The 56,607-nt window shown below is 62.4% G+C and carries 49 protein-coding genes and 1 tRNA gene (2 of these 50 only partly in view); 19 read left to right on the top strand and 31 right to left on the bottom strand.

What is annotated here, in order from left to right; all coding sequences use genetic code 11:
- On the top strand, window positions 1–235 hold the 3' end of the coding sequence (locus tag D0Y60_RS09610; protein WP_117369174.1) for an ATP-binding protein. 1,190 nt of this gene lie to the left of the window's left edge; the window shows 235 of its 1,425 coding nt (coding positions 1,191–1,425); the start codon falls outside the window, past its left edge; the stop codon is at window positions 233–235.
- A gap of 31 nt (window positions 236–266) precedes the next feature.
- On the top strand, window positions 267–3,218 hold the full coding sequence (locus D0Y60_RS09615) for a bifunctional [glutamine synthetase] adenylyltransferase/[glutamine synthetase]-adenylyl-L-tyrosine phosphorylase (RefSeq protein ID WP_117369176.1): 2,952 nt from the start codon (window positions 267–269) through the stop codon (window positions 3,216–3,218).
- A gap of 122 nt (window positions 3,219–3,340) precedes the next feature.
- Here D0Y60_RS09615 and D0Y60_RS09620 read toward each other — a convergent pair whose 3' ends face one another.
- Window positions 3,341–5,695 (bottom strand): PAS domain-containing sensor histidine kinase, encoded by a 2,355-nt coding sequence (locus D0Y60_RS09620; protein WP_199564136.1) that lies wholly within the window; start codon window positions 5,693–5,695, stop codon window positions 3,341–3,343.
- Window positions 5,696–5,878: 183 nt separating this feature from the next.
- Window positions 5,879–8,527 carry an aminopeptidase N gene (gene pepN, locus D0Y60_RS09625; protein ID WP_117369179.1) on the bottom strand — a complete coding sequence of 883 codons (2,649 nt, stop codon included), beginning with the start codon at window positions 8,525–8,527 and terminating at the stop codon, window positions 5,879–5,881.
- 298 nt (window positions 8,528–8,825) lie between these two features.
- Here pepN and D0Y60_RS09630 point away from each other — a divergent pair, with 298 nt between their 5' ends.
- Window positions 8,826–9,764: a DMT family transporter gene (locus D0Y60_RS09630; protein ID WP_117369181.1), complete on the top strand. Its 939-nt coding sequence runs from the start codon at window positions 8,826–8,828 to the stop codon at window positions 9,762–9,764.
- Here D0Y60_RS09630 and D0Y60_RS09635 read toward each other — a convergent pair.
- The 7 genes from D0Y60_RS09635 to D0Y60_RS09655 all read right to left on the bottom strand — a co-directional run bounded on the left by D0Y60_RS09635 (window position 9,755) and on the right by D0Y60_RS09655 (window position 16,515).
- A complete protein-coding gene (locus D0Y60_RS09635) occupies window positions 9,755–11,041 on the bottom strand; it encodes an MFS transporter (protein WP_117369183.1) in 1,287 nt (428 codons plus the stop codon). The two genes, D0Y60_RS09630 and D0Y60_RS09635, sit on opposite strands and share 10 nt — an antisense overlap.
- Window positions 11,042–11,409: 368 nt before the next feature.
- Entirely contained in the window at window positions 11,410–11,553 is a 144-nt protein-coding gene (locus tag D0Y60_RS24725; protein WP_158565446.1) for a hypothetical protein, read from the bottom strand.
- 55 nt (window positions 11,554–11,608) lie between these two features.
- Complete coding sequence (locus D0Y60_RS24850; RefSeq protein WP_199564137.1) at window positions 11,609–11,782, bottom strand: hypothetical protein; 174 nt, start codon at window positions 11,780–11,782, stop codon at window positions 11,609–11,611.
- Between the two features lie 211 nt (window positions 11,783–11,993).
- Window positions 11,994–12,851, bottom strand: a complete 858-nt coding sequence (locus D0Y60_RS09640) for a uracil-DNA glycosylase (RefSeq protein ID WP_117369186.1) — start codon at window positions 12,849–12,851, stop codon at window positions 11,994–11,996.
- A 44-nt stretch (window positions 12,852–12,895) separates the two neighbouring features.
- The gene (locus D0Y60_RS09645) at window positions 12,896–14,188 is read right to left on the bottom strand and encodes an Hsp70 family protein (protein WP_117369188.1); all 1,293 of its coding nucleotides are present in this window, start codon (window positions 14,186–14,188) and stop codon (window positions 12,896–12,898) included.
- Between the two features lie 186 nt (window positions 14,189–14,374).
- A complete protein-coding gene (locus D0Y60_RS09650; protein ID WP_117369190.1) occupies window positions 14,375–15,163 on the bottom strand; it encodes an SDR family oxidoreductase in 789 nt (262 codons plus the stop codon).
- Between the two features lie 26 nt (window positions 15,164–15,189).
- Window positions 15,190–16,515 (bottom strand): FAD-binding oxidoreductase, encoded by a 1,326-nt coding sequence (locus tag D0Y60_RS09655; protein ID WP_158565448.1) that lies wholly within the window; start codon window positions 16,513–16,515, stop codon window positions 15,190–15,192.
- Between the two features lie 333 nt (window positions 16,516–16,848).
- Between D0Y60_RS09655 and D0Y60_RS09660 the strand changes: the two genes are divergently transcribed.
- The 4 genes from D0Y60_RS09660 (at window position 16,849) to D0Y60_RS09675 (ending at window position 21,679) form a co-directional block, all read left to right on the top strand.
- Window positions 16,849–18,513, top strand: coding sequence for an electron transfer flavoprotein-ubiquinone oxidoreductase (locus D0Y60_RS09660; RefSeq protein ID WP_117369194.1), 1,665 nt, complete (start codon window positions 16,849–16,851; stop codon window positions 18,511–18,513).
- A gap of 162 nt (window positions 18,514–18,675) precedes the next feature.
- On the top strand, window positions 18,676–19,305 hold the full coding sequence (locus D0Y60_RS09665; RefSeq protein WP_117369196.1) for a L,D-transpeptidase: 630 nt from the start codon (window positions 18,676–18,678) through the stop codon (window positions 19,303–19,305).
- 323 nt (window positions 19,306–19,628) lie between these two features.
- A complete protein-coding gene (locus D0Y60_RS09670; protein ID WP_117369198.1) occupies window positions 19,629–20,627 on the top strand; it encodes an ABC transporter substrate-binding protein in 999 nt (332 codons plus the stop codon).
- A 164-nt stretch (window positions 20,628–20,791) separates the two neighbouring features.
- Entirely contained in the window at window positions 20,792–21,679 is an 888-nt protein-coding gene (locus tag D0Y60_RS09675) for a proline/glycine betaine ABC transporter permease (protein ID WP_117369200.1), read from the top strand.
- Window positions 21,680–21,742: 63 nt separating this feature from the next.
- On the opposite strand, the gene D0Y60_RS09680 is transcribed toward D0Y60_RS09675, so the two are convergent.
- Window positions 21,743–22,645 carry a DMT family transporter gene (locus D0Y60_RS09680; RefSeq protein ID WP_199564151.1) on the bottom strand — a complete coding sequence of 301 codons (903 nt, stop codon included), beginning with the start codon at window positions 22,643–22,645 and terminating at the stop codon, window positions 21,743–21,745.
- A 145-nt stretch (window positions 22,646–22,790) separates the two neighbouring features.
- Here D0Y60_RS09680 and D0Y60_RS09685 point away from each other — a divergent pair, with 145 nt between their 5' ends.
- A complete protein-coding gene (locus D0Y60_RS09685) occupies window positions 22,791–23,261 on the top strand; it encodes an Lrp/AsnC family transcriptional regulator (RefSeq protein WP_117369202.1) in 471 nt (156 codons plus the stop codon).
- Window positions 23,262–23,370: 109 nt separating this feature from the next.
- Here the strand turns inward: D0Y60_RS09685 and D0Y60_RS09690 are convergent, their stop codons facing one another.
- Window positions 23,371–23,787, bottom strand: a complete 417-nt coding sequence (locus tag D0Y60_RS09690) for a DoxX family protein (protein ID WP_117369204.1) — start codon at window positions 23,785–23,787, stop codon at window positions 23,371–23,373.
- Between the two features lie 191 nt (window positions 23,788–23,978).
- Window positions 23,979–24,992, bottom strand: a complete 1,014-nt coding sequence (locus D0Y60_RS09695; protein ID WP_117369206.1) for a zinc-binding alcohol dehydrogenase family protein — start codon at window positions 24,990–24,992, stop codon at window positions 23,979–23,981.
- A gap of 102 nt (window positions 24,993–25,094) precedes the next feature.
- Between D0Y60_RS09695 and D0Y60_RS09700 the strand changes: the two genes are divergently transcribed.
- Window positions 25,095–25,502: a helix-turn-helix domain-containing protein gene (locus D0Y60_RS09700; RefSeq protein WP_117369208.1), complete on the top strand. Its 408-nt coding sequence runs from the start codon at window positions 25,095–25,097 to the stop codon at window positions 25,500–25,502.
- 19 nt (window positions 25,503–25,521) lie between these two features.
- Here D0Y60_RS09700 and D0Y60_RS09705 read toward each other — a convergent pair whose 3' ends face one another.
- Complete coding sequence (locus D0Y60_RS09705; protein ID WP_245409138.1) at window positions 25,522–26,760, bottom strand: MFS transporter; 1,239 nt, start codon at window positions 26,758–26,760, stop codon at window positions 25,522–25,524.
- 350 nt (window positions 26,761–27,110) lie between these two features.
- Between D0Y60_RS09705 and D0Y60_RS09710 the strand changes: the two genes are divergently transcribed.
- Both D0Y60_RS09710 and D0Y60_RS09715 read left to right on the top strand, forming a co-directional pair.
- Window positions 27,111–28,049, top strand: coding sequence for a diacylglycerol kinase family protein (locus tag D0Y60_RS09710; RefSeq protein WP_117369210.1), 939 nt, complete (start codon window positions 27,111–27,113; stop codon window positions 28,047–28,049).
- On the top strand, window positions 28,049–28,414 hold the full coding sequence (locus D0Y60_RS09715; RefSeq protein WP_117369212.1) for an NIPSNAP family protein: 366 nt from the start codon (window positions 28,049–28,051) through the stop codon (window positions 28,412–28,414). The genes D0Y60_RS09710 and D0Y60_RS09715 overlap by 1 nt, the downstream gene beginning before the upstream one ends.
- A gap of 39 nt (window positions 28,415–28,453) precedes the next feature.
- Here D0Y60_RS09715 and D0Y60_RS09720 read toward each other — a convergent pair whose 3' ends face one another.
- Window positions 28,454–29,824 carry a glutamine synthetase family protein gene (locus tag D0Y60_RS09720; protein ID WP_117369729.1) on the bottom strand — a complete coding sequence of 457 codons (1,371 nt, stop codon included), beginning with the start codon at window positions 29,822–29,824 and terminating at the stop codon, window positions 28,454–28,456.
- Window positions 29,825–29,973: 149 nt separating this feature from the next.
- Here D0Y60_RS09720 and D0Y60_RS09725 point away from each other — a divergent pair, with 149 nt between their 5' ends.
- On the top strand, window positions 29,974–31,347 hold the full coding sequence (locus tag D0Y60_RS09725) for an aspartate aminotransferase family protein (protein WP_117369214.1): 1,374 nt from the start codon (window positions 29,974–29,976) through the stop codon (window positions 31,345–31,347).
- Between the two features lie 55 nt (window positions 31,348–31,402).
- On the opposite strand, the gene D0Y60_RS09730 is transcribed toward D0Y60_RS09725, so the two are convergent.
- The 5 genes from D0Y60_RS09730 to D0Y60_RS09740 form a co-directional block, all read right to left on the bottom strand.
- Window positions 31,403–32,905: an AMP nucleosidase gene (locus D0Y60_RS09730; protein ID WP_117369216.1), complete on the bottom strand. Its 1,503-nt coding sequence runs from the start codon at window positions 32,903–32,905 to the stop codon at window positions 31,403–31,405.
- 60 nt (window positions 32,906–32,965) lie between these two features.
- The gene (locus tag D0Y60_RS09735) at window positions 32,966–33,286 is read right to left on the bottom strand and encodes a YnfA family protein (RefSeq protein ID WP_117369218.1); all 321 of its coding nucleotides are present in this window, start codon (window positions 33,284–33,286) and stop codon (window positions 32,966–32,968) included.
- A gap of 65 nt (window positions 33,287–33,351) precedes the next feature.
- Window positions 33,352–33,528: a hypothetical protein gene (locus D0Y60_RS24855; protein WP_199564138.1), complete on the bottom strand. Its 177-nt coding sequence runs from the start codon at window positions 33,526–33,528 to the stop codon at window positions 33,352–33,354.
- A 33-nt stretch (window positions 33,529–33,561) separates the two neighbouring features.
- Entirely contained in the window at window positions 33,562–33,726 is a 165-nt protein-coding gene (locus D0Y60_RS24730; RefSeq protein WP_158565450.1) for a hypothetical protein, read from the bottom strand.
- 176 nt (window positions 33,727–33,902) lie between these two features.
- Window positions 33,903–34,241 (bottom strand): DUF2147 domain-containing protein, encoded by a 339-nt coding sequence (locus D0Y60_RS09740; protein WP_117369220.1) that lies wholly within the window; start codon window positions 34,239–34,241, stop codon window positions 33,903–33,905.
- Between the two features lie 467 nt (window positions 34,242–34,708).
- On the opposite strand from D0Y60_RS09740, the gene D0Y60_RS09745 reads away from it, so the two are divergent.
- Window positions 34,709–34,978: a sel1 repeat family protein gene (locus D0Y60_RS09745; protein ID WP_117369222.1), complete on the top strand. Its 270-nt coding sequence runs from the start codon at window positions 34,709–34,711 to the stop codon at window positions 34,976–34,978.
- A gap of 98 nt (window positions 34,979–35,076) precedes the next feature.
- On the opposite strand, the gene D0Y60_RS09750 is transcribed toward D0Y60_RS09745, so the two are convergent.
- The 4 genes from D0Y60_RS09750 to D0Y60_RS09765 all read right to left on the bottom strand — a co-directional run bounded on the left by D0Y60_RS09750 (window position 35,077) and on the right by D0Y60_RS09765 (window position 38,559).
- On the bottom strand, window positions 35,077–36,189 hold the full coding sequence (locus tag D0Y60_RS09750; RefSeq protein ID WP_117369224.1) for a pyridoxal phosphate-dependent aminotransferase: 1,113 nt from the start codon (window positions 36,187–36,189) through the stop codon (window positions 35,077–35,079).
- Between the two features lie 110 nt (window positions 36,190–36,299).
- The gene (locus D0Y60_RS09755; RefSeq protein WP_199564139.1) at window positions 36,300–36,728 is read right to left on the bottom strand and encodes a PilZ domain-containing protein; all 429 of its coding nucleotides are present in this window, start codon (window positions 36,726–36,728) and stop codon (window positions 36,300–36,302) included.
- Between the two features lie 129 nt (window positions 36,729–36,857).
- Window positions 36,858–37,214, bottom strand: coding sequence for a hypothetical protein (locus D0Y60_RS09760; RefSeq protein WP_117369226.1), 357 nt, complete (start codon window positions 37,212–37,214; stop codon window positions 36,858–36,860).
- A gap of 121 nt (window positions 37,215–37,335) precedes the next feature.
- Window positions 37,336–38,559 (bottom strand): acyl-CoA dehydrogenase, encoded by a 1,224-nt coding sequence (locus D0Y60_RS09765; protein ID WP_117369228.1) that lies wholly within the window; start codon window positions 38,557–38,559, stop codon window positions 37,336–37,338.
- Between the two features lie 228 nt (window positions 38,560–38,787).
- Between D0Y60_RS09765 and D0Y60_RS09770 the strand changes: the two genes are divergently transcribed.
- Window positions 38,788–39,816: a PHB depolymerase family esterase gene (locus tag D0Y60_RS09770; RefSeq protein WP_117369230.1), complete on the top strand. Its 1,029-nt coding sequence runs from the start codon at window positions 38,788–38,790 to the stop codon at window positions 39,814–39,816.
- 242 nt (window positions 39,817–40,058) lie between these two features.
- Here D0Y60_RS09770 and iolB read toward each other — a convergent pair whose 3' ends face one another.
- The 5 genes from iolB to D0Y60_RS09795 all read right to left on the bottom strand — a co-directional run bounded on the left by iolB (window position 40,059) and on the right by D0Y60_RS09795 (window position 46,811).
- Entirely contained in the window at window positions 40,059–40,853 is a 795-nt protein-coding gene (gene iolB / locus D0Y60_RS09775; RefSeq protein ID WP_117369232.1) for a 5-deoxy-glucuronate isomerase, read from the bottom strand.
- 36 nt (window positions 40,854–40,889) lie between these two features.
- Window positions 40,890–41,807 (bottom strand): myo-inosose-2 dehydratase, encoded by a 918-nt coding sequence (iolE, locus tag D0Y60_RS09780; RefSeq protein ID WP_117369234.1) that lies wholly within the window; start codon window positions 41,805–41,807, stop codon window positions 40,890–40,892.
- Between the two features lie 176 nt (window positions 41,808–41,983).
- Window positions 41,984–43,834 carry a 3D-(3,5/4)-trihydroxycyclohexane-1,2-dione acylhydrolase (decyclizing) gene (gene iolD / locus D0Y60_RS09785; RefSeq protein WP_117369236.1) on the bottom strand — a complete coding sequence of 617 codons (1,851 nt, stop codon included), beginning with the start codon at window positions 43,832–43,834 and terminating at the stop codon, window positions 41,984–41,986.
- 76 nt (window positions 43,835–43,910) lie between these two features.
- Window positions 43,911–45,833, bottom strand: coding sequence for a 5-dehydro-2-deoxygluconokinase (gene iolC, locus D0Y60_RS09790; protein ID WP_117369238.1), 1,923 nt, complete (start codon window positions 45,831–45,833; stop codon window positions 43,911–43,913).
- Between the two features lie 120 nt (window positions 45,834–45,953).
- Window positions 45,954–46,811: a MurR/RpiR family transcriptional regulator gene (locus D0Y60_RS09795; protein WP_117369240.1), complete on the bottom strand. Its 858-nt coding sequence runs from the start codon at window positions 46,809–46,811 to the stop codon at window positions 45,954–45,956.
- Window positions 46,812–46,987: 176 nt separating this feature from the next.
- Between D0Y60_RS09795 and D0Y60_RS09805 the strand changes: the two genes are divergently transcribed.
- Together D0Y60_RS09805 and D0Y60_RS09810 are read left to right on the top strand one after the other, a co-directional pair.
- A complete protein-coding gene (locus D0Y60_RS09805) occupies window positions 46,988–48,109 on the top strand; it encodes a Gfo/Idh/MocA family oxidoreductase (RefSeq protein WP_117369731.1) in 1,122 nt (373 codons plus the stop codon).
- A gap of 97 nt (window positions 48,110–48,206) precedes the next feature.
- A complete protein-coding gene (locus D0Y60_RS09810; RefSeq protein WP_158565452.1) occupies window positions 48,207–51,557 on the top strand; it encodes a caspase family protein in 3,351 nt (1,116 codons plus the stop codon).
- 76 nt (window positions 51,558–51,633) lie between these two features.
- Here D0Y60_RS09810 and D0Y60_RS09815 read toward each other — a convergent pair whose 3' ends face one another.
- A complete protein-coding gene (locus D0Y60_RS09815) occupies window positions 51,634–52,317 on the bottom strand; it encodes a glutathione S-transferase family protein (RefSeq protein WP_117369247.1) in 684 nt (227 codons plus the stop codon).
- A 20-nt stretch (window positions 52,318–52,337) separates the two neighbouring features.
- The gene (locus D0Y60_RS09820; protein WP_117369249.1) at window positions 52,338–52,760 is read right to left on the bottom strand and encodes a DoxX family protein; all 423 of its coding nucleotides are present in this window, start codon (window positions 52,758–52,760) and stop codon (window positions 52,338–52,340) included.
- Between the two features lie 80 nt (window positions 52,761–52,840).
- On the opposite strand from D0Y60_RS09820, the gene D0Y60_RS09825 reads away from it, so the two are divergent.
- Window positions 52,841–53,305, top strand: coding sequence for a MarR family winged helix-turn-helix transcriptional regulator (locus D0Y60_RS09825; protein ID WP_245409139.1), 465 nt, complete (start codon window positions 52,841–52,843; stop codon window positions 53,303–53,305).
- A 60-nt stretch (window positions 53,306–53,365) separates the two neighbouring features.
- Here D0Y60_RS09825 and D0Y60_RS09830 read toward each other — a convergent pair whose 3' ends face one another.
- Complete coding sequence (locus D0Y60_RS09830) at window positions 53,366–54,481, bottom strand: calcium-binding protein (RefSeq protein WP_117369733.1); 1,116 nt, start codon at window positions 54,479–54,481, stop codon at window positions 53,366–53,368.
- A 417-nt stretch (window positions 54,482–54,898) separates the two neighbouring features.
- On the opposite strand from D0Y60_RS09830, the gene D0Y60_RS09835 reads away from it, so the two are divergent.
- Together D0Y60_RS09835 and D0Y60_RS09840 are read left to right on the top strand one after the other, a co-directional pair.
- Window positions 54,899–54,988: transfer RNA gene (locus D0Y60_RS09835), tRNA-Ser, on the top strand.
- Window positions 54,989–55,889: 901 nt separating this feature from the next.
- A protein-coding gene (locus D0Y60_RS09840; protein WP_117369253.1) for a porin crosses the window boundary here: on the top strand, window positions 55,890–56,607 show its 5' portion. 332 nt of this gene lie beyond the right edge of the window; 718 of the gene's 1,050 nt are visible here — the first part of the coding sequence; its start codon is at window positions 55,890–55,892; its stop codon lies beyond the right edge, outside the window.

Below are 56,607 nucleotides of genomic sequence, written 5' to 3' on the forward strand. Positions count from 1 at the left end.
CGCCGTTGCCGACAACGGTCCCGGCGTGCCCGACGACAAACGCGACGACGTGGTGAAGCGCTTCGTGCGTCTCGATGCCAGCCGCTCGAAACCCGGCACGGGCCTTGGCCTGTCGCTCGTCGGCGCCGTCATGGAGATGCATCATGGCCGGTTGGAGCTCGATGCCACTCATCCCGAGCGGGAAAACAATCGGGGGCTGACCGTCAGGATGGTTTTCCCTATTCGTCCGGACTGATACACCTCGTTCGATAGGACGAGGAGATATCATGAGCGTGACGGATACGACGCGGTTTTCCGATCTTTTGGCTTCCCCCATCCGGCCGCTCAGCCAGGCGGAAGTCAAATCGGTCCTGTCCGATCTCAAGGATTGGGCGAAGGACCACGCCGCCATCGCAAGGCTGCTCGGCGAGGACGGTCCGCTCAAGGATTTCATCGTCGCCGCTTTCACGCTGTCGCCCTATCTTCGTGATACCGCCCGCATCGATCCGCGTCTGCTGGTTCGCGCGCTGGAGGAGCCGATCGTTCCGGCAATCGACGCCGCCATTGTCCGCGCCCGCACGGCTTGGGAGGCCTCGGACGGCGAGGTGACGGAAGGCGTGCTGATGACCCGGCTGCGCATCGCCAAGCGCGAGGTTGCCTTCCTCACGGCGCTGGCCGATCTCGCTCGCATTTTCGATGCGCGCCGCACCACCGCGCTCCTGACGGCGCTTGCGGAGGCGGCGACCTCGGCGGCCATCGATCATCTTCTCCTCTCGGCTCACCAGAGCGGCAAGCTGAAACTTCCCGATCCGGCGCGGCCGAGCGACAAATCAGGTCTGATCGTGCTCGGCATGGGCAAGCTCGGCGCCGCGGAACTCAACTATTCCTCCGATATCGACCTCGTCGTCTTCTACGATCCGATGGCCGAGGTCGCCGTCGATGCGAGCGAGGCGGTGGAGACCTTCTCGCGCCTCGTGCGCCGGCTCATCCGCATCATGCAGGAGCGCACGGCGGATGGATATGTCTTCCGTACGGACCTACGTCTCAGGCCCGATCCCGGCGCGACGCCGCTCGCCATCTCCTTCGATTCCGCCATGCTTTATTACGAGAGCCGCGGCCAGAACTGGGAGCGGGCGGCCTTCATCAAGGCGAAGCCCGTGGCCGGCGACATCAAGGCCGGCGAGGCCTTCCTCAAGGGCCTGACGCCCTTCGTTTTCCGCAAATATCTCGATTACGCGGCGATCGCCGACATCCACTCCATCAAGCGGCAGATCCATGTGCACAAGGGGCATGGCGAGATCGCGGTGAAGGGACACAACGTCAAGCTCGGCCGCGGCGGCATTCGCGAGATCGAATTTTTCGTGCAGACGCAGCAGCTGATCGCCGGCGGCCGCGTGCCGGCGCTGCGATTGCGGGCCACCGAGCCGATGCTCGGGGAACTCGCGAAAGCCAACTGGATCGACCCGGCGACGGCCAGCGAGCTGACGGAGGCTTATTGGTTCCTGCGCGATGTCGAGCACCGCATTCAGATGGTGCGCGATGAGCAGACCCATCTCCTGCCGGATACCGAGGCGGAACTGAAGCGCATCGCGTTCATGCTGGGTTTCGAGGATACCGCCAGCTTCTCGGCGAAACTCGTCGATGTGCTGAAGACCGTCGAGCGGCGCTATGCGGCGCTGTTCGAGCAGGAGGCGAAGCTCTCCTCCGAAACCGGCAATCTCGTCTTCACCGGCCAGAAGGACGACCCCGACACGCTGGAGACGCTGAAGCGCCTCGGCTTCGAGCGCCCCGCCGATATTTCCCGCACCATCCGCACTTGGCACTATGGCCGCTACCGCGCTACGCAGTCTGTCGAGGCTCGCGAGCGGCTGACAGAGCTGACGCCACAGCTTCTGCGCGTCTTCGGCGAGAGCAAGCGGGCGGATGAGGCGTTGCTGCGCTTCGACAATTTCATCTCCGGCCTGCCGGCGGGCATCCAGCTCTTCTCGCTGCTCGGCAACAATCCGGCGCTTCTCTCCCTCATCGTCAACATCATGTCATCGGCCCCGCGCCTTGCCGAGGTGATCGCGGCCAAGCCGCATGTCTTCGACGGCATGCTCGACCCCGGCCTGCTTGCCGAGTTGCCGACCCGCACCTACCTCGCCGAGCGCATCGAGGGCTTCGTCTCCGGCGCGCGACATTATGAGGAAATCCTCGACCGCCTGCGCATCATCGCGGCCGAACAGCGCTTCCTCATCGGTATCCGCCTGCTGACGGGCGCGATCTCCGGCAAGCAGGCCGGCCGTGCCTTCACCCATGTCGCCGACCTCATCGTCGCCGCGGCGCTGAAGGCGGTGCTGGACGAGGTGGAGGCGGCGCATGGCAAATTCCCCGGCGGGCGGGTGGCACTGGTCGGCATGGGCAAGCTCGGCAGCTTCGAGCTGACGGCCGGGTCGGATATCGACCTGATCCTGCTTTACGATCATGACGGCGATGCCTTCGAGTCGGACGGTGCCAAGCCACTCGACAATATGAAGTACTTTACCCGCATCACCCAGCGGTTGATCGCGGCACTCTCCGCCCCGACGGCGGAGGGCGTGCTCTATGAGGTGGACATGCGGCTTCGCCCCTCCGGCAACAAGGGGCCGGTCGCGACCCGCATCACCTCCTTCGCCAAATATCAGGCCGAGGAGGCGTGGACCTGGGAGCACATGGCGCTGACCCGCGCCCGGGTGCTGTGCGGTGACGAGAGCCTGGCGAAGGAGGCGAACGACATTTTCCGCAGCGTGCTCTCACGCAAGCGCGACACAGGCAAAGTCGCCAAGGATGTCGCAGAGATGCGCGACCTGATCGACCAGGAAAAGCCGCCGAAGGATATCTGGGACCTCAAGCTCATCCCGGGCGGGCTGATCGATATCGAGTTCATCGCCCAGTTCCTCGCGCTGATCGCGCCGGCCCGCGGCGCGCCGCAACCTGAAAGGGCGCTGCCGACGGGCGACGCATTGGCGATGCTCGGCGGCGCGATGATGGATCCGAACGATCTTGAGACGAGCGAAAAGGCATTGTCGCTCTACACGGAGATTTCGCAGATCGTGCGTCTTTGCGTCGACGGCGGCTTTGATCCGAAAGAAGCGCCGGCCGGGCTCATCGACCTCGTCTGCCGGGCGGGCGATTGCCCCGACCTGCGCACGCTGGAGGCGGAAATCCGGCGGATTTCGAAGGCGGTACGCAAGATTTTGCAGGCGACGGTGAAGGGGTAGTCCGTTACCGAGCGGTCCTTCTCCTAACTCTCCTTCGTCATCCTCGGCTCAAGGCCGAAGATGACGTCGGTGGGTGGGGGGTGTCGACCTCAGCCAAGCCTGATGCATAAACCCAAGCGCCCTCAAGCCGCCAAATGCAGCGCCGCCAGCCGTTCGCGGTCGGGAATGCGCACGGAGATGATCGTGCCCTTGCCCTCGATGGAGTGGATGCGCATCGCGCCGCCGTGCAGATGCGCCAGCGAGCGTGAAATGGCAAGGCCGAGGCCGGAGCCGCCCTTGCTCTTGGCATATTGGCTCTGCACCTGCTCGAAGGGCTGCCCGATCTTCTGGAGGGCGGACTTCGGGATGCCGATGCCGCTGTCGGCGATGGTGAGCGTCACCGCGCCGTCCACCTTGCGCGCCCGCACGATGACCTTGCCGCCTTCGTTGGTGAACTTCATGGCGTTGGACAAGAGGTTCAGCAGGATCTGCTTCATCGCGCGGCGGTCCGCCACGGTCATGAGACGCGCCGGGCAGGTCTCCTGCACCTCGATATGCTTTTTCTCCGCCTGCAGCATGGTGAGACGCATCGTCTCCTCAATCAGCGGCGCGAGATCGATCGTCTCGCAGCTGATGCGCATATGGCCGGCCTCGATCTTCGACATGTCGAGAATATCGCTGATGACGTTGAGCAGATGCTTGCCGCTCTCGTGAATGTCGCGCGAATATTCGCGATACTTGTCCGAGCCGATCGGGCCGAACATCTGGTTCTGCAGGATTTCGGAAAAGCCCAGGATGGCGTTGAGCGGCGTGCGCAGCTCATGCGACATGTTGGCGAGGAATTCCGACTTGGCGCGATTGGCCGCCTCGGCGCGTTCCTTCTCCGCCTGGTAGTTGGCGATGGCGACGGACAGCTCCGATTTCTGCCGTTCCAGCTTGGCGCGCGACGCCGAGAGATCGCCGATGGTCGCCATCAGGCGGCGCTCGGATTCGCGCAGGCGCACCTGATGGCGCTTCATCATGGTGATGTCCGTGCCGACGGAGACGAGGCCGCCGTCGCGAGTGCGCCGCTCGTTGATCTGCAGCCAGCGCTCGTCGGCAAGCTGCACTTCGCTCGTCTGCGAGGCACCGGTGCCGTCGGCATCCGCAATGCGCCGCTCGATGACTGGACGTGCCGCCGCGGCATAGACCGCTGCACGCTCGGTGCCGGGCACCAGCACGTCATCCGGCAACCCATAGGCCTGCTGATAGTGCGCATTGCACATGACGAGCCGGTCGCTCTTGTCCCAGAGCACGAAGGCCTCCGACGTACATTCGATGGCGTCGGCAAGGCGCTGGTCGGCTTCCTGGTAGCGCTGGGCGAGCCTGTGCTGCTCGGTCACGTCCATGGCGATGCCGATCATGTGCGTGCGACCGGAAGACATGCGGATTAGCTGGGCACGGGCACGCAGCCAAACGTAATGTCCTTCCGCGTGACGCATGCGAAAAACCTGATCGACCTGCTTGGCTTCACCACGGGCAACGGCACGGGCCACCTGGTAGATGCCGTCGTCGTCGGGATGCATCAGGCGCGCGGCATCGCCGAAGGAGAGCACGCTGTCGCGTGGCGGCATGCCGAGCATTTCATACATGGAGCGCGACCAGAACAGACGCCGGTTCGACAGATCGAAATCCCAAAGGCCGCTTCGGCCGCGGGCAAGTGCCGTTTCGACCCGCAGGTTGGATTCCGCGAAGATCGCATCGGCGTCGCGCGCACGCTTTGCCTGGATGTAATAGGCGTACAGGATGACAAGCAGGATTGCTGAGATGCCGGCAAAGAGCGTGACGTTCAGCGCCACCTCATCGCGCCAGAACAGCGCGACCTGGCCGAGCGGATTGGCGACGATGATGAAGCCGCCCTTGCGGGGCATCTGCACGAGCGAAGCGTAATAATCCTGCCCGTCGATACGGGTGCGGAACACGCCGTCCGGATCGCCGAAATACTGCTTGGCCGCAATCTCAGGCGAGAAACGCGCAAGCGACTGACCGACATAACGTGCTGCCGCGAGCGAGGCGCCGAAAATCTGCCCCTTCTCCGCAACGAAGAGCACGAGCCCGCCGGGCTGCATGCGGTCCTGCGGCAGGTTGAGCGACAGAGCAGCCTCGACCGCCATGCGGTCGGATTCCGCGAGGCTTTCGGCCAGGGGACCGGAGAACACCGCGCCGACGGCAAGCGCCGTCAGCGAGGTTGCGTCCTTGACGTTCGCGTCCATCCGGTCGTGCTCGACCATGATGCCGACCATGCGCGAGATGGCCACCACGAACAGGAAAGCGATGATCAGGATCGGTATCGACCGTTTCAGCACGGGCTCAGCCCGTGTCAAATGCCGTCCGGCAGGTCCGGCGAAAATCTTCGCCTGTCCCGTCAGCTCATTTTCCCAGGCCGCAAATCCCGGGAATCTGAGACGAGTCCACCCGCCGGATGCGCGTCCTCGTTGCGCGTCCGCCATAGTCTTCAAACCTTGTAACCCTCTCGTGATTCGGCGCGCCGCTCGCCCGAATCTGCCCTAATGAATCAATTGTGATTCGGCTTGTCCAGAGCAAAAGGTAAAAGTTTGTTAACCATATCTCGCTGATGGAAACTTGTATGCGGAAACGAAAACGGGCGCAGAAGCGCCCGAAATCATTCAATTTTTGACATTTCAACCCTTGAGCATACGCTCCACGATATCAGAAACATCGGAAGAGAGTTTTTCACCGGCCGCGATCGCGCGCAGCGCATTGCGCGCGTGATCCGAGCGGCTTTCTTCCAGCGCACGCCATGAGCGCATGGACGTGAGGATGCGGGCGGCCAGCTGCGGGTTCTTTGGGTCGATCTCGAGGATCTGATCTGCGAGGAAGCGGTAGCCTGCGCCATCCGCGCGATTGAAGCCGGTCGGGTTGGAGAAGGCGAAGGTGCCAACGAGCGCTCGCACGCGGTTCGGGTTCGCCTTGTTGAAATGCGGGCTCGCCATCAGCGCCTTGACGCGTTCCAGCGCGCCGTCGCCCGGAATGGTCGACTGGATGGAGAACCACTTGTCAATAACGAGCGCATTGTCGGCAAACCGGGCGCGGAAGGCTTCGAGCGCCTCGGCTGTCTCAGGCGCATCCGGAAAACGGTGCGCCAGTACGGTAAGCGCGGCACTGAGATCCGTCATGTTGTCGGCGGCCTTGAAGGCGGCTGCCGCACGGGCGGGTCCCCCATCGGACACGGCGAGGTAGGCAAGGGCCGCATTGCGCAGCGCGCGCTTTCCGGCGCTCGCCGCATCCGGCGTGAAGGCGCCCTTGGTGCCGTGGTTTTCGAAGAGTGCCGCGAAGACGGCGGGGTTGCGGTTGGCGACGAAGGCCAGCACGGCCTCACGCCCGGCGCGGATGGCGTCCGGATCGTTGTTGCTGCCGAGTTCGCGAGCGATGTCCGATTCGGAGGGCAGGGCCAGCGCCTGCGCGCGGAAGGCCGGCTCCAGCGATTCATCACCGGCAATGGCGATCAGGGTGTCGACAAGCACCACGTTGGTTTCGACCGCTTCGCCGGCGCGTGCCTTGCGGGCGGCGTCCACGAGGTTGGGCAGGGCCAGATCGTTCAGTGCCTGCCAGCGAGAGAAGAGGTCGCTGTCGTTGCCGGCGATCTGGGCGAGATCATCGGGCGCCTGCTCGAAATGCAGATTGATCGGCGCCGAGAAGCTGCGGTTCAGCGACACGACCGGGCGCGCGGTGATACCCGAGAAGGTCACCGTTTGGCGGCGTTCCTTCAGGTGCAGCACATCGCCAGAAATGTCGGCGCCGCTGACGGCGCTTGGCTTTGCTTCCGATCCATCGGCGAGGATCAGGCCGAAGCGCAGCGGAATGTGCATCGGCTCCTTCGTGCCCTGGCCGGGTGTCGGCGGGATCATCTGTTCCAGCGACAGCGTGAATTCACCCTTGGCCTGATCGTAGCTGGAGGAAACGCTGACGAGCGGCGTGCCGGCCTGATGATACCATAGCGAGAACTGGCTGAGGTCGATGCTATTCGCATCCTCGAAGCATTTCACGAAATCTTCGATCGTCGCGGCATCGCCGTCGTGACGTTCGAAATAGAGGTCCATGCCCTTTTTGAAGCCGTCCTTGCCGACGATGGTCGCGATCATGCGCGTCACCTCGGAGCCTTTTTCATAGACGGTCGTCGTGTAGAAGTTGTTGATTTCGCGGTATTTCGTCGGGCGAACCGGATGGGCCAGCGGACCGGCATCCTCCGGGAACTGCTCCGACTTCAGGTGCCGTACCTCGGCGATGCGCTTGACCGAGCGCGAGCGCTGGTCGGCGGAGAATTCGTGGTCACGATAGACCGTCAGGCCTTCCTTCAGGCACAGCTGGAACCAGTCGCGGCAGGTGACGCGGTTGCCGGTCCAGTTGTGGAAATATTCGTGGGCGATGATCGCCTCGATATTGGCATAGTCCTGGTCGGTCGCGGTTTCCGGGTCCGCCAGCACGTATTTGTCGTTGAAGACGTTGAGCCCCTTGTTCTCCATGGCGCCCATGTTGAAATCGGAGACGGCGACGATCATGAAGATGTCGAGGTCGTATTCGCGGCCGAACACCTCCTCGTCCCACTTCATCGAGCGTTTCAGCGCGTCCATCGCGTAAGCCGCGCGCGCTTCCTTGCCGTGCTCAACATAAATCTTCAGCGTGACCTCACGCTCAGACATGGTCGTGAATTTGTCTTCCACGACGCCGAGATCGCCGGCGACCAGCGCAAAGAGATAAGACGGCTTGGGATGCGGGTCGAACCAGGCCGCGAAGTGCTTGCCTTCGGTATAGCCGGCGCCGCCGAGGAAATTGCCGTTGGAGAGGAGAAGCGGGCAGCTCGCCTTGTCGGCGATGATGTTGACCGTATAGACGGCCAGAACGTCCGGCCGGTCGGGGAAATAGGTGATGCGGCGGAAGCCCTCAGCCTCGCACTGCGTGCAGTAGATGCCGTTCGAACGATAGAGGCCCATCAGCTGGGTGTTCGCTTCGGGATTGATCATCGTGGTGATCGTGATCTCGAAGGGTTCGGTTGCCGGCAGGTCGCGGATGGTCAGACTGTCGGGCGTCGCGTCGTAGCGCGCCGCGTCCATTTCGATCTGGTCGAAAAGCAGGCCGGTCATGACGAGTTCGTCGCCGTCCAGTACCAGCGGTGCGCTCGCATCGACGCCTTCGCGGCGATGGAAGATGAGGCGCGCTTCGATCTTGGTTTCCGTTGGGTCCAGTTCGAAGGTCAGATCGACACGCTCGAGAACGAAGTCAGTCTGGCGATAGTCCGCCAGGTGGATGATCTGGCCGTTCTCTGTCCGCATGGATATGTCCTGCTCTATGCCGCCGCAGGCTGTCCCGTTTCCGTACACGTGACACCTGTAAAAAGCGGTCTGTCCCCAAATTCCGCGAAAAGATATGCTTATTCGCTTAACATCTCATTTCCATGGATCCCCCATTCACAACTTTGTGCCGGGCCTTAGTCGATCAAAAGAATGTTCGTCGCATCACGAGAATTGATCCCATCTGCCGGCCAATCCCGCTAGACTTGCCATGGTCTCAATCGGTTCTCCGATCTCTTCAACGCCTGATGCCACGGCCTTCTGGCCGTGACGAGTTCCCATGGATATGCAGTCTTCCGATCCCATGAAGGGGATTTTTCTCAAAGTCGCCTCGGTGGTGGTCTTTCTGTGCATGTCGACGCTCATCAAGGCGGCCGGCAAGGATCTACCGGCAGGCCAGATCACCTTCCTCCGCTCCGCCTTCGCCATGGTGCCGATCCTGGCTTTTCTTGCCGCCCACGGCCAGTTACGGGATGCCTTCCGCACCAATGATATCTTCGGTCATTTCAAGCGCGGGTTCGTCGGCATCCTTTCGATGGGCTTCGGCTTCTACGGCCTTATCCATCTGCCGCTGCCGGAATCGATCGCGCTCGGTTACGCCCTGCCGCTGGTGACCGTCGTCATCGCCGCCATCTTCCTCAAGGAGCGCGTCGGCATCTATCGCTGGACGGCGGTGCTGGTCGGTCTTGCCGGTGTCGGAATCATCAGCTGGCCGCGGCTCACGCTGTTTCGCGACGGTGGGTTCGGCTCCTCCGAGGCGATGGGCGCGCTGGCTATGCTGGCCTTCGCCGTGCTCGGCTCCTGCGCTATGGTTCTGGTGCGGAAGCTCGTGCAGACCGAGCGAACGCCGACCATCGTGCTCTATTTCTCGCTCTTCGCCTCGATCTTTTCGCTTGCGACGCTGCCCTTGGGCTGGATCGCGCTCAGCTGGCCGTCGCTCGGCCTGATGGCGCTGGCCGGTTTTTGCGGCGGCATCGCGCAGCTACTGCTCACCTCGAGCTATCGCTACGCCGACGTCTCCACAATTGCACCCTTCGAATATACCTCAATCGTGCTCGGCCTCATCATCGGTTATTTCCTGTTTGGCGACGTGCCGACCGGGGCCATGCTTATCGGCACCGCCATTGTCGTCAGCGCCGGCATCTTCGTGATTTTCCGCGAACATCGCCTGGATTTGAAACGCCGCGCCGAACTGCGCCACAAGCTGCCTCAGGGCTGACGCCATTCCGGTGTTGTCGTGTCTTCGACGCGCTCTTCGCTTACCGCATCGGGCTGCAACGCCGCAGCCGCGGCGTCGGCGCCGAGCGGCTGGGCGGCCATGGCCTGAAAATCCGTCTTGCTGACCAGCCCGTCATTGGCCTCGCGCTGGCTGATGCGCCAGGCGGCATAGGCGCCGTAGAGTGCGAAATAAATGGCAAGAACCACGAAGAGCGAACCGGGGCCGAAACGGTCCATGATCGGGCCGACGACGATCGGGCCGGAAATGGTGCCGACGCCATAGACGATCATCATCCCGGAGGAAACCTCGACATATTCGTCCGGCTGCGCGCGGTCGTTGGCATGGGCCACGTTCAGCGCATAGATCGGGAAGATGACGGAACCGACGAAGGCGGCGGCGACATAAAGCACGACCGGCGGACCGCCGGCGACGAGGGCCATGGCGAGGCACGAGACCGTGCCGACGATGCCGCAGACAACCATGACGAGGCGTCGGTCCATGCGGTCGGAGGCGCGGCCGATCGGTATTTGCGAGATGGCACTGCCGATGAGCACGGAGGCGAGAAGCGTCGCGCCCTCAGCGGTGGAAAGGCCTGTGCGCTGGGTGAAGACGCCGCCGAGATTGAGCCAAGCCCCGGAAAGCGCCCCCGCCAGGAACGCACCGACCACCGCCACGGGCGAACGCCGGTAGAGGGCGGGCACGTTGAAGCGTGCCTGCGTTGGCGGTGCGGGCAGCGGCGAAGAGGTCAGCGCCGTCGGCATGAGGGCGATCGAGAAGATGATGCCGCAGACGATGAAGAGCGAGGTGTTGGAAGGGTCGCCGAGCGGCACGAGATATTGCCCGCCGATCGTGCCGACCATCGTCGTAATGAGATAGATGGAGAAGACCGAGCCGCGGTTCTCGTTGGTCACGCGTTCGTTGAGCCAGCTTTCGATGATGAGATAGCTGCCGGAAATGGCAAAGCCCGAGATTGCCCGGAACAGCATCCAGGCCCGCCAGTCGACGACGACGGCGCAGAGCAGGATGCCGACGGACAGCAGCGTGATCAGCGCCACGAAGACGCGCACATGGCCGACGAGCAGCACGAATTTCGGCGTCACTATACAGGAGAGGGTGAAGCCGATCGTATAGCCCGTCGCGATCATCGAGATCGTCTGCGTCGACCAGCCCTCGGCCACGGCGCGCACCGGCACGACATAGCTCTGCAGCCCGAAGGCCACCATCATCAGCAGCGTGGACAGCATGAGGCTGAAAATGGAGACAAGGGTCGCCAGCATGGGAGCTCCGGGAAGAGGGCATTCGGTTGTCGAATGTCGCTCTATTGCGGGAACCGTGCGCTGTCCACAGCGACAGCGGCTGGCGTAATCCAAGAAGAATTTCGGAAGATCCGGAAGTTCCCGGAAAGGTTGCGCTATGACGGCGTGTCCGGTGCATACCCGGCATAAAGAAAGGAGGTGAGACGTTTGAAAATCCGGCTTACGCTGACGATCAGGTTCAGAGGTTGGCGCTTCACCCTGACGATCAGCCAAGAAACGGAGATCGGGCTTCGGCCCGGTCTCCACCGGAGGAAAGGCGTCTCACCTCCTCACGATGAAGATCATACCACGGCGCGCACCGTGGTCAAAGCCTGCTCAGTTGGGCCCGCTCAGTTGGGCAGGAAGGCCTTGAGCGGATCGCGGCGCTGGGCGGCATCGCGCGGCAGCGAGGCCAGCACGGAATATTCCCGGGCGGCGTTCACGGCGGCGCGGATGTCGGCAATGTCCGAAATCAGCTTGCGAAAGGCGGCCATGGTGTGCTCCTGGGTTGGTCGGTGTTGCAAGGGCGCGTTCGCGCCCTCGGTCCGCTCAGCGCTGGATGAAGTCGCTGTAGAGCTGAACGGGACGGATGATGCGGGCGAAGCCGGTGGCCGTGAGTTGCTCATTGGCCGGAGCGGCGACACCGAACCCGTGGCCGGCGCGGCGGCCGGTGTGGCGGAGCGTCTCGAAGCTCGAATGAATGGGCCGAAAGCGGGCGGTCATGGGTCGTTTCCTTAAATCCTGTCCTCCCGTGTTGATATATTGCGCCGCAACATGATTTTTGCAATGCGACATTCTGCCCGGCAGATATGTGCAATGCGCATGGCTGTTGAAACTTTTTGTTCACACTGAAGGCAGATTTGTGCCGAATCCGCAGGTCCTTCGATTGGTCGCTGATTCAAGTCTTTGAAAATATTGAATGCATGTCGTCGGCTTAACCGCGCAGCCCTGCACGGAAAGCGAGCAGGTCCTGCCAGGCAAGCCGTTTGCTTATCGGCGCCGTCGTCAAATCCTGCGGGTGCAGTGTCGCAAAAGCCGGGACTTTACGGCCAGAAATCTCGATTTCCCGCCAATCGCCGCGCAACTGATGGATCGTATCGTTGGAGCGAAACAGGAATCGGGCGGCGAAATTGCCGAGAACCAGCAGGTGATTCGGTTCGGCAAGGGCGATCTGGCGTTCGATGAAGGGACGGCAGATATCCGCCTCGCGCTGCGACGGCGGACGATTGCCCGGCGGCCGCCATGGCACGACATTGGTAATGAGAAGATCGGCGCGCGCAAGGCCGATGCCAGCGAGCATGCGGTCGAGCATGGCGCCCTGGCGCCCGGAAAAGGGTTGGCCGTCCCGGTCGTCATCAGCATTCGGCATGGCGCCGATCACCATGACGGATGGCTTGGCATTGCCCTCCGCGAAGACGAGGCAGCGGGCGCTGGCTTTCAGATTGCAGCCGTTGAAGCTTTCCATGGCCGTCCGCAACTCGTCCAGCGAACGCGCGCTGCTTGCTGCAAATTCGGCTTCGGCAATCGCCTGGCTGTCCGGGATCGCGACATTGGGCATGGGGGCGGGGGCTGCGGCCCGTGGCTGTTCCTGTCGAACGGGCGCCTGCCGTGCGGCCTGCTGAACCGGTGCCGCCTCCCGTTGTACGGAGGCACCCCGCGCCGCGCGCATCGCCTCGAATTCGGCGACGCGATCGACCGCTTCTTCCTCCAGCAGCCATTCCACGCCCGCATCCGCATAAAAATGCAGGAGCGAACGAAGCTGCTCGGGATGAAGGTCGTCGACGGCGCTCATGATGCTACCTTAGCGAAGCCGGCCGCCTGAGGAAAGCGCCGCCGTCATGCCGCCCATTGCGCCACGTCGTCGCTTTCGCCGATCAGCGCCAGGCCATGGGCGATCGAGAGCAGTTCGCCGCCGGTCTCGATCTTGCCGGCATCGAAGCGATTGGTGAAAATCCGGCGCACCGCCGGCACGAAGGAGGTGCCGCCGGTGAGGAAAACCTTGTCGATACCGTCGGGTGCCGTGTTCGTCTTCTCCAGCACCTCGTCCAGCGCGCCCTCGATGCGGGCAAGGTCCGGCGCGATCCACGCTTCGAAATCCGCGCGCTTCACCATCTTGCGGCCGGCGGCGCCAAGCGGCTTGAAATCGAATTCGGCTTCTTCCGCGCTCGAAAGGGCCATCTTGGTGGCCGAGATCGACTGATAGAGCGGGTAACCCTCGTCGTGCTCGACGAGATCGATGAACAGTTCCAGCTTTTCCGGTTCCAGCGCCGAACGCACGAGCGACTTGAGGTCGGTGAATTCGCGGGTCGTCTTGAAGATCGACAGCTGGTTCCAGCGCGCGAAATTGGCGTAGTAGCCCGAGGGCACTTCCAGCACCTTGTCGAAGCTCTTGAAATATGAGCCCTTGCCGATTTCTGGCGCGACGAGATGTTCGATCATGCGGGAATCGAAATGGTCGCCCGCGATGCCGACGCCCGAATGGCCGATCGGCGTCGCCGTTAGCCGGCCGGCCTGCCGCTCGAAACGGATCAGCGAATAGTCGGTCGTGCCGCCGCCGAAGTCGGCGACGAGAACAGTGGCGTCGCTCTTTAGTGTCTGCGCGAAATAATAGGCCGCAGCGACGGGCTCGTAGACATAGTGGATTTCCGGAAAGCCGAGCCGGGTCAGCGCCTCGTTGTAGCGTTCGAGCGCGAGATTGGGATCCGGGCTTGCGCCGGCAAACTGCACCGGCCGGCCGGCGACGAGGCGCGAGACCTCGGCCGGCCATTCCGTGCCGGCATAGGCCTTCAGCCGCCGCAGGAACACTTCCATCAGGTCGTCGAAGGTGTGCCTGCGGGCGAAGACCAGCGTGCCCTGGAAGAGGGCGCTAGCCGCAAAGGTCTTGATCGACTGGAGAAAACGACAATCGCCGGGATTGTCGATGAACTGGCGGATCGCCGCCTGTCCGGCCTCCACCTTCAGCGCCTGCGCGCCGAGCACCGGATCCTTCATGAAGGAGAGTGCCGTGCGCATAGTATCGGTCTCGCCGACGCTGCTGGTAAAATGCATGGATTGCGTTTCGCTGCCGCCGGAAGCGAGCGCGAGAACCGTGTTCGTCGTGCCGAAATCAAGCCCGAGTGCCCGTGCCATCGCCGTGCCCCTGTCATCTGTCGAAATGTGTTGAAGCGGCACAAAGGCGCCGCGCGAAAGGGCGCATCAGATGCGCTCTGGAATGAAGAGGGCGCGAGATGCCACAGGCGAGGGGGAATGGCAAGGGCGGAGGCCTGTCCGCCCTTGCAAAAGCGGCGGACCAAGGATTGGCCCGCCGGATGAGGTTCAGACCGAATGCGCCGCGCCGCCGTCGCAGCGTACCAGGCTGCCGGTGACGTAGCTCGCCGGGGCGCTGCACAGGAAGGCGGCGGTGGCGGCGAATTCCTCGACGGTGCCGTAGCGGCGGGCGGGGATCGCCTTTTCGGAAGCAGCCTTCACCTCGTCCACGCTCCTGCCGCTGCGCTCGGCTGCGGCGGCGTCGAGGCTCTTCAAACGGTCGGTGAAGATGCTGCCGGGCAAGAGCATGTTGCTGGTGACGCCGTATTGCGCGACTTCCGTCGCCAGCGTCTTCGACCAGCCGGCCAATGCGGGTCGCAGCGTGTTGGAAAGCGCCAGGCCGGAGATCGGCTCGATCACGCCGGAGGAGGCGACGGTGAGGATGCGACCCCAGCGCTGTTCCTTCATGCCGGGCAGCAGCCGGTTGGTGAGCGCGATGAGACGCAGCACCATGGAATGGAAATAGGTCAGGAGCTTCTCCTCGCTCATGTCCTCGGTGGAACCGGGCGTCGGGCCGCCGGAATTGTTGATGAGGATGTCGATGCCGCCAAGCTTTTCGCCGACAGCCGCAACGACGGTCTCAACGAACGCCTCATCGCTGAGATCGGCCTGCACCCAGTCGGCGCGACCAAGGCCTTCCGCATTGATCGCCGCACAATTCGCGGCGAGCGTCTCGGCGCTGCGACCGCAGAGCAGCACATGCGCGCCCTCGCGGGCGAGCGCCACGGCAATGCCTTTTCCGAGGCCGCGGGAAGAGGCGAGAACGAGGGCGCGTTTGCCGGCGATGCCGAGATCCATGGAGCTATCCTTTGATGGTCGGGTGATCAGGCGCTGTACGGCACCTTGCCCGGATTGAAGAGGTTTTTCGGGTCGAGCGCCGTCTTGATCGCCTGCGCGACCGCACGACGGGCCGGATTGCCGAAGATGAGATAGGCACGGCGCTTTTCCATTCCCACCCCATGCTCGGCGGAAAAGCTGCCGCCGGTCTCCGCGACGCCCGTATAGACGGCATCCTCGATCGGCGCCTTGACGCTTGCGGCGGTCACACCATCGCCGAGCACGGAAATATGCAGATTGCCGTCGGCGATATGACCATAGACATAGGCATCGAAACCCGCATCGATGGCTTTCAGCCGCGCCTTGAGCCCGGCGACATAGGCGTCCAGCGCGCCCGGCGGCACGGAAACGTCAAAGGAGGGCGCGCCCGGCTGGACGCGGTAGATGAAGTCGCTCTCCTCGCGCAGCGCCCAGAAGCGCCGCGCCTGATCGAGCGAGGCCGCGACGATGCCGCTGGTCAGGCCGTGTTCCTCCCAGAGCGCGGCGAGGCCCTCTTCCAGCGCGCTGCGGGCGTCCGCTTCTCTGGCCGCCGAAACTTCCATCAGTAGAACGGCCGGCGTCTCGTCCTCCAGCCAGTCCACCTCGAAGCCACGTTCCCGCGCGCTGTCGAGGAAGAAATTGTGCCACATCAGTTCGGCACCCTCGAGTTGCACCGCCGGCTGCGCCCGGAAATGGCCGACAAGGGCGAGCGCCGACGTCGCATCCTGAACGCCGACAAGCGCCGTGGCGCGCTGCGGATTGAAACTTTCGAGCTTCACGACGGCGCGGGTGACGAGGCCGTAAGCGCCCTCCGAGCCGATGAGCAACTGCTTGATGTCGGGCCCCGCGCTCACCTTCAGCACGCGCGTCAGGTCGTTGACGAGGCTGCCATCCGGCATCACAGCCTCGATGCCGAGCACCTGATGGCGCATCACGCCGTTGCGGAAGGCGAGGATGCCGCCGGCATTGGTGGCGATCATGCCGCCGATCGTGGCGGTGCCGCGCGCGGCAAGATCGATGCCGGGCGTCAGTCCGAACTCCGCCGCCGCCTCCTGCAGGGCCTGCAAGGTCACGCCGGCCCCGACGGTCGCGGTGCGCGCCAGCGGATCGATCACCTCGATATGGTTGAGCCTTGCGGTCGACACGATCAGTTCACCCGGCCGGCTGACACCACCGCCAACGAGCCCGGTGCGCCCGCCCTGCGGCACGATCGGCACGTTGTTTTCCAAGCACCAGCATACGATAGCCGCTGCCGCTTCCGGTGTTGCCGGCTGTACCATGGCGCCGGCGCCGAAATTATCGGGATGCTCGCCGGGATGCCGGCCTTGAAGCATCTCGCCTCCGATAAGGTGAAGATCCGCGCTGAATTCGTTCAAGTCGTTCTGGAGCGATCGGATAATCTCTGACATGGGGATGGTGCTCCGCTGACTGGCTGTCGAATGCCTAATCCCACGGAAGATCGGAATCAAGCGAGTACAAAATGCTCGGCGACACTCGATTGACGTTTACGTATAAGTCAATAAACCTTCGGCCATGACATGACCTCATGCGCAAAAGCCGGAAACTCTGTCGCAGAACGGCTCGACAAGATTTCCGGTATTTGTCATGACAGGGCCGACCTTAAGGGATTTTCCGCGGCTTTTGAGGGGTTGCGGCTGGAGAGAACAATGAGCGTAGAAATGGAACTCCCCGAACGCGAGTCGATGGAATTCGACGTTGTGATCGTCGGCGCCGGTCCGGCCGGCCTGTCTGCCGCGATCCGGCTGAAACAGGTCAATCCTGACCTGACGGTCGTCGTGCTGGAAAAGGGTTCGGAAGTCGGCGCGCATATTCTTTCCGGCGCGGTCGTCGATCCGATCGGCATCGACCGCCTGCTGCCCGGCTGGCGCGAGGATGACAGCCACCCGTTCAAGACCGAGGTGAAGGACGACCACTTCCTGCTGCTCGGCCCGGCCGGTTCCGTGCGCCTGCCGAACTTCGCCATGCCGCCCTTGATGAACAACCACGGCAACTACATCGTCTCGCTTGGCAATGTCTGTCGCTGGCTCGCCACCAAGGCGGAAGAGCTCGGCGTCGAGATCTATCCCGGCTTTGCCGCGACCGAAGTGCTCTACAATGACGAAGGTGCCGTCATCGGCGTTGCGACCGGCGACATGGGCATCGAGCGCAATGGCGAGCCCGGCCCGAACTATACCCGTGGCATGGCGCTGCTCGGCAAGTACACGCTGATCTCCGAGGGCGTGCGCGGCTCGCTCGCCAAGCAGCTCATCGCGAAGTTCGATCTCCAGAAGGACCGCGAGCCCCAGAAATTCGGCATCGGCCTCAAGGAGCTCTGGCAGGTCAAGCCCGAGAACCACAAGCCCGGCCTCGTGCAGCACTCTTTCGGTTGGCCGCTCGGCATGAAGACCGGTGGCGGTTCGTTCCTCTATCACCTCGAAGACAACATTGTCGCCGTCGGCTTCGTGGTGCATCTCAACTACAAGAACCCCTACCTCTTTCCCTTCGAGGAATTCCAACGCTTCAAAACGCATCCGGCGATCCGCGGTACCTTCGAGGGCGGCAAGCGCCTCTCGTATGGCGCGCGCGCCATCACCGAGGGTGGCTACCAGTCCGTGCCGAAGCTCTCCTTCCCGGGCGGTGCGCTGATCGGCTGCTCGGCCGGCTTCGTCAACGTGCCGCGCATCAAGGGCAGCCACAATGCGGTGCTTTCGGGCATGCTGGCGGCGGAAAAGCTGGCGGATGCGATTGCCGCCGGCCGCGCTAATGACGAGCCGATCGAGATCGAGCAGGGCTGGCGCGACAGCGCCATCGGCTCGGACCTCAGGAAAGTGCGCAACGTCAAGCCGCTGTGGTCGAAGTTCGGCACGGCCGTGGGCGTGGCGCTCGGCGGCCTCGACATGTGGACGAACACGCTCCTCGGCTTCTCCTTCTTCGGCACGCTGAAGCACGGCAAGACGGATGCGGCCTCGCTCGAGCCGGCCGCCAAGCACCAGAAGATCGATTATCCGAAGCCGGATGGCGTGCTGACCTTCGACCGCCTCTCCTCCGTGTTCCTGTCGAACACCAATCACGAGGAAGACCAGCCGGTCCATCTTCAGGTGAAGAACCCGGAGCTGCAGAAGACCTCGGAACTCGACGTCTATGCCGGCCCCTCGACGCGCTACTGTCCGGCTGGTGTCTACGAATGGGTGGAGAAGGACGGCAAGGACGTGTTCGTGATCAACGCGCAGAACTGCGTGCATTGCAAGACCTGCGACATCAAGGACCCGAACCAGAACATCAACTGGGTGCCGCCGCAGGGCGGCGAAGGACCGGTCTATCCCAATATGTAATGCGAAATACGCAGCGTATCGAAAAGGCCGCCCTTCGAGGCGGCCTTTTTGTTGCCGTGGATCTCAATCGTTCCTGCAACCGCAGCGCGCTCCTTAACTCCTGATTAACCATAACCGCATAATTCTCGGCCCCGACGAACGATCTTTAAAGGGGCTTTAACCATGTCGATTTCCCGCCGCGGATTCCTGCTCGGCGCGTCTGCACTGCTCGCAGGCTGCGCGACCAACGGCACCAGCGATCGCGCCAATTACGGCGATCGGCTGGAGGAGAAACATCCGCTGAAGGCGATGTCGCTCGACAAGATCAAGCCGGAACTGCGCCGCCAGGAAGTCGCCTACAGCACGGATCATGCCGCCGGCACCATCGTCGTCGATACGCCGGCGCGCCGGCTCTATTACGTGCTCGGCGAGGGCCGCGCGATGCGCTATGGCATCGGCGTCGGCCGGCAGGGCTATTCGCTGGCGGGCAGCGCCTATATCGGCCGCAAGGCGGAATGGCCGACCTGGACGCCGACGCCCAACATGATCCGCCGCGACCCGAAGAAGAACCTGAAATATGCCGGCGGCCTCGAAGGCGGCCCGAACAATCCGCTCGGCGCGCGCGCCATCTATCTCTACCAAAACGGCAACGACACCATGTTCCGCATCCATGGCACCAACCAGCCGTGGTCGATCGGTCAGGCCATGTCGAGCGGTTGCGTGCGCATGCTGAACCATGACGTGATCGACCTCTACGAACGCGTCAAGGTCGGTGGCCGCGTCCACGTCATTCAGGGCCGGCGCGACGTCTGAAGCTTTCCGTCATGTCGTGCTGAAAACGGCCGGCTCTGCCGGCCTTTTTGTTTTGCGGGTTGAAAAAGCTGAATTGTATCATACCATTGCCCGCGTGCTTCCGGTCTTGGATAAAGTCGGGACGGTCTTGCGGAATTGATGGGTCCATGACGCATTGGGGTCAATCGCAGACGCATTTGTACCGGCATTCGACCCCGCACCTGCAAAAGTCGAGGGTGCGGTATCGCGGTTTATCCGCGTTCGCTAACGATCAAGGGCCCGGCGGCGACGGTGCGGCAGGGCCTGACTGGGCACAATGACACCGTCGACATGAGGGAACGGATATGAAACATCTTCTTGCTTCCACCTGCCTCGTCGCTGGCCTTCTGGCCATGACGGGCGCTGCGCGTGCCGAATGCGGCGACGTGACTATCGCCAGCATGAACTGGCAGAGCGCCGAAGTGCTGGCCGCACTCGACAAGTTCATCCTGACCGAAGGCTATGGCTGCAACGCCGAAGTCATCGTCGGCGACACGGTCCCGACCATCACCTCGATGATCGAAAAGGGCGAGCCGGATCTGGCGCCGGAAGGCTGGGTTGACCTGCTGCCCGACGTCGTCAATCGCGGCATCGAGGAAGGCAAGCTGATCGGCGCAGCCGTCGCGCTATCCGACGCTGCCGTCCAGGGCTGGTGGATCCCGAAATACATCGCCGACGCTCATCCGGACATCAAGACGATCGACGACGCGCTGAAGCATCCGGAACTGTTCCCGGATCCGGAAGACAAGTCGAAGGGCGCCGTTCATAACGGCCCGCAGGGCTGGGGCGGCACGGTCGTGACCAGCCAGCTCTACAAGGCCTATGGTGGCGAAGCGGCGAACTTCACGCTCGTCGACACGGGCTCGGCTGCCGGCCTCGACGGCTCGATCGCCAAGGCTTACGAGCGCAAGGAAGGCTGGGTCGGTTACTACTGGGCCCCGACGGCGCTTCTCGGCAAGTACGAGATGGTGAAGCTCGAGCATGGCGTTCCCTATGACGCCGCCGAGTGGAAGCGCTGCAACACCGTTGCCGACTGCGCAGACCCGAAGAAGAACGACTGGCCGAAGGACAAGGTCCAGACGCTCGTCACCAAGGGTTTCTCCGAGCGGGCCGGCGAAGACGTCATGGGCTACCTCAACAAGCGCGCCTGGTCGAACGACACGGTCAACAAGCTGATGGCCTGGATGACCGACAACCAGGCGAGCGGCGACGATGGCGCCAAGCACTTCCTGGAAGGGAACGAAGCCCTCTGGAAGGACTGGGTCTCGCCGGAAGCTGCTGAAAAGATCAAGGCCGCTCTCTGATCGCCTGATCAAAGATTCGGGCGGCGCGTCCTCAAGCGCGCCGCCCTTTGCCTTCGTTTTAGCGCATGCCTTTGGCGCAAATTGCAGCGCCCTTTCCCTCGGCATGCTTCAGGGTTGGCTCATGAACCCGGCGCAAGACCGGACGGAGCCGGAAGGGGATCGACATGGACTGGTTTACGAAATTTCCCACAATGAATGCGGACACGTTGCGTGACCTGAAAAAGGGCATCGACGAGGCGTTCCGCGGGTTTACCCGCGCCTATGGCGACGGCATCGAATCGATCTTCGTGCCGCTGCAGCATTTTCTGATCTGGTCCGAGCGTTTCATGACCAAGACGCCGTGGCCGATCATCATCCTGCTGATCGCCGCCATTGCCTGGTTCGCCAGCCGCAACTGGAAGATCGTCGCCGGCACGGTCGCGACGCTGCTCGTCATCGGCTATTTCGACATGTGGGACGATACGATGAAGACGGTCTCGATGATCTTCGTCTGTACGGTCCTGTCGATCGCCATCGGCATTCCGATCGGCATCATCATGTCGCGGTCGGATCGCGTGCAGAACATCGTCAACCCGGTGCTCGACGTCATGCAGACCATGCCGAGCTTCGTCTATCTCATCCCGGTCGTCATGCTGCTCGGCATCGGCAAGGTGCCCGGCCTGATCGCCGTCGTCATCTATGCCATTCCGCCGATGATCCGGCTCACCAATCTCGGCATCCGCCTCGTCGACAAGGACGTTTTGGAAGCCGCCGACGCTTTCGGGTCGTCGAGCTGGCAGAAGCTGAAGAACGTGCAGATGCCGCTGGCGCTTCCCACCATCATGGCCGGCATCAACCAGACGATCATGATGGCGCTTGCCATGGTGGTCATCGCCTCGATGATCGGCGTACAGGGCCTCGGCCAGCCGGTGCTGAAGGCAATCTCCAACCAGTATTTCACGCTCGGCATCTTCAACGGCCTCGCCATCGTCGGCATTGCGATCATCTTCGACCGCGTCAGCCAGGCTTTTGGCAAGCGCCTGCAGAAGCACCGCGAGATCGTGCACGGCTGATCCGAAACGCAGACAGGAAAAAGGGCGCCCCGGCATAGCTGCGGGCGCCCTTTTCGTTTCGGTTTAGTGCTTGGGAGAGAAAATGCCGGTCGAGAGCGCCACGCCGCAGCCCACGACCAGCGCCGCCGTCAGCTCGGCCACGCCGAAACTTTCGCCGAGGAAGATTGCGCCGCCAAGCGTTGCGAGCACCGGCGTGATGGCGGTGAAGGCGGCCGCCTGACTGCCGCCGAGCGCGCGGATCGCGGTGCCATAGGCGAAGGTGGCGACGAGGCCGGAGAGGATGCCCTGGCTGGTGATTTGAAGCGCGAGGTCGGGCAGGGTGGCGGCAGCAAGATGCGTGCCGAAGATCGCGGCGAGCACCAGATGGATCAGGAACGACCAGACCGCGATGATGGCCGCACCCTCGAGGGCGGAAAGGCCCGAGCGGCGGAAGGCATGGGTGAAGCCGGCCCACAGTACGGCGCCGATCGGCAGCAGCACGAAGCCGGTCGCGGTCATGCCGCTTTTCAGCATGCTTGCGGTGAGCAGGATCGCGACCCCCGCAACGATGGCCGCGAGGCCGGCAAGGCGCATGCGGTCCGGCCGCTCGCCGAACAGAACCATGCCGATGAGCGCTGTTGCCAGCGGCAGTGAACCGCCAAGCAGGATGCCGCCCGGAGCGGCCGGCGTGATATGCAGTGCGGCCGCCGTGATCTGAAAGAAGACGGCGCCGGCACCGGCCACCATCACGACGATCAGTTTCAGCGGCACGTTCTTTGGCAGCAGCCCGGTCTTCAGCCAGATCGGCGCCAGGAGGACGGCCGGCACACCGTAGCGGATGAGGCCGATATCGATCGTGCCGAGCGGAGTCGCCGCGGTGTGGCGCGTTGCCAGCACCCAGAGCGCCCAGATCAGCACCGTCACCACGCCGCCCGCATAGCCGGCGACAAGCGGATTGGATTTGTCTTCGGAGGAAAGCGAGACCATGGCCATGGCGGTATCCTTTCTGCGCTGGCTCATTTTTCTGATGAGATTCTAGCGCTGGAGGCCGGGGCATGTCCTTGCGTGTTGTGCCATCGAAGAGGTAAAATGCGCAGGATTTCACCAATTCAGGCCATGAAAGTTTTCGAATATGCCAAATCTGGATAAATTCGATATCGCCATCCTCAAGGTGCTGCAGGAGGATGCGCGCGCGACCAATGTCGAGATCGCCGAACGCGTGAACCTTTCACCGTCGCCGTGCCTGCGACGTATCCGCAATCTGGAAAAATCCGGAGTGCTACGCGGCTACCGGGCGGATATCGACCGCAAGGAGGTGGGGCTTGGCCTGACCGTCTTCGTCGAAATCAAGGTGGGGCATCACAGCCGGGAAAATGCCATGGCGCAGCAGGAGGCGCTGCTGGCGGTGCCGGAGGTTGTTTCGTGTTTCCTGATTTCGGGCAATGCGGATTTTCTGGCGGAGGTGGTGGTGGAGGATCTCTCCGCCTATGAGCGGCTCCTGACCGAGACGCTGCTCACCATGCCGGGCGTTTCCGATATCCGCTCGAATTTCGCGATCCGCAGCATCAAGACGGGCGGTCCGCTGAAACTGCCGTCGCTCTAAAACACAAGCCGCCCCGGCGAGGCGCCGGGGCGGGGGGACGGCCGGGAGAGGCAGGGCCGTCCGCCGGGATGCCGCATTCGGAGAGAGCCGGCGGCATCCGGTCCTGCCGTCATTGGGCAGGGACGGCAGAAGCTGTTGCGGATTTCCAGGCGACGACCATCAGGGCGCCGATGACGGTGATGTGTTCGGCGACGAAGTGGAATTCGATGGTGCGCATCGGCTCCTGCATCGCCCAGAAATTATGGGCGATCGGAATGGTGAGCGCGGTGAAGACGGCGAGCATGCCGGCGCCGAGCCAGGTCCAGCGGTTGGAAATGATGAGCGCCGAGCCGATGAGCTGGGTCAGCGCCGTCGCAACGTTGAAGAAAGCCGCCGGCTCCAGGCCGAAATGCGTCATTTCCAGAATGCCGCCGTCGAAATCGGCAAGTTTGGCGATGCCGGACAACCAGAACATCGATGTCATGATCGTGCGGGCGATGAAGCCGAATGCGCGGCTCTCGGTAATGCTTTCAATGAAGGCGGACACGTAAAATCTCCAATAAACGACATAGGTTTGCGGGAAGGACCATGTTCCTTTCCCGGTGCCGCCCGCCGTCTTTCGTTTCGTTCGGTGGGCTGCGATGGCCTATGTCTACCAGAGTTCCTTGCCGTCCCTGTCACCTTGGTAACACCCCTCCGCCGCTCTGGACGCGAGCGGCGGAGGGACTATTTTCGAGATTAGAAACCGGCGAGAACGAGCTTGCCGCGCGTGCGTCCGCTTTCGACCATCGCATGGGCCTTCTTCAGGTTTTCCGCGTTGATCGTGCCGACGGTCTCCGCCAGTGTCGTGCGCAGGGTGCCCGCGTCCACAAGGCGCGAGACCTCGTTCAGAAGATTGTGCTGCTCGATCATGTCAGCCGTCTGGAAGAGCGAGCGGGTGAACATCAGCTCCCAATGGGTCGAGACGGCCTTGCGCTTGAAAGGCATGACGTCGAGCGCCTTGGGGTCGTCGATCAGGCCGAACCGGCCCTGCGGCGCGATGGTCTCGACGATGGCCGCGAGATGATCCTCCGTATTGGTCGTCGAGAAGATGAAGGCCGGCGCGCCGATGCCGAGGGCGGCGACCTCTCCGGCGAGCGGTTTGCTGTGATCCACCACATGATGCGCGCCGAGCGATTTGACCCACTCCGCCGTTTCGGGTCGCGAGGCTGTGGCGATGACGGTGAGGTCGGTCAGGTGGCGGGCAAGCTGCACGGCAACCGAGCCGACGCCACCGGCGCCGCCGATGATGAGGATCGCGTTGGCGGCGCCCGGCACGGCGTCGCGCACCTTCAGCCGGTCGAACAGCATTTCCCAAGCGGTGATTGCCGTCAGCGGCAGGGCTGCGGCGGCGGAAAAATCGAGCGAGGCAGGCTTGCGGCCGACGATGCGCTCATCGACGAGGTGGAACTCGGAATTCGTGCCCGGCCGGTCGATGGCGCCGGCATAGAAGACGGGGTCACCCGCCTTGAACAGGGTGACGTCTGGGCCGACGGCTTTCACGATTCCGGCAGCGTCGAAACCCAGAACGCGCCATCCGCCATCCGCAGGCGCTGCACCGCGCCGCAGCTTCGTATCGACCGGATTGACCGAGACGGCCCTGATCTCGACCATCAGGTCGCGTCCCCGCGGTTCCGGTGTGGGCAGGTCGATATCGACGAGGGCAGTGTCGGCGGTGATGGCCTGCGGGGTCTGGTAGGCGATGGCGCGCATGGGTGTCTCCTTTCGCGTTGAATGGAAACTAGATGAAGAGTATCGTCTGCCGATGCAAGAATGCACATTTTATGCACATAGTGTCGAAAAGGATACCGTGACATGTCCCGCCCGCGCGCTAAGCTCACCAAGAATTTTCCCGGCTGCCCGGTCGAATCGACGCTCTCCTTCCTCGATGGCAAATGGAAAGGCGTGATCCTCTACCACCTGATGATGGAGGGCACGCTGCGCTTTAACGAGTTGCGTCGCCGGCTGCCCAGCGTCACGCAGCGCATGCTGACCAAGCAGCTGCGCGAGCTGGAGGATGCCGGCATCCTGTCGCGCACGATCTTCCCCGTCGTGCCGCCGCGCGTCGATTATGCGCTGACACCGGCCGGGCGGAGTCTCGAGCCCATCATCCGGGCACTGGCGGCGTGGGGCGCAAAAAACGTGGTCTGCGAGGATGGCCAGAACGTCATCCGCCTCGCTCCGCAAACGGAAACGGCGCCCCTCGGAAGGGACGCCGCCTGATTTCCAGAGTTTTGAAGGTTTATTCGGCCGGGCAGACCGGCGTTTCCTCATTCTCGATCTTGTCGAGTGTCATCGAGACCAGATAGATGCCGAAGCCGACCACCGTGGCTGCCGCGCCCACGAAGCCCATCGATCCATAGCCATAGCCGGCGCTGATCGCCAGGCCGCCAAACAACGCACCGAGCGCATTGGCGACATTGAAGGCGGAGTGGTTGAGAGCCGCCGCCAGCGTCTGAGCATTGCCGGCAACGTCCATCAGGCGCGTCTGGAGCGCCGGGCCGACGACGAAGCTGCAGCCGATGAGGAAGCAGCAAACGCCGAGCAGGATGGGGTTTTCCGCCGTCAGCGACAGGCTGATCAGCACGAAGAAATAGAGCACCAGTGACCAGCCGATGGTGCGCATCAGCGAGAGATCGGCAAGCTTGGCGCCGAAGATGTTGCCGACGATCATGCCGCAGCCAAAGATCGCCATGATGACGGGCACCATATTGACGTTCAGGCCGGCGACCTCGGTCACGATCGGCGAGATGTAGCTGAACACTGCAAACATGCCGCAGAAGCCGGTTGCCGCGATGCCAAGCGTCAGCCAGACCTGCTTGCGCTTCAGCGCGCCCAGTTCCGTCAGCGCATTGATGCCCTTCGGCGCCTTGTCGCGCGGCAGGAAGATGGCGATGAGGGCGACGGTCAGCATGCCGGTGATGCCGACAGCGACGAACATGAACTGCCAGTCGAACAGCTGGCCGAAGAAGGCGGCAAGCGGCGTGCCGATCAGGGTCGCGACCGTCAGGCCGAGCATGACCTTGCCGACGGCCTGCGTGCGCTTGTTGACAGGCACCATGGAGGCGGCAACCAACGCTGCAACGCCGAAATAGGCGCCGTGCGGCAGGCCGGAGAGGAAGCGGAACAGGATAAAGCTCTGGAAGGTCGGGGCAATCGCGCTGGCGAGGTTGCCAGCGGCAAACAAGCCCATCAACACCAAAAGCAGGTCACGACGGCGGAAGCGCGCGCCGATGACGGCGATAACGGGAGCGCCGACCACGACGCCGAAAGCATAGGCGCTGATGACATAACCTGCCTGTGCCGTCGTCACGCCGAAGGTCGTGCCGACATCCGGTAGCAGGCCCATGATGGCGAATTCGCCGGTGCCGATGCCGAAGCTCCCGACGGCCAGCGCCAGGATAATCAGAGTGACGGTAAGAGCCGGAAGTGGTGGCTGCCCGGAGGAGAGGGCGGCGTTGGGCAGGGGGTGTTCAGTCACAGGTCGGCTCCGCAGATAGAATGGCGCGCGATCAATCCATGACGGTCCCTCACAGGGCGGCCACTCCTCCTGGCTGCTGATGTGGTTTGGTCCGGCCGGATTGGCCACGATAAGGAAGGTAAGTTCAAGCCAGCGGGCGCACTCCCGACGCACGCGACCGCTTGCACTATATCAAACTAAGGCAAACTTCCTATCCTGATTTTTCACCGCCTCGCATTTGGCCAACACGGGGCCTTTTCACGATTTGTTGCACTCCGTTTCGGTCGCGCCTGTTAATCGCCGCTTTCTCAACTATCTAATGGATCGACTTCACCCTTCAGGCGTTCTCGGCCGACAAGCGGAGTAGATGAATGCGCGTACAGGCAATTTTCAACAGGGACGGGGGGACGTTCCGCACCACCGACATGGAGGCCTATGCCCGCCATGCCGAAAAGGTTTTCGCGGAGGCAGGACACCATCTCGATTGCGATATCGTCGAAGGGGCCGATATCGAAATGGCGCTGCGCCGCTGTTCGGACCGCACTGATCTCGATGCAATGCTGGCTGGCGGCGGTGACGGCACGGTCTCGGCCGCTGCCGGTTTCGCTTGGCAGAACAAGATGCCGCTCGGCATCATTCCTGCCGGTACGATGAACCTTTTTGCTCGCTCGCTGAAGATCCCGCTGGACATATGGCAGGCGATCGATGCGCTGGCGGATGGCGATATAGCATCCGCCGATATTGGTACGGCGGATGACCGGCCGTTTGTGCACCAGTTTTCCGCCGGCCTGCACGCCCGCATGGTGCGCATGCGCAACGCCATGACCTACCGTTCGCGTATTGGCAAGATGGCCGCCAACACACGCGCCGCCGTCGGCGTCATTCTCGATCCGCCGGAATTCGATGTCGAGTTCGATGTCGATGGCGTTCAGGAGCATCGACGGGTGTCGGCCGTCAACGTGTCCAACAACCGGTTCGGGGAAAACGGCCTGCTCTATGCGGAAGACCTGACCGGCGGCCATCTCGGCTTCTACACGACGAACCCGCTGAAGCCGGCCGGCGTGGCAAAATTGGCCTTCGATATTCTGCGCGGCAAATTCAAGGAAAATGCCGATGTCACGGAAATGACAGGCACAGCCGTCGATCTGCATTTCCCCGATGTCGATCGGGCGATCAACTGCGTCATCGATGGTGAATTGTTGCCGATGGACCGTGACGTCTCGATCCGCCTGCATCCGGGCGAACTGAAGGTCATCGTGCCCAAGGTCGTCGAAAAGACCGCGACATCGAGCGAGACGGCCGCTGCCTGATGCGAAACGTGCCGGTTACCTGCGAAGTCCGTTATCGCCTGGATCCCGAGCGTATCGCGGATTTCCATGATTACGCGCGGATCTGGACCATGCTCATCGAGCGTCATGGCGGAACGCATCACGGCTATTTCATGCCGCGCAAAAAGCCTGAAGGCGCTGCTGTGAGTTTTCCCGATGCGGGCGGCGAGGGTGCTGCCGATATCGCCGTGGCGCTCTTCACCTTTCCGGATGAGGCCACCTATCTGGTCTATCGCGACAAGGTGGCCGAGGATGCCGAAGGCATCGCGGCCAATGCCCGCTTCTTAGAAAATCCGCCCTTCAAGAGCTACGAGCGAACCTTCCTGCAACCGCTTTCGGGCGATTGACGGCCTCCGCGCGGCGCGCGCGCGAAGGCCGGTCGTGACTCAGATACGCGGCAGATAGGTCTGGTAGTCGAAATCCGAGACCGTGCGCAGGTAGGTGATCGCTTCCTTGCGCTTCGTATCGCCATAGAGCTTCTGATATTCCGCGCCAAAGGCGTCTTTGATGAAGGGCGAGGCGGAGAATTCTTCCACGGCGGTCAGGAAGTCGTGCGTCAAACGCTTGGCATCCGGCGCATCCTTGCCCGGCTCAGTCACCGGACCCGGATCGAGTTCGCTGTCGAGGCCGAGCAGAATGCCGCCCAGGATCGCCGTCAGCAGCAGGTAGGGATTGACGTCGGCACCCGCCACGCGGTGCTCGACGCGCGCCGCCGGGCCGTCCTTGTCCGGGATGCGGATGGCGGTGCCGCGGTGGCCGAAGCCCCAGGTCAGATCGACCGGCGCGAAGGAACCCGGCTGGAAGCGGCGGTAGGAATTGGCGAAGGGCGCGAAGATCAGCTGCGCATCGCGCATCGTTTGTAGCATACCGGCGCAGATCGATTTCAGCTTCACCGGATCGCCGCCCTTGGCGTCGAGGATGTTCTTGCCGCCCTTGTCGATGACGCTGCAATGCACATGCAGGCCCGAGCCCGCCTGATCGGCGTAGGGCTTTGCCATGCAGGTGGATTTCAGGCCGAAGCGTGGTGCGGCCAGCTCGGCGATGCGCTTCAGATAGATGCAGTCATCTGCCGCCGCCAGCGCGTCAGGCCGGTGCAGCAGGTTGATCTCGAACTGGCCGGGGCCGAATTCCGCTGTCGTGGCATCGGCCGGCAGGTCCATTTCCTTTGCCCAGGCCCGCACCGTCTGGAGGTAGCCGTCGAGCGCGTCGGTGGCGCGCATGTCGTAGAGCTGGTAGCCGTTCGGCTGGTCGCGATACATCAGCGCTGCCGGCGGGCGCGGCTTGCCCGTCACGTGCCAGTCGTCCTGCACCACGTAGAATTCGAGCTCGGTCGCGACCACGGGCGTAAGGCCACGGTCTTCGAAGCGCTTCAGCATGCGCGCGAGGATGGCGCGCGGGTCCATGAACGAGGCGGTGCCGTCGAATTCGTGCATGGTGGCGAGCACCTGCTTCGACCCTTCCGGCGCCCAGGGCAGGACCGTCAGCGAGCGGCGGTCGGGAATGCACACGCCGTCGGGATCGCCGACGGAAAGCGACAGGCCGGTGATGTCGTCATTGTCGTCGCCCCAGATGTCGAGCGACTGCGTGGAGGAGGGCAGGCGCACCGAACCGTCCCAGATTTTCTTCTCGCCTTCGAGCGGAACCTGCTTGCCGCGAAGGTCGCCGTTCATGCCGACGAGGAGGATTTCGATACGGGCCGGAGCATTGATAGGCGCATTGGCAAGCGGAGAACCGGCTGCCTTCTTGTCGTTTGTCATGGTGCCTGCTTTTGGTTTGGCGGGAAGCATGGACAAGAAATTTTGCTTGCGTTCGATCTCTTGCCAAATGCCTGTTGTATGGGCATTTTCCTAACCCATTCTGTCCCGGCGTTCAATAAGGCGGGACCTACCCCTAAGGATGTAGTCAAATGTCGAAGACCAGCGCAGCAGCCGTTTCGAACCTCGGTGCCCTCGATGCCGCCCATCATCTTCACCCCTTCTCGGACATGAAGAAGCTGAACGCGGCCGGCACCCGGATCATCGAGCGCGGCGAGGGCTGCCACATCTTCGACAACCACGGAAAGCGGTATCTAGACGGTTTCGCCGGCCTCTGGTGCGTCAATATCGGCTATGGGCGCAAGGAGATCACCGACGCCGTCGTGCGCCAGATGAACGAGCTGCCCTATTACAACACGTTCTTCGGCACGACGACGCCGCCGGCCGTGCTGCTCGCGCAGAAGATCACCGCGCATGCCGGCGAAAACATCAATCGCGTCTTCTTCACCGGTTCCGGCTCGGAGGCCAACGACACCTGGTTCCGCATGGCCCGCGTCTATTGGGGCGCGATGGGCAAGCCGACCAAGAAGGCGATCATCGCCCGCAAGAACGGCTATCACGGTTCCACCGTCGCCGGCGCCTCACTCGGCGGCATGAAGTGGATGCACGAGCAGGGCGACCTGCCGATCGCCGGAATCCACCACATCGACCAGCCCTTCTGGTATGCCGAGGGCGGCGACCTGACCTCGGACGAATTCGGCCTGAAGATGGCCCGCCAGCTGGAGGAGAAGATCGACGAACTGGGCGAAGACAATGTCGCCGCCTTCATCGCCGAGCCGATCCAGGGGGCGGGCGGCGTCATCGTGCCGCCGGCCACCTACTGGCCGGAAATCGCCCGCATCTGCAAGGCGCGCAACATCCTGCTCGTCTGCGATGAAGTGATCTGCGGCTTCGGCCGCACCGGCCACTGGTTCGGCCACCAGCATTTTGGCGTGGAGCCGGATCTGGCGCCCATCGCCAAGGGCCTTTCGTCCGGCTACCTGCCGATCGGCGGCGTGCTGGTCTCCGACCGTGTCGGCAATGTGCTGGTCGAGGACGTCGGCGATTTCAACCACGGCTTCACCTATTCCGGCCATCCGGTCTGCGCCGCCGCAGCGTTGGAAAACCTGCGCATCATCGAGGATGAAAAGCTCGTCGAGCGCGTGCACGACGATATCGGCCCCTATCTCGCCGCCGGCCTGAAGTCGCTGGAAGATCTGCCGATCGTCGGCGAAGTTCAGCAGGTCGGCCTGATGGCCGCCGTGCAGCTCGCCGAGGACAAGACGACGCGCAAGCGCTTCGAGGACAAGGAAAAGGCCGGCGTCACCGTGCGCAACCATTGCCTGGAAAACGGCCTGGTGCTGCGCGCCACCGGCGACCGCATGCTCTTCTCCCCGCCGCTCGTCATCAGCCATGCAGAAGTCGACCAGATGATCGACATCACCCGTAAGGGCCTCGAACATGCCTGGAAGGTGATGACGGCCTGATTGGAAATGAAAAGGGGCGGTTTGCCGCCCCTTTTCGTTGGTCCCGTACCGGCACTTACTGAAACGCCGTCTCGAAGAAGCTCCTGAGCTTGCGTGAATGCAGCTTCTCCGTCGGCATGCCGGCGAGCTTTTCCAGTGCGCGGATGCCGATGCGCAGATGCTGGTTGACCTGCGTGCGGTAGAAGGCGGTTGCCATGCCGGGCAGTTTCAGTTCGCCGTGCAGCGGCTTGTCGGAGACGCACAGCAGGGTGCCGTAGGGTACGCGGAAGCGGAAGCCATTGGCGGCGATGGTGGCCGATTCCATGTCGAGCGCGATGGCGCGGGACTGGGAGAGGCGCTTGACCGGGCCGCGCTGGTCGCGCAGTTCCCAGTTGCGGTTGTCGATGGTGGCGACGGTGCCGGTGCGCATGATGCGCTTGAGGTCGTAGCCTTCGAGGCCGGTTACCTCCTCGACCGCACTTTCAAGCGCCACCTGCACCTCGGCCAGTGCCGGGATCGGCACCCACACGGGCAGGTCGTCGTCGAGCACGTGGTCCTCCCGCACATAGGCGTGGGCCAGCACGTAATCGCCCAGCGTCTGGCTGTTGCGCAGGCCGGCGCAGTGGCCGAGCATGAGCCAGGCATGCGGGCGCAGCACGGCGATATGGTCGGTGATCGTCTTGGCGTTGGAAGGCCCCACGCCGATATTGACCAGCGTGATGCCCCCATGCCCCTTCTTCTTGATGTGATAGGCTGGCATTTGCGGCAGGCGGGCCAGCGTCACGTCGGTTTCCGGCTTGTCGGCGCCGGCCGGCGTGAGAATGTTGCCGGGTTCGACGAAGGCCGTGTAGCCGTTGCCGCCTTCTGCCATCTGCTTGCGCGCCCACGCGCAGAACTCGTCGACATAGAACTGGTAGTTCGTGAAGAGCACGAAGTTCTGGAAATGGTTGGCGCTGGTCGCCGTGTAATGGCTGAGGCGGGCGAGCGAATAGTCGATACGCTGCGCGGTGAACGGTCCAAGCGGAAGCGGTTCGCCCGGGCCTGGCTCGTAGGAGCCGTTGGCGATCTCGTCGTCCGTCGTCGTCAGATCCGGCGCGTCGAAGAGGTCACGCAGCGGCAATTCAATGCCCTCGGCGATTTCAGCTTCCACATAGGCGCCTTCCCCGAAAGCGAAGTGCAGCGGGATCGGCGTCGTCGATTCGGAGATGACGACACGCACACCGTGGTTGCGGATCAGGAGGCCGATCTGTTCCTTGAGGTAGTGGCGGAACAGCTTCGGGCGGGTGATGGTCGTCGTGTAGACGCCGGGCGCGGAGACATAGCCATAGGAGAGGCGTGAATCGACGTGGCCAAAGCTGGTCGTCTCGATCGAAACCTGCGGGTAGCAGGCGCGGAAGCGCGTCTGCGGCGCACCGGACTTGCCCAGTGCCACGAAGGCGTCGGTCAGGAATGTCGTGTTGCGGTCGTAAAGCTCCTGCAATGCATCGACGGCCGCCACCGGATCCTCGAAGGAACGAGGCTCGTAAGGCTCTGGCGTTGCGAAGGAAAGCGGCTTTGGGGAAAAGATTCGTTTGCTCATGAATCACTATAGGGGCTGTTTTTTAACAAGCAAACGACAAGTCCGGCGTGCCCACAAGTCCTATCTCGGCGCCGCCAGAATGATGCCGGCGCCGACCAGCGCCAGTGCGGCGCCCGCCATGTCGAAGCGATCCGGCCGCATGCCTTCGGCCAGCCACAGCCAGAGCAGCGAGGCCGCGATATAGACCCCGCCATAAGCCGCATAGGCGCGGCCGGCAAAGGCACTGTCGGCCTGGGTGAGCAGCCAGCCGAACAAAGCAAGCGAAAGCATTCCGGGAAAAAGCCACAACACGGATTTGTCCAGGCGCCACCAAGCCCAGAAGGCAAAACAGCCGGCGATTTCGGCAAGCGCGGCGGCGGAAAAAACGAGAAGGGATTTCATCCGGGCTCCAGGATGGTGGCGCAGGGCCTGCCCGGTTTAGCACGGAAGAGGGGGATGGGAAGAGTTCAGCTCATCGACTGGCGCTGGAGGGTGATGAAGAGCACGAGACCCGTGCCCTGCTTTTCGATGCCGAGACCGCCGGCATTGCTCCAGGCGAGCGCGCCGACCGGGGCGATCATCATCGCCGATAGGGCGAGGATACGCAGCGCGGTGGCGGAGGTCTGGAGGAGGAGGGCGGTCATCTGTCGGGTTCTTTCGCGACGGCGTTGAAGAGATCAGAGCGAGGCGGTGCAGCTGTGCGGCGTAGCGCAGGCGACCAGCTTGCCGGTCGTGTTGTGCGTGCTGCGGCGATAATCGGTCTCGACGGCGGCGGCCAGCATAATGGCGAAGATGGCCATCAGCAGGGTGATGATCGTCAGGCGGCGTGCGAGGATGTCCATGGTATTCGTCCCTCTGAAGGCGTTTTCAATAATGCCTTTGTCGCATTGCGGGACTGAACACTCCCTGAGAGGGCAATTCATCTCCTGTTCAGGAAAGGTGTGATTCGCTTTTTAAAGAGCGCCCAAAACAAAAAGGCCGGCGCGAGCGCCGGCCTTTTGATTGAAAAATGAACCGTCTAGAGCCGCGACCAGGTCTGCGATTTGCAGAGGACGGCGAGCACGCAGCCCTTCATGCGCAGCGAATTGCCCTTCACCGCGCCGGAGCCGCTATAGGTCTTGTCCGATTCCGGATCGGTGATCTCGCCGGTATAGTCGGCGCCCGCGCCCTGCAGTTTGCCGATGCGTTTGCCGGCGAATTTTCCGGTTTTCAGTGTGATGCAGAAGCTGCCGCCGCATTTCGTGATGGCGGCCGTCGCGCCGCTCGCTGTCTTCCAGTTGCCTTCGATCGGCTCGGCGGCGAGCGCCATGCCTGGCGCCATGAGAAGGGCGGCGGCAATCCATGTCCTCAATTTCATTCTCTTCCTCCTCCAGAATAAGAAGACAGAATATCTTACGCAAACGTAAAGGTAAATATGTGTGGAGATCGGATTTGCGCGCGTTTTCCAGACTGCGGAGCAGCGGAAAATGCAGATGTTGAAACACGGCACCGTTTTGCGTGGTTAGCGAAAGGTTGAAATCGCCGGTTGAACAATCCGTAAATTTTAACACAAATCCCGCCGTTTCCAGCGGGTCTGATGTTTAACGAAAATCCAATTTTACCAAGCGTTTGGATTTTGTTTTCCTCCAATTAAGCATGCATTTTAAGCGCATTTTGAAAGGCCTGCGGCATAGTGGAGCCATAAGACGAGCACGGAAAAACCGGCCGGCAAAACTCTTACGGAAGACCATGCCGCAGAAGACGGCAGGCGCCGTGAGAGGCCCGAAAGGGCAGGTAAAACAGGATATTAAAGCAGTAAACCAGGTCAGACAGGGACTAACGAAAATGGCACGCTTTGACTTTCAGAACACCGAAACGGCCGCCATGACGGGCGGCGAAAACCGCGCTGAAATCTTCTGCGACATGGGCCTCATGTATGCCACCGGCCGCGGCTGCGACGTCGATGTGGTTCAGGCTCACAAATGGCTCAACATTGCCGCCATCAAAGGTTGTGACCGCGCCGCAGAACTGCGCGCCGACCTTGCCGCAACGATGAGCAAGACCGACATCGCTCTGGCGCTGCGCGCCGCTCGCGAGTGGATGACGGTTCACTGAGACAAGCCGGCTGGCGCCGGCGGCAAGAAAAGCATCATGACCGGTGGACGACAAACGGCGCTAGAACCGGATCCGTCCCGTCAAAGAGGCTCTGCCGCTCAAGCCAGCCGCTTCAAAACCAGCGGCAAGGCTTCCTCCAGCAACGCCATATCGTTTTCCGGCCCGACGCTGATGCGGATGCATCGGTTAAGGGGGGCAACGCCCGGCATGCGAATGAAGACGCCATGTTCCATCAATCCATCGACAATGGCCCTGGCGTGGGTGCCGTCGCGGCCGCAATCGATGGTGACGAAATTGGTGGCGGAGGCGAGGGGAAGAAGACCGTTGGATTGCGCGATCCGCGAGATGCGCTCGCGGGACGCGCTGATACTGGCAATGACTTCTGCCAGATAGGCCTGGTCCTTCAGCGCGGCGAGTGCCGCCTGAACCGAAATTCGGGCCATGCCGAAATGATTTCGGATCTTGTCGAAGGCCTGCGCATTGCCGAGCGTGCCGATCGCATAGCCGATCCGCGCGCCGGCAAGGCCGTAGGCCTTCGAGAATGTACGCATCCGCAGGATGTTAGGCTGTCCGATCAGCGCCGAGATCGGCGGGATCGTGCCCTCAGGTGCCGTCTCGCCATAGGCCTCGTCGAGGATGAGCAGTGTCGTCTCCGGCAGCGCGCGGGCGAAGGCCACCACGCTGTCAGCATCCCACCAGCTTCCCATCGGATTGTCGGGATTGGCGAAATAGACGAGCGGCGCATTTTCGCGCTTCACGGCCTCCAGCAGGCCGTCCAGATGCTCCTTGTCGCCCGCATAGGGCACCGTCACCAGCCGGCCGCCAAATCCGTTCACATGATAATTGAAGGTGGGATAGCCGCCGAGCGAGGTTACAACCGGCGTGCCCGGCTCGATGATGAGCCGCGCGATCTCGCCCAGCAGCCCGTCGATGCCGCCGCCTACTGCGATATTGTCGCGCGAAACGCCGTGGTGGAGCGCCAGCGCTTCGCGCAACTCGAAATTCTCCGGATCGCTATACATCCAAGTCGTTTCGGCCGCGGCGCGCATCGCCTGCAGAACGGAGGGCGCCGGGCCGAAGCCGCTTTCATTCGCGCCTATGCGGGCTTTGACCGCAAGGCCCCGATTGCGCTCGATGGCCTCCGGTCCGACGAATGGCACGGTGGCGGGCAGGGTTTGGGAGAGGGCGGTGAAGCGGGAAAATGCGGACATGAGGCGCCTGACGATCGATGAACGGAGAAAATCTTGCCGGCGCGCAAAAATGCCCGCCGGAATCGGTTTCCGGCGGGCACCCTAACTAATAAATTGCGCGGGTGAAACGATCAGCTGAGCGCCGAACCGACGCCGGCCTTTTCGACGCCCACCATATAGCGCCGGTCGTCCTGCTTGGGCTTGTTGCTCACGCCGCCGGTGAAGTAATCGGACCGAACGATGGTGTGCAGCAGCTCCTCGTCGATTTCCTTGATAAACTGGACGCCGATGCGGTTGTCGTTGCGATAGACCTCCGCACAGCCGATGCGCGAGGCAACCCCGACGATTGAGAGATAGTAGTGCAGCGGCAAGCCGATCGTCGTCGTCACGACGAAACTTGCGCCCCCCTGCGACACATCCACCAGCTTGCAGCTGCGCATCTTGGGGGCCGCCAGATCGAAGCCCACGGTCATCAGCATGCCTTGCCGGTTGACGGAGAAGCGTTCCCACTTGCGTTCGTAAAGCCCTGCGGCAGACCGCGGATCGGCACCGATGCTCATTGCCATACTCCCGATTTGGGGGGACGTCATGTCCTACTGTTATGGGGAGAGTTTCGCAGTCGAGTGTTTTGTTTATTTAAAACAAATATTTAAAAGTTTAGCGGCCTGCTTTTTTCTGAGGAAGCCGCTTCAGGCATCATGTGTTTCGCTTTGCCGACCGAGTACCATGTTAAGGAAATCGACATCGAGGAACATGTTGAAGCGCACCACCCGCTCCTCGCCGTCACGCTTGTATTCCGTGCAGGGGATCTCGTCGCGAATGCCATGGATTTCCAGGTAGAAATTCTCCGGCAATGTCAATGTCTTGTTGATGGATAGCACTGCGCCGGCGCAAGAAATGCTGCGGATCAGGCAGGTATAACGTAGCGCCGTGCTGAGGTGGTGACCGATCGGTGTGATGAAGCCGGGTTTTTCGAGGCGATACTGGACGAAGCTGCGTTTGGGGTGACGCAGGTGAAGCTGCTCGTGCATGTGGTCGAGGGGCATCGCGCCCTCCGCTTCTGTTTCCGGATGGGGATTGTATCGAAACGGGATGGATAAAACGTGAAAACGGCCGCTCGTCTTTTAACGAGCGGCCGTCGAATGCGAAGGTGGTTTGGGCTGTGTCTTACTGGAATGCCTGAAGGCCGGTCTGGGCACGGCCGAGGATCAGCGCGTGGATGTCATGCGTGCCCTCGTAGGTGTTGACGGCTTCGAGATTCATGACATGGCGGATGACGCCGTATTCGTCCGAAACGCCGTTGCCGCCATGCATGTCGCGGGAAACGCGGGCGATATCGAGCGCCTTGCCGCAATTGTTGCGCTTCATGAGCGAGATGAGTTCGGCCGGTGCGCGGTGTTCGTCGAACAGGCGGCCGAGGCGCAGCGCGCCCTGCAGGCCGAGCGAGATTTCGGTCTCCATGTCGGCGAGCTTCTTCTGGATGAGCTGGGTGGCGGCGAGCGGCCTGCCGAACTGCTTGCGGTCCAGCGTGTACTGGCGCGCGGCGTGCCAGCAGAATTCGGCGGCACCCATGGCGCCCCAGGCGATGCCATAGCGCGCGCGGTTGAGGCAGCCGAAGGGACCGGCAAGACCGGACACTTCCGGCAGCAGGTTCTCATCGGGAACGAAGACGTCCTGCATCATGATCATGCCGGTGACGGAGGCGCGCAGCGAGAACTTGCCCTCGATCTTCGGCGTCTCGAAGCCCTTCATGCCGCGTTCCAGCACGAAACCCTTGATCTTGTTGTCATGCGCGTCGGACTTGGCCCAGACGACGGCGACGTCGGCGATCGGCGAATTGGTGATCCAGTTCTTGGCGCCCGAGATCAGGTAGCCGCCGTCGACTTTCTTGGCGCGGGTGATCATCGAGGAGGGGTCCGAGCCATGGTCCGGCTCCGTCAGGCCGAAGCAGCCGACCCATTCGCCCGACGCGAGCTTGGGCAGGTACTTCTTGCGGGTCTCTTCCGTGCCGTAGGCGAAGATCGGGTGCATGACGAGCGACGACTGCACGGACATGGCCGAGCGGTAACCGGAATCGACGCGCTCGACTTCGCGGGCGACGAGGCCATAGGACACGTAGTTGGCGCCGACGCCGCCGTATTCCTCCGGCACGGTCGGGCCGAGCAGACCGAGTTCGCCCATCTCGCTCATGATCTCTCGGTGGAAGATCTCGTGGCGGTTGGCTTCAGTGACGCGGCTAGCGAGCTTGTCCTGGCAATAGGCCCGGGCCGTATCGCGGATCATGCGCTCTTCGTCGGTCAGCTGGTCTTCGAGCAGGAAGGGATCGGCCCAGTCGAAAGGCGCCATCTTGGCGCGCGCCTGTTCCGGGGTGGCGCTGTGGTGCTCGCTCATGGGATCCTCCTGTCGCGGTTCTGTCGTTGCAGAAGTGCTACATCAGCTTGGTGCTCTTCGAAAGGGCGGGAACGAAATGGGCGGGCCGACACTTTGGCTATTTATGAATGCCCTCATGAATCCACAGAATGAGCCATCCCCCGCATTTTGCCGCCTTTGCCTTGATCCTGCCGCTCCCGGTGAGCATTAGTCCTGATAATGAGCAATTCCACGAAAGAGAGGCCAAGAATGCGCGATCGCTTCAAGCGGTCGGTCGAGCGTCTGCTGCCGACCGAAGCGCGGCTGGGAGACCTGTTCTGGCCGTTCCACCGCGCCCCCGAACGCAAGGCACCCGCGCCGCGCCGTCGCCCGGCGGGCGGTTCGCCGCTTGTCGAGGTCAGCGATTTCGGCAGCAATCCGGGGCACCTGCGCCTGTTCATGCATATTCCGGAAGGCTTGCCCGCCGGGCGTCCGCTCGTCCTGGTGCTGCATGGTTGCCGGCAAGATGCGGAAAGCTACGACCGTGCCGCCGGCTGGGCCTCGCTTGCCGAGGAGCGCGGCTTTGCCGTCGTCTATGCCCAGCAGCGCGAGGCCAACAATCCGCGCCTCTGCTTCACCTGGTTCCGGCCAAGCGAGGTGACGCGCGATCGCGGCGAGACGATGTCGATCCGCCAGATGGTAGCGCATGCCGCCGGGCAGGCGGGAAGCGACCCCGAGCGCATCTACGTCACCGGCCTCTCCGCCGGCGGCGCCATGACGGCGGCCATGCTCGCCAACTATCCAGAGGTCTTCGCCGGCGGCGCGATCATCGCCGGCCTGCCCTTCGGCGCGGCGCGCGACGCCACCCGCGCCCTTGAGGCGATGGAAGACGCGCCACAGCGCACGCCCCATGGATGGTCCGATCTGGTGCGGAACGTCTCGCCGCGCATTCCGCGAAAGCCCACCATTTCGATCTGGCACGGTACTGCCGACGACACCGTCGCCCTGTCGAACGGTCTGGCTCTGGTCGAGCAATGGCGCGACCTCTACCGGCTGCCAAAGGATGGGTTCGTCGAAAAACGCCAGAAGGGCCGACGCACCCGCATCTGGCCGGACAAGGACGGCACGCCGCTCGTCATCTTCCACGAAATAAACGGAATGGGGCATGGCACGCCGGTATTGCCCGGCGAGGGCGGCGGTTATGCCGTCTCCACCGAGCCGTTCATGTTGGAGGTTGGATTTTCCTCAACAATTGAGATTGCCAAGGAATGGGGGCTGACTCGGAGGTGGAAGCGGTAGAGCTGGAAGCCAACCTCTTCATGCGCCAATCACGCTCAGCACTGCCATAAGGTGCACTAACCTCCGGATATCGCGCGCAAACCTCGCCTCTGTCATCCTCGGGCTTGATCCCGGGATTCACGCATCCGCACCGTACTTCCTTTGGAATGGATCCCCGGGTCAAGCCCGGGGGTAACGACGGAGAGGGCGGGGTTTACCGCGAGCCTGCGAGCAGCCGGGCGCTTGCCGAATGGTATGCATGCTTACTTCAGCAACCATTCATGCTCCCTGGCGTTGTGGAATTTCCAAACCCGCTTCGGCCCGGCCATCACGTTCAGATAATAGAGGTCATAGCCGTGAATGGTCGCGCAGGGGTGATATCCTTTCGGTACCAGCGTCACGTCGCCGTTCTCCACCGCCATCGCCTCGTCGAGCGAGCGATCATCCGTATAGACGCGCTGGAACGCAAAGCCCTGTGGCGGGTTGAGGCGGTGGTAGTAGGTCTCCTCGAGGAAACTTTCGTTCGGCAGGTCGTCCTGGTCGTGTTTGTGCGAGGGGTAGGACGAGGTGTTGCCGTTCGGGGTGATGACCTCGACGACCAACAGCGAATGGGCCGAATTGTCGTCCTCCGGCATGATGTTGTGCACGTGGCGAACATTGGAGCCCTTGCCGCGATGCAACTGCGGGTGCGTGCCCGGCGGAATGGCCTTGGCCTTGTAGTCGCCGCCACCCGGTGCCGAGCAGACGGCGAGTTCCAGATCCGTTTCCGCCGTCACCGACCAGTTGGAGCCGGCCGGAATGTAGAGCGCATGCGGCGCGCCCTCGAACGGGCCCATGCGCTCGCCGAGCACGCCGAAATCCTGGCCCGACGCCGTCGCCTTGCCCTTGCCGGAAATCCACACGAGGCAGACTTCCCGGCTTCCCGTTTCCGCCGCGACGATCTCGCCGGGCTTCATGCGGTGCAGGTCGAAGCCGACATAGGTCCAGCCGGCGCTTTCGGGCGTCACATGGCTGACGCGGCCGTGGGTACCTTGGGGTTTGACGAGCAGGTTCGGCATGGGCTTGGTCCTTTCCTTCAGGCGGTCGAGCGCAGCTTATCCCTTGGGAAAGCCTTCCGTTTCGACAGTGTAGCCGGCTGCGGTCATGACGCGCATCAGTTCGGCATAGCCGACTTCGGCCATTTTCGCTGGCGGCGCCTTGCGCGGGTCCTGCTCGGCCTCCACGACGAACCAGCCTTCATAGCCATAGTCGGCAAAACGCTTGACGATCGCGCCGAAATCCAGCGAGCCGTTGCCTGGCACGGTGAAGGCGCCGAGCGCCACCGCGTCGAGGAAGGACTGCTTCGTGCGGTCGAGGCTATCCACGACCGGGCGGCGAATGTCCTTCACATGCACATGGTTGATGCGGGCATGGTGGTTGTCGATGGCGCGCAGCACATCACCGCCGGCAAAGGCGAGGTGCCCGGCATCAAGCAGCAGCGGAATGCCTTCGCCGGAATTCTTCATGAAGGCATCGAGCTCCGGCTCGGTCTCGACCACGGCGGCCATGTGGTGGTGGTAGGAGAGCGGCATGCCCTGTTCCGCGCACCATTCGCCGAAGGCGGTAAGCTTGCGGCCATAGGCCTTCATCTCGTCGTCGGACAGGCGCGGCTTGGTGGCGAGCGGCTTGGAGCGGTCGCCCTGGATGGAGCGGCCGACTTCGCCATAGACGATGCAGGGCGCATTGACGGCCTTGAACAGCTCGATCATCGGCAGGATGCGGTCCTTGTTGGCCGAGAGATCTTCATCGACCAGCGTGCCAGAGAACCAGCCGCCGCACAGCGTCACGTCGGCGGCGCGCAGGATCGGCAGCATTTCCTCCGGGTTGCTCGGGAAACGACGGCCCTGTTCCATGCCGGTGAAGCCGGCGGTGCGCGACTGGCGCAGGCACTCTTCGAGCGAGACATCGTCGCTCAGTTCCGGAAGGTCGTCGTTCCACCAGGCGATGGGCGACATGCCGAGTTTGGCTTTCATCATAGTCTCCTTGGCGGGAAGCGGGGCTTCCCATTACTATTGTCCTTGCCTCCCTCTCTTCCGTTATCCTCGGGCTTGACCCGAGGATCCACGCATCCGCACCGTCCTGCCTGTGGCATGGATCCTCGGGTCAAGCCCGAGGATGACGGAGAGGAGGAGAGGGGCGTTATCCTATATTAACCGATGGTCTGCGCGGCACGGGCCTTCACATAGGCTTCGCGCGCCGTGTTGACCTCGCTGCGCGGGCTGACCTCCGGCACCGCGACGTCCCACCAGTGGCCACCCTCCTTGGTGGTGATCAGCGGGTCGGTGTCGATGACGATGACCGAGGTGCGGTCGTTGCTCTTGCTGTTCTGGATCGCGGTTTCGAGGTCGGCGATGGAGGATACCTTGACGGCGACCGCGCCCATGCTTTCGGCATGCGCCCGGAAGTCGATATCCGGCATCATCTCGATCATCGAGTCCTTCAGGAGATTGTTGAAGTTGGCGCCGCCGGTGCCCATCTGCAGCCGGTTGATGCAGCCATAGCCACGGTTGTCGAGCACGACGATGGTGAGCTTCTTGCCAAGCATGACCGATGTCGAAAGCTCCGAATTCATCATCATGTAGGAGCCGTCGCCGACCATGACGACGACATCCGCCTCGGGCCGCGCGATCTTCACACCAAGCCCGCCGGCAATCTCGTAGCCCATGCAGGAGAAGCCGTATTCCATGTGGTAGCCGCCCGGCTTCTGGGCCTGCCACAGCTTGTGCAATTCGCCCGGCAGACCGCCGGCGGCGCAGACAAGCACGGAGTTCTCGCCGCCGATCGTGCGCTGCACCGCGCCGATGACCTGCGCGTCGGAGGGCAGGTCGGCATTTGTCGGCGCGGTCGCGCGGGCGACAGCGGCCATCCACGTGTCCTTGCGGGCCTTCGCCGTTTCCGTGAAGGCAGCGGGCGCCTTCCAGCCGCCGAGCGCTTCCGACAGCAGCTTCAGACCTTCGCGCGCATCGGCGACGAGCGGCTGGCTGTCACGCTTGGCGGCGTCGAAGGCGACCGTGTTGAGGCCGATCATCTTGACATTGTCGTTCTTGAACAGCGCCCAGGAACCGGTCGTGAAATCCTGCATGCGCGTGCCGACGGCGAGGATGACATCCGCCTCCTCGGCAAAAGCGTTCGCGGCCGAGGTGCCGGTAACGCCGATGGAGCCCATGCAGAGCGGATGATCATCCGGCAGCGCCGACTTGCCGGCCTGGGTGACGGCCACCGGGATGCCGTGCATGCCGGCGAAGGCCTTGAGTTCGGCCGTCGCCTGCGAATAGAGCACGCCGCCTCCGGCGATGATCAGCGGCTTCTCGGCCTTGCGCAGCGTGGCGATGGCGGCGGCCAGTTCGTCGTTGTCAGGGCGGGGACGGCGGTGCGTCCAGACCTTCTCCTCGAACATGGCGGCCGGATAGTCATAGGCCTCGGCCTGCACATCCTGGCAGAGCGACAGCGTCACCGGGCCGCAATCGACCGGGTCGGTCAGTACCTGCATCGCGCGCTTGAGGGCGGAGATGATCTGCTCAGGGCGGGTGATACGGTCGAAATAGCGCGAGACGCAGCGGAAGGCGTCGTTGACCGAAACGGTACCGTCGTTGAAGTCCTCGATCTGCTGAAGGACCGGATCGGGGATGCGGTTGGCGAAGACGTCGCCGGGCAGGAAGAGCACAGGCAGGCGGTTGACATGGGCAACGCCCGCCGCCGTCACCATGTTGAGCGCGCCGGGACCGATGGAGGTGGTACAGGCCATGAAACGCTGGCGGAAGCTGGCCTTGGCGAAGGCGACGGCGGCGTGCGCCATGCCCTGCTCGTTATGGGCACGCAGCGTCGGCAGTTCGTTGCGCACCTGATAGAGCGCCTCGCCGATACCCGCGACGTTGCCGTGGCCGAAGATGCCCCAGACGCCGGCAAAGATCGGCACCGTCTTGCCGTCGACGACGGTCATCTGCGCCTTCAGGAAATGCGTGACGGCCTGCGCCATCGTCAGCCGGATCGTCTTGCCCATCGTAATCCTCCCAATTCTCTTTCTTGTCTATCGCAATCACGGACGGAAAACCGCCCACACTTTTCCTGGGATTGCTTTACAGACCACGCGTGCGAAGCCAGGCATCAGTCAGCTCGCGGAAGCGGCCGGCCATGTCTGCAATCGCAGCTTCATCGTCCATTTTTCCCGCCATCCAGGCGCGGGCGGCATCCACGAAGATCGTGCGGCCGACGGCAAAGCCCTTCACGGCCGGCGCCACCGTCGTCGCCTCGAAGGCTTTCACCAGGTCCTCCGTCGGCGCTTCCAAGCCAAGCAGCACGATACCACGGCAATAGGCATCATTCTTGGCGATGACGGCCTCGATGTTCTTCCAGGCTTCGCTCGATGCCTGCGGCTCCAGTTTCCACCAGTCCGGCTTGATGCCGAGATCGTAGAGTTCCTGCAGCGCCGTTGAGATCGTATCATCCTTGAGCGGGCCGTTCTTGCCGGCAATGATCTCGATCAACAATTCGCGGCCGACGCGGCGAGCGGCTTCGAAGAGCGTGCGCAGCTTCTCCTGCTGCTCCTTCTTGAGGGCGGCGGGATCGTCAGGGTGGTAGAAGCACAGGCACTTGATGCAATGGTCGAGCGGCCACTCCACCAGCTGCGAGCCGATATCCTGGCTGAACTCGAAGCGCAGCGGCTTGGAGCCGGGCAGTTCGACCGGGCGGCCGATCCACGAGAAATTCTGCGTGGCGGCGTCGAAGAAGGCATCGCGGCCGAAGCGCTCGTCGATCAGCATGCCGTAGCCGGGGCGGCCTTCGGCGACGCGCGCGGTCGCCTGGACGGTGAGGCGCTTGAATTCCGAAATCTTCTCGTGCGGCACCTTCAGTTCGTCGGCGATATCGACGAGCTGCATGCGGTGGTCGCAGGCGAGCGCCATGAGGAGGGGAATGTTGGCCTGCTTGCGGTTGGTCGCCCAATGGATGTGGTTGATCGCCTCGTCCTTGCGCAGCGCGCGGTGCTTGCTGCCATTCTTGAGGAAGAAGGCGAGTTCGTCCCAGCTCGGATATTCCGGCGAGCAGAGCAGACGGGAAACGGCGAAGGCGCCGCAGGCATTGGCCCAGGTGGCGCAGGTCTTGTGATCCTCGCCCTTCAGCCAGCCGCGCAGGAAGCCGGACATGAAGGCATCGCCTGCACCGAGCACATTATAGACCTCGATTGGGAACCCGTCGCCGACCACGCCGTCTTCCAGATCGTCGGAGATCGGGCCGTCATAGACGATGCAGCCCATGGCGCCGCGCTTCAGCACGATGGTTGCCGGCGAAACCGCACGGATAGCCTTCAGCGAGGCGAGCACGTCATCGGCGCCCGAGGCGATCATGATCTCCTCTTCCGTGCCGACGATCAGGTCGCAATCCGGCAGCACGGACTTCATGATGGCGGAGACGCGGTCGGATTTCACATAGCGCTCGAAGCCTTCCGCATGACCGGCAAGGCCCCAGAGGTTCGGGCGATAGTCGATGTCGAAGATGACCTTGCCGCCGTTTGCCTTGGCGATGCGGATCGCCTTGCGCTGTGCGGCTTCCGTGTTGGGTCGCGAGAAATGCGTACCGGAAACCAGCACCGCGCGCGAGGAACGCACGAAAGCCTCGTCCACGTCGCCTTCGTCGAGCGCCATGTCGGCGCAATCGGTGCGCACGAAGATCATCGGCGAGACGCCTTCGGATTCGATGGCGAGCAGCACGAGCGCCGTCAGACGGTCCTTGTCGGTCTTGATGCCTTCGACATTGACGCCTTCACGGGCGGATTGCTCGCGGATGAAACGCCCCATCTGCTCGTCGCCGACGCGGGTGATGAGCGCCGATTTCAGGCCGAGGCGGGCGGTTCCGATGGCGATATTGGCGGGGCAGCCGCCGACGGATTTCGCGAAAGAGGCGGTGTCTTCGAGCCGCGTGCCGAGCTGCTGGCCGTAGAGATCGACCGACGAACGGCCGATCGTGATGACGTCAAGCGTTCTGGCTTGATCGATGTGCGGCATGTCTTCCTCCCGGTCTCGCGGCGCCGTCATGAGAGCGCGGCGACATTCTGGGAAAATGAAACATGAATTCCATTATTATGTCAATTCGGAATGTTCATTCCATTTTTATTTCACGGCATTTCATTTGCTCGTACGGCGCAGGCTGCGCCGTTTTTCCGCAATCGCAACCGGCAGGGCCATGGCGAGTGCCATTGAGGCAGAGAGCGAGCGGAAGCCGGCATAGTCGGCCTCCGATACTTCAAACCAGTGCGTGGCGGAGGCGGCAAGCGGCGAGAACACCGAGTCGGTGATGGCGACGATGGGCACGCCCCGGGCGGCGAGTTCCTGCGCCTGCGTCAGGCTCTCGGCGGCATAGGGAGCGAAGCTCGCGGCGATCACGGCATCCTTGCTCGTGGCGAACTGCACCATCTCGGCGTCGATGCCGTTGGGCGAGGCGACGATCTGGTGGCGGATGGCGAGTTTGCCGAAGGCATAGGCGATATGCGCCGTCAGCGGATAGGAGCGGCGCTTGGCGACGAGATAGATGGTCTCGGCGCGGGCGAGCAGATCAACGGACCTGGAAAACGTTTCGCCGTCGATTGTGCTGGCAAGGCGCGCAACGGACTGGCTCGCGGCGGTCAGGAAGCCGGACAGCAATTCCGTGTCGCTGTTGGCCGCCGGTCCCGCTTCCAGCGAGGCGAGCCGTTCTTCATAGGAAAGCGTGCGGTCGCGCAACCGGGCGCGAAAGACGTTTTGCAGGTCGGAAAATCCCTCGTAACCGAGATGATGGGCGAGGCGCACCAGCGTCGAGGGCTGCACGTCGGCGGCGGTCGCGATGCTGGCGGCGGTGCCGAAGGCCATCTCATCGGGATTGGCCAGCGCATAGGCCGCCACCTGCGCCAGCCGCTTCGGCATCGTTGCCTTCCGCTCGATGATGACGGAGCGCAGGCTGTCGAAATCGCGGGGCACGCGCGAAAGGGCCGTATCGGTGTTGCTCATGTGTGTCTCCTCGGCGGCCATTCTGTGATGAATGAAATAAATATTCCATATTATGGGAAAAGATAGTTTTCGTTCCAAATCTTTCCCGCTATGGATGGCGCAAGAGGCGCCCGTGCGGCGAGATATAGCAATTCCTCTGCCGGTACGTAGCGGAATTCAGCGAAGGAGGAGGCATCATGAAAGCGCTTGGCATCGGATTGATCGGTACCGGCTATATGGGCAAGTGCCATGCGCTCGCCTGGAACAATGTCAGCACGGTCTTCGGCGATGTGGACCGTCCGCGCCTCGTGCATCTGGCGGAGGCCAATCCCGAGCTTGCCGCCAGCCGCGCCCGCGAATTTGGCTTCGCGAAATCGACGGCCAACTGGCGCGACCTGCTTTCAGATCCCGATGTCGACGTCATCTCCGTCACCACGCCGAACCAGTTCCACGCCGAAATGGCGGTCGCCGCCCTCGAGGCCGGAAAACACGTCTGGTGCGAGAAGCCGATGGCGACAGCCTATGCCGATGCCGAACGCATGCTGGCTGCCCAGCGCGCCTCCGGCAAGGTCGCCGTGATGGGTTATAATTACATCCAAAACCCGCTGATGCGCCATATCCGCTCGCTGATCGACGAGGGTGCCATCGGCACGGTCAATCACGTCCGCGTCGAGATGGACGAGGATTTCATGGCCGACCCGGAAGCGGCGTTCTATTGGAAGAGCGAGGCATCCTCCGGTTATGGTGCGCTCGACGATTTCGCCGTGCATCCGCTCTCGCTGCTTTGGAGCCTGTTCGGCCATGTCGAGGCGGTCATTGCATCGCTGGCCAAACCCTATGCCGACCGCCCCACGAAAGAGGGGAGCCGCCGCGCAGTCGAGAACCACGATATCGCCAGCGTTCTCATGCGCCTTCCCGGCGGCATTTCCGGCGTGCTGATGGCCAATCGCTCCGCCTGGGGCCGCAAGGGCCGCATCGCCTTGCAGGTCTATGGCTCGAAGGGCTCGATCCTCTACGACCAGGAGCGCATGAACGAGTTCCAGCTCTACACGACCGCCGGCCGTGGCACCGAACAGGGCTTTTCCACGGTGCTGACGGCGCCGCATCACAGGCCCTACGACCGCTTCGTTCCCGCCCCCGGCCATGGCCTCGGCTTCAATGATCTCAAGGTCATAGAATGCCGCGAGCTGATCGCCGCCATTGCCGGCGTGGCGTCGCATTCCATCGATTTCAGCCATGGCCTGCGCATCGAGAAGACGGTGCACGCCATGGCGCAATCGTTCCGCGAGGAGCGCTGGATTGAAATCGCTCCGGCATGATTTTTTGGCGACCCGGCCAAAAAAATCCACCGGCTTAGTCATTGAAACCGCTTATCCCATACGTAATACTGGCGGCAATAATGCCGGAGGGAAGGGCATGTTCAAGCGAATACAAAAACGCTGGGCGCCGGTGTTCTTCGTGTCGATCGCCGTCGTCGTGTTCAACGCGGGTGCCGCTGAGGCCAAGCGCGTGGCACTGCTGATAGGCAATCAGAAATACGAAGAGACCGCCCAGCTGAACAATCCCGCCAACGATGTGGAGCTGATGCGCGCGTCGTTCGAGGCGGCTGGTTTCGACAGCGTGAAGACCGTCTTCGATCTCGATCGCTCCGCCATGGTGAAGGCATTGCGCGATTTCGAGGACGAATCCGTCGATGCGGATATGGCGGTGGTCTATTATTCCGGCCATGCCATGGAAATGAACGGGGTCAACTACCTGATACCCGTCGATGCGGCGCTGAAAAGCGACCGCGACGTCGAGGATGAAAGTGTCGCCATAGATCGCGTTCAGCGCTCGCTGGAAGGCGCCAAGAAGCTGAAGCTCTTCATCCTCGATGCTTGCCGCAACAATCCGTTCGCGGCCGCGATGACGCGTTCGATCGGCACCCGTGCCGTGACGCGCGGCCTTGCCCGTGTCGAGCCCGAATCCGCCGACACGCTTATCGCCTTCGCCTCGAAGGCCGGCACGGTGGCGCTCGACGGCCAGGGCAAGAACAGCCCGTTTGCCACGGCGCTCGCGAAATACCTGACGGAACCCGGTCTCGACGTGCGAATCGCGCTCGGCAAGGTGCGCGACGAGGTGGTGGAAGCCACCAACCGCGAGCAGGAGCCCTTCGTCTATGGTTCGCTCGGCGGCGCGCAGATCTTCCTGAACATCAAGGAAGTGAACATCAACGTCACCAACAGCGGCAACACGGAAGTCTCGCCGAACGGCCAGTCCGAAGCGGCGGCCGACTGGCAGAACATCCGCGACCTCGCCGACGAGGACCTGATCAACGCCTTCATCGCCAAGCACGGCAAGGATCCGGTTTACAAGATGCTGGCGGAGAAGAAGCTCGCCAGCCTCAAGGAAGCCACCCAGAACGAGGGTCAGGATGCCGACGGCATTGCCTGGGACGCGCTGAAGGAATCGACCGATGCGGCCGCACTCCAGCGCTTCCTCGAGCGTTATCCCGACAGCAAGCACCGCAGCGATGCCGAACATCTCATCGCCGCCCTCGAGCCGAAGAAGGGCTTGAGCGTCGACGTCGCCTCGAAGGAAACGCCCGCCTCGCGCGATTGCTTCCTGCTGGCGGGCGAACCGCAGTCGCTGCCGGGCTTCATGGGCGTCAACTTCCTGAAGATCGATGCCAAGCGGGCGCTCACCGCCTGCGCGCAGGCCGTCAACGAAAACCCGTCCGACGGCATGCTCGTCAACCTGCTCGGCCGCTCGCATGATGCCGACCGCAACTATGTCGAAGCGCGCCGCAACTACGAAAAGGCCATCGAGCTCGGCAACATGTACGCGCTCACCAACCTGGCCTGGTTCTCGATCTACGGCACGGATGGGCCGGTCGATGTGCCGAAGGGCCTGTCGATGTTCGAGAAGGCCGCGACGGCGGGCAATTCCTACGCCCAGGCCTCGCTCGGCTGGCTCTATCGCGAAGGCTATGGCGGCACGCGCCAGGATTATAACGAAGCCGTCAAATGGTATCAGCAGTCGGCCAACCAGGGCTATGCGAACGCCATGGCCACGATGGGCTGGTTCTACCGCGAAGGCCTCGGCGTCTCGCAGGATTACGTCCAGTCGCTGAACTGGTATCGCAAGGCTGCGGATGCCGGCGACGCCAATGCCATGTCCTCGCTTGGCTGGGCCTATCAGAACGGCCTCGGCACGGCGCAGGACTATGCCGAAGCCAAGGTCTGGTACGAGAAGGCCGCCAATATGGGCGATTCCTACTCGATGGCCTCGCTTGCCTGGCTTTATGACGTCGGCAACGGCGTGAAGCAGGACTATGTCGAAGCCCGCTACTGGTATGAGAAGGCGGCCAATGCAGGCAGTTCCTATGCCATGGGCAACCTGTCGCGCCTCTATGACCAGGGGCTCGGCACGCCGGCAGACGCGAAGGAAGCCGTCCGCTGGGCTGCTGCCGCGGTCGAAAGCGGCGATCCCAACAAGTTGAAAGAGCTAAAGGAAACCCCGGCCAACTTCACCGTTGCCTTCCGCAAGGAACTGCAGGGCCTCCTGAAGGAGCGCGGCTATTACAGCGGTTCGTCCGACGGCGAATTCGGTGCGGCCACGCTCGCCGCCATCGACAAGCTCGCCGCCGGCCGCAATGACAGCACCTCGCTGTCGGGTTCCGGTTCGTCGACGGTCACCTCGACCGACCAGTCGACGTCGACGCTTAGCAGCGGCTCGGATGTCGACCAGTGCTATGAACTGGCGGGCGAACCGAACCTGCGTCCGGGCTTCCTCGGCACGCTCTTCGCCAATATCGACTACGGTCGTGCGATCTCCGTCTGCGAAGCGGCGCTCAACGCCAATCCGTCGGACAACTCGGTTCGCAACATGCTGGGCCGTGCCTACGATGCCGCGAAGAACTTCGCCAAGGCACGCGAACACTACCAGAAGGCGGCCGACGAGGGGAACCTCTACGCCCTGACCAACCTGGCCTGGTATTCGATTTACGGCACGGACGGCCCGGTCGATATGGCCAAGGGCACCCGCATGTTCGAGCAGGCCTCGAATGCCGGCAATCCCTATGCCCAAGCGTCGCTCGGCTGGCTCTATCGCGAAGGCTATAATGGCACGCGCAAGGACTATGACGAGGCCTTCAAGTGGTACAGCAAGGCAGCCCAGCAGGGCTATGCCAATGCGCAGGCCACGATGGGCTGGTTCTACCGCGAAGGCCTCGGCACGCAGCGCGACTACAATGTCTCGCTCGACTGGTACAAGAAGGGCGCGGAAGGCGGCGACGTCAACGCCATGTCCTCGGTCGGCTATGCCTATCAGTCCGGTCTCGGCGTTCCCGTCGATTATGTCGAAGCGCGCAACTGGTACGAAAAGGCCGCAGCCCAGAACGACTACTATTCGATGGCCTCGCTGGGCTGGCTCTACGACGTCGGCAACGGCGTGACGCAGGACTATGCCCAGGCGATCGACTGGTACGAGAAGGCGGCCAATGGCGGCAATACCTACGCCATGGGCAACCTGTCGCGCCTCTACGATCAGGGTCTCGGCACGCGGTCCAATGCACGGGAGGCTGCCCGCTGGGCTGCCGCCAGCGTGGAAGGCGGCGACCAGGGCAAGCTGCAGGAACTCAAGGGCTCGCCGGCAAACTTCACGCCGCAGTTCCGCAAGGAGTTCCAGCAGATCCTGAAGGATCGCGGCTATTACAGCGGCCCGATCGACGGCGACTTCGGCACCTCGACGCAGAACGCGATCGATCGCTTGGCCGCCCGCACCTGATCCCTCCGGACAGGTCTGAAACAGGGAACCGCTGGAAACGATCCGTTTCCAGCGGTTCTTCTTTTTCGGGGGCCGGTCAGGCGGCTTGCTTCAGCAGCCAGGCATCATGCTGCTCCAAAAATGTTCTGAGGCGTGCCGGATAGTCTTCGGCAACCGCGTTCTTGACGCTCTGCCGCGTTGAAAGCGCTGCGCGCCAGCGGGCAACCTTAACAAGGCCATCGAAGATGCCGGTCGGCGCGATCATGTCGAATGTATCGAAGTAGCGGAAGATTGGTGCGAAGACCGCATCGACGAGGCTGAATTTTTCCCCGGCGAAAAACGGTCCGCCGCCAAGGGCCGCCTCGACGCGCGAAAACTTGTCGATCAGCGCCCTGCGCTTGGCCTCATAGGTCTCGGCGTCCTTCGCCGTCTCGAACCCCCAGAGGTCGCCGAGAATCGAGGAACCGAATTCCATCCAGCCGCGATGCTGGGCGCGGGCGAGCGGGTCGGCCGGGTGAAGCGGCGTGCCGGTTTCCGTATCCTCGAGATATTCGCAGATGACGGCGCTTTCGAAGAGGACGACCTCGCTGCCGTCAGGTTGGCGGACGAGCAAAAGCGGCACCTTGCCGAGCGGCGAAAGAGCGAGGAACCAATCGGGCTTGGCGGCAAGGTCGATGGTGCGGCGCTCGAAGGGAACGCCCTTTTCGGCAAGCGCGATGGCGGCGCGCTGCACATAGGGGCAGAGATGGTGGCTGACGAGGATCAGGCGGGCTTCGTTCATGGGATATCTCCTTGGATGTATCAGCGCAGGCGGCGCGAAGGGCTGAGGGCATAATGTCCGTCGCCAAGCAGGGCCTGCGCGACGGAAAGCACGATGAGGTAAAGCGGATACTCCCAGCCGCCGCCGGGGGCGGTGAACACCCAGCCATTGGCGCCGTGCGCCCAGATGATGGCGCCTGCCAGGGCGGGGATGAGTGCCAGCGCCACCCAGCGGGCCTGAATGCCGAGCACCAGCATGACCCCGCCCGCCGCCTCGGCGGCGAAGGTCAGATAGGCGAGCCAGCCGGGCAGGCCGATGGAGGTGAAATAACCCGCCGTTCCGGCAAGGCCGAAGGTCAGCAGTTTCAGGACGACACTATGGGCGAGATACATCACGCCAAGGCTGACGCGCAGCAGGGTGACGCCGTAATCGGTAAAGTCGGTTCGGGTCTGGGAAAGGGGCATAGGAGGTCTCCGGATGAATATAGATGCAATTGCATATATGTGGCCTTGCTATTTTCGTCAAGATGCATGTAATTGCATCTATGTCCGACTCATCCAAAGAAGCCGCCAACAAGCCATCCGAAGCAACCACCCGGCTGTGGATCCGCCTCATGCGCGCCCAGCGCCTTCTGCTGGCTGCCATCGAGCAGGATCTCAAGGCTGCCGACATGCCGCCGCTCGCCTGGTACGATGTGCTGTGGGAACTGGTGCGCACGGAAAAGGGCAGGCTGCGCCCCTTCGAAATAGAAGAGCGCACGCTCTTGGCGCAGCACAATCTCTCGCGCCTGCTCGACCGCATGGAAAGTGCAGGGCTCGTGTGCCGTGAAACCCTGCCCGAGGACGGCCGCGGCCGCTGGGTACTTGTGACGGAAGAAGGCCGCCGGGTGCAGGCGCGGATATGGACCGTCTATGCCGTCGCCATCGAGCGCCATCTTGGCGGGAAGATGGATGATGCCAGTGCGACGGCACTTGCCAACGCCTTGGAACGGCTCGCGCCTGGCGCATAAGCCTCAAATGCAAAACGCCGGGGCAGGGCCCCGGCGCTGGATTGCCGCATAGATTTCCGCTTAGAGCAGGAAATCGCTCGCATAATATTTCGTCAGGCCGGCATCGATCTGGAAGTCGGCGACACCGTCGCCATTCACGTCACCCGAAATGATCGTGCCCGAATAACGCAATTCGCCCGCGGTGCCGGAGAAGCCGGCCTTGCCGATGAAGGAGAACTTGTTGTCGGCCGACGTATTGATGTTGGCATCGATCGACCGAAGGTCGATTCGGTCGCCTTCGCTGCCGGGATTGAAATCATCGATGATGTCGCGCGGTGTGGAGCCGACCTTGCTGTCGGCAATGCTGGTGAAGCGGAACGTATCAGCCCCGGAACCACCAACCAGGAGATCGCTGCCGGTCCCACCGACAAGCAGGTCGTTGCCCGAACCGCCGAACATGTCGTCCGCGCCCGAACCGCCGTAGAGACGGTCGTTGCCCGTGTCGCCATAGAGGTCGTCATTTCCCGCATCGCCGTAAAGGATGTCGACTCCACTGCCGCCATAGAGCTTGTCGTTACCGCCTAGGCCTTCGAGTTGGTCGTTGCCGCTGCCGCCTTTGAGAATGTTGCTGCCGACGGTGCCGATCAGCGTGTCGGCATAGCTGGTGCCGGTGACGTTCTCGATGCTCTTCAGCGTCTCGAGGCGGCCGGAAACCGCCTTGGCATATCCCTTGTCGAGATCGACATAGATGCCGCGGCCTTCTTCGCTGCTCGAATCCTGCAGGGAGTAGTTGATCGTATCAACGCCGTCGCCGCCGTTGAAGGTGTTCTTGAAGCCGGCGGAATAGAAGGTGTCGTTGCCGGCGTCGCCGTTATAGACGCTCTGGTAGGACAGAACCTTGAAGACGTCGTTGCCGCTGCCACCATAGACCTTGTCATAATAGTCCGGGTCGTAGTCCTTGCCGCTGTGCGTATAATAGTCGTTGCCGGAGCCGAGATAGACGAGGTTGCCGCCCTCGAAGCTGTTGCGAACGATATCGTCGCCGCTGCCGGTGTTGACCTTGTTGAAGCCGCCATACGTGCCGATGAGGTTCAAAACGACTTCGTCGTCGCCGCCATAGGTGTAGACGTCCAGTTCGATCTTGGAATTCTGAACGATCAGATCGTCCCCATCCGTGCCATCAATAACGGTTGCCATCTGCATATTCCTTTCCGCAACAACGGGTTTGTTGCACGACATGTAGCGCCGGCAAGCTGAACCGGTGTTGAACAAGACGGGAACCGCGCGGCGATTTCGAGGCGAATTTTCGGAGTTTTGCAGGCAGGCTTGCGATTTAAGCCGATGATCGATCTCGCCCTCTTTATATAGAAGGCTTGTCCATAGCCCTGCGTGCGGCAATCGTCCTGAGCCGCGTCATTTCGCGAAACATGGGAATCAGTGAATGATTCCCGCCATCCCCGGACGGCCCGTCGCTTGAATGCTTTCAGTCTTCAGGCGCTGCCCAAGATATTCCAACGGAAAAATCCGAAAAAGCGGCAAAGACGATTTCATTTCGCATTGCCCGTCAAAAAAGCCTTGCAATCAAAAGCTCTGCCGCATAGTGAAACCGCGAGCGGAGAGGTGGCCGAGTGGTCGAAGGCGCTCCCCTGCTAAGGGAGTATACCGGAAACGGTATCGTGGGTTCGAATCCCATCTTCTCCGCCAGTTTCCCCTTTGATTATGAATGCGGCATTCAAAGAGACGAGGCGTAGACATCTCTCTTCCGTGCCATCGCTTTGTTGCGTTTAGGCAAGCCGGCCGTTCTCAAGCGACGTAACAGTTCGATCAAGGGCAATGCTGATGCCGATCGCTGACGTCAATATGCTCGCCTTCATTGTGTGGGTATTTGAGCTGTGGCGATGAGGCTTTCGTCCTCCGCAGGTGTCTAAGGCAATATCCTCCTCGGTAGAACTGTATCGAACCGTACCGCGGTGGCTGACGATAAGCATGCATTCACGAGTTCATAGATTTCTTGAAAGCGGTTGCGGTCTCCAGGCGGAAAAGCCGCCTCGCTCTGGGCGATAGCAAGCTGGCAAAATCGACTCGGCTGCATGCGATGCTGAGACCCGCACCGGTTCCTCGCGTACTTGCCAAGACTAAGTCTTCGCTAGAATCACGACGAATCGAGTCTGCTGAAAGGGCGCCCAATCTCGTCCGTGGCATGAAAATCAGTCTTGTATCGAGGCGGCGCGTGGTTTCGAAAAGACGCCGTCGCCATGTTTATGAAGGCGTTTTGCCGTCTTTTCGCCCTGTACGGGGCGGTGTCCGTTTACGGTTGCGACAAGCTAAGTGCTCGCTTCATAAGGGGTTTTGTTAAGAATCCATAAACTTTTAACGACCCTGTCCGCCATTTTGTGTCCTTTCCGCAACAGCGTTGGGCGAAGGCAGTCACAAAGTCCGCCTCCTTTCAGTTTGGAGATTGCTTACGGAACCGCGTCGAGTATTTTCACTCTCGGAAGCAGGGGCGGTTGATCGTCCACTTCTTGAACTTGGGGATGGGGCAGGGAACGCTGTCCTTCAGCAAAAAACCCAGACCCGTTTGAAACTTTTTGACTGGAGGTCAGAAATGAACATCAAGAGCCTTCTTCTCGGCTCCGCTGCAGCTCTCGCAGCAGTATCCGGCGCACAGGCTGCCGACGCTATCGTCGCTGCTGAGCCCGAGCCCATGGAATACGTTCGCGTTTGCGACGCTTTCGGCACCGGCTTCTTCTACATCCCGGGCACGGAAACCTGCCTCAAGATCGGCGGCTACGTTCGTTTCGACGTTGGTGGCGGTGAGCTGCTCGGCGACGACGTAAACGGTGCTAACGGTGGCTTCGGCGACGAGTGGAACACGAAGTCGCGTCTGTCGCTCCAGATCGAAACCGCCTCGGACACCGAGTACGGCGCTCTGAAGACCTACACCGAGACGCGCTTCAACTGGAACAACGAAGGTGGTACGGACGTATCGCTGAACTTCGCCTACATCGACCTCGCCGGCTTCCGCGTCGGTAAGACCGAAACGGCATTCTACACGTTCGTTGGCTACGCCGGCAACGTCATCAACGACGACCTGATCTCGGGCGGCATCTATGACGCCAACGTTATCCAGTACAACTACGACAACGGCGCTGGCCTCACGGCAGTTCTGTCGCTCGAAGACACGAGCGGTTCTGATGCAGCTGCTATCGGTTCCTTCCGTGGCGACCGTGACTACATCCCGAACATCGTTGGCGGTATCGGCTACTCGGGCGGCGCCTTCGGCGTCAAGCTGGTCGGCGGTTACGACTCTGCTGTTGAAGAAG

The sequence above is a fragment of the Shinella sp. WSJ-2 genome (genome assembly GCF_003432075.1).
GTDB lineage: Bacteria > Pseudomonadota > Alphaproteobacteria > Rhizobiales > Rhizobiaceae > Shinella.

What these genes read in the sequence shown, in the direction of transcription:
- D0Y60_RS09615 (WP_117369176.1), top strand. Translation starts at nt 267, where the DNA reads ATGAGCGTGACGGATACGACGCGGTTTTCCGATCTTTTGGCTTCCCCC.
- pepN (WP_117369179.1), bottom strand. Translation starts at nt 8,527, where the DNA reads ATGCGGACAGAGAACGGCCAGATCATCCACCTGGCGGACTATCGCCAG.
- D0Y60_RS09630 (WP_117369181.1), top strand. Translation starts at nt 8,826, where the DNA reads ATGGATATGCAGTCTTCCGATCCCATGAAGGGGATTTTTCTCAAAGTC.
- D0Y60_RS09635 (WP_117369183.1), bottom strand. Translation starts at nt 11,041, where the DNA reads ATGCTGGCGACCCTTGTCTCCATTTTCAGCCTCATGCTGTCCACGCTG.
- D0Y60_RS24725 (WP_158565446.1), bottom strand. Translation starts at nt 11,553, where the DNA reads ATGGCCGCCTTTCGCAAGCTGATTTCGGACATTGCCGACATCCGCGCC.
- D0Y60_RS24850 (WP_199564137.1), bottom strand. Translation starts at nt 11,782, where the DNA reads ATGACCGCCCGCTTTCGGCCCATTCATTCGAGCTTCGAGACGCTCCGC.
- D0Y60_RS09640 (WP_117369186.1), bottom strand. Translation starts at nt 12,851, where the DNA reads ATGAGCGCCGTCGACGACCTTCATCCCGAGCAGCTTCGTTCGCTCCTG.
- D0Y60_RS09645 (WP_117369188.1), bottom strand. Translation starts at nt 14,188, where the DNA reads ATGGCACGGGCACTCGGGCTTGATTTCGGCACGACGAACACGGTTCTC.
- D0Y60_RS09650 (WP_117369190.1), bottom strand. Translation starts at nt 15,163, where the DNA reads ATGGATCTCGGCATCGCCGGCAAACGCGCCCTCGTTCTCGCCTCTTCC.
- D0Y60_RS09655 (WP_158565448.1), bottom strand. Translation starts at nt 16,515, where the DNA reads ATGCTTCAAGGCCGGCATCCCGGCGAGCATCCCGATAATTTCGGCGCC.
- D0Y60_RS09660 (WP_117369194.1), top strand. Translation starts at nt 16,849, where the DNA reads ATGAGCGTAGAAATGGAACTCCCCGAACGCGAGTCGATGGAATTCGAC.
- D0Y60_RS09665 (WP_117369196.1), top strand. Translation starts at nt 18,676, where the DNA reads ATGTCGATTTCCCGCCGCGGATTCCTGCTCGGCGCGTCTGCACTGCTC.
- D0Y60_RS09670 (WP_117369198.1), top strand. Translation starts at nt 19,629, where the DNA reads ATGAAACATCTTCTTGCTTCCACCTGCCTCGTCGCTGGCCTTCTGGCC.
- D0Y60_RS09675 (WP_117369200.1), top strand. Translation starts at nt 20,792, where the DNA reads ATGGACTGGTTTACGAAATTTCCCACAATGAATGCGGACACGTTGCGT.
- D0Y60_RS09680 (WP_199564151.1), bottom strand. Translation starts at nt 22,645, where the DNA reads ATGGTCTCGCTTTCCTCCGAAGACAAATCCAATCCGCTTGTCGCCGGC.
- D0Y60_RS09685 (WP_117369202.1), top strand. Translation starts at nt 22,791, where the DNA reads ATGCCAAATCTGGATAAATTCGATATCGCCATCCTCAAGGTGCTGCAG.
- D0Y60_RS09695 (WP_117369206.1), bottom strand. Translation starts at nt 24,992, where the DNA reads ATGCGCGCCATCGCCTACCAGACCCCGCAGGCCATCACCGCCGACACT.
- D0Y60_RS09700 (WP_117369208.1), top strand. Translation starts at nt 25,095, where the DNA reads ATGTCCCGCCCGCGCGCTAAGCTCACCAAGAATTTTCCCGGCTGCCCG.
- D0Y60_RS09710 (WP_117369210.1), top strand. Translation starts at nt 27,111, where the DNA reads ATGCGCGTACAGGCAATTTTCAACAGGGACGGGGGGACGTTCCGCACC.
- D0Y60_RS09715 (WP_117369212.1), top strand. Translation starts at nt 28,049, where the DNA reads ATGCGAAACGTGCCGGTTACCTGCGAAGTCCGTTATCGCCTGGATCCC.
- D0Y60_RS09720 (WP_117369729.1), bottom strand. Translation starts at nt 29,824, where the DNA reads ATGACAAACGACAAGAAGGCAGCCGGTTCTCCGCTTGCCAATGCGCCT.
- D0Y60_RS09725 (WP_117369214.1), top strand. Translation starts at nt 29,974, where the DNA reads ATGTCGAAGACCAGCGCAGCAGCCGTTTCGAACCTCGGTGCCCTCGAT.
- D0Y60_RS09730 (WP_117369216.1), bottom strand. Translation starts at nt 32,905, where the DNA reads ATGAGCAAACGAATCTTTTCCCCAAAGCCGCTTTCCTTCGCAACGCCA.
- D0Y60_RS09735 (WP_117369218.1), bottom strand. Translation starts at nt 33,286, where the DNA reads ATGAAATCCCTTCTCGTTTTTTCCGCCGCCGCGCTTGCCGAAATCGCC.
- D0Y60_RS24855 (WP_199564138.1), bottom strand. Translation starts at nt 33,528, where the DNA reads ATGACCGCCCTCCTCCTCCAGACCTCCGCCACCGCGCTGCGTATCCTC.
- D0Y60_RS24730 (WP_158565450.1), bottom strand. Translation starts at nt 33,726, where the DNA reads ATGGACATCCTCGCACGCCGCCTGACGATCATCACCCTGCTGATGGCC.
- D0Y60_RS09740 (WP_117369220.1), bottom strand. Translation starts at nt 34,241, where the DNA reads ATGAAATTGAGGACATGGATTGCCGCCGCCCTTCTCATGGCGCCAGGC.
- D0Y60_RS09745 (WP_117369222.1), top strand. Translation starts at nt 34,709, where the DNA reads ATGGCACGCTTTGACTTTCAGAACACCGAAACGGCCGCCATGACGGGC.
- D0Y60_RS09750 (WP_117369224.1), bottom strand. Translation starts at nt 36,189, where the DNA reads ATGTCCGCATTTTCCCGCTTCACCGCCCTCTCCCAAACCCTGCCCGCC.
- D0Y60_RS09755 (WP_199564139.1), bottom strand. Translation starts at nt 36,728, where the DNA reads ATGAGCATCGGTGCCGATCCGCGGTCTGCCGCAGGGCTTTACGAACGC.
- D0Y60_RS09760 (WP_117369226.1), bottom strand. Translation starts at nt 37,214, where the DNA reads ATGCCCCTCGACCACATGCACGAGCAGCTTCACCTGCGTCACCCCAAA.
- D0Y60_RS09765 (WP_117369228.1), bottom strand. Translation starts at nt 38,559, where the DNA reads ATGAGCGAGCACCACAGCGCCACCCCGGAACAGGCGCGCGCCAAGATG.
- D0Y60_RS09770 (WP_117369230.1), top strand. Translation starts at nt 38,788, where the DNA reads ATGCGCGATCGCTTCAAGCGGTCGGTCGAGCGTCTGCTGCCGACCGAA.
- iolB (WP_117369232.1), bottom strand. Translation starts at nt 40,853, where the DNA reads ATGCCGAACCTGCTCGTCAAACCCCAAGGTACCCACGGCCGCGTCAGC.
- iolE (WP_117369234.1), bottom strand. Translation starts at nt 41,807, where the DNA reads ATGAAAGCCAAACTCGGCATGTCGCCCATCGCCTGGTGGAACGACGAC.
- iolD (WP_117369236.1), bottom strand. Translation starts at nt 43,834, where the DNA reads ATGGGCAAGACGATCCGGCTGACGATGGCGCAGGCCGTCACGCATTTC.
- iolC (WP_117369238.1), bottom strand. Translation starts at nt 45,833, where the DNA reads ATGCCGCACATCGATCAAGCCAGAACGCTTGACGTCATCACGATCGGC.
- D0Y60_RS09795 (WP_117369240.1), bottom strand. Translation starts at nt 46,811, where the DNA reads ATGAGCAACACCGATACGGCCCTTTCGCGCGTGCCCCGCGATTTCGAC.
- D0Y60_RS09805 (WP_117369731.1), top strand. Translation starts at nt 46,988, where the DNA reads ATGAAAGCGCTTGGCATCGGATTGATCGGTACCGGCTATATGGGCAAG.
- D0Y60_RS09810 (WP_158565452.1), top strand. Translation starts at nt 48,207, where the DNA reads ATGTTCAAGCGAATACAAAAACGCTGGGCGCCGGTGTTCTTCGTGTCG.
- D0Y60_RS09815 (WP_117369247.1), bottom strand. Translation starts at nt 52,317, where the DNA reads ATGAACGAAGCCCGCCTGATCCTCGTCAGCCACCATCTCTGCCCCTAT.
- D0Y60_RS09820 (WP_117369249.1), bottom strand. Translation starts at nt 52,760, where the DNA reads ATGCCCCTTTCCCAGACCCGAACCGACTTTACCGATTACGGCGTCACC.
- D0Y60_RS09825 (WP_245409139.1), top strand. Translation starts at nt 52,841, where the DNA reads ATGTCCGACTCATCCAAAGAAGCCGCCAACAAGCCATCCGAAGCAACC.
- D0Y60_RS09830 (WP_117369733.1), bottom strand. Translation starts at nt 54,481, where the DNA reads ATGGCAACCGTTATTGATGGCACGGATGGGGACGATCTGATCGTTCAG.